General features: G+C 72.0%; 50 protein-coding genes, 1 tRNA gene and 1 pseudogene. 29 read left to right on the plus strand and 23 right to left on the minus strand.

Translation table 11 applies throughout. From position 1 onward, the window contains the following. Positions 1-95: 95 nt before the first annotated feature. Positions 96-536 carry a DUF6299 family protein gene (locus tag AB4039_RS20240; RefSeq protein ID WP_266839578.1) on the minus strand — a complete coding sequence of 147 codons (441 nt, stop codon included), beginning with the start codon at positions 534-536 and terminating at the stop codon, positions 96-98. A gap of 170 nt (positions 537-706) precedes the next feature. On the opposite strand from AB4039_RS20240, the gene AB4039_RS20245 reads away from it, so the two are divergent. Next, on the plus strand, positions 707-1,318 hold the full coding sequence (locus tag AB4039_RS20245) for a DUF4352 domain-containing protein (RefSeq protein WP_442271410.1): 612 nt from the start codon (positions 707-709) through the stop codon (positions 1,316-1,318). Between the two features lie 57 nt (positions 1,319-1,375). Then, positions 1,376-1,870 (plus strand): DUF5949 family protein, encoded by a 495-nt coding sequence (locus tag AB4039_RS20250; RefSeq protein ID WP_266839574.1) that lies wholly within the window; start codon positions 1,376-1,378, stop codon positions 1,868-1,870. 109 nt (positions 1,871-1,979) lie between these two features. Here the strand turns inward: AB4039_RS20250 and AB4039_RS20255 are convergent, their stop codons facing one another. Both AB4039_RS20255 and AB4039_RS20260 read right to left on the minus strand, forming a co-directional pair. Then, on the minus strand, positions 1,980-3,245 hold the full coding sequence (locus tag AB4039_RS20255; RefSeq protein ID WP_442271411.1) for a cytochrome P450: 1,266 nt from the start codon (positions 3,243-3,245) through the stop codon (positions 1,980-1,982). A 146-nt stretch (positions 3,246-3,391) separates the two neighbouring features. Continuing rightward, on the minus strand, positions 3,392-4,558 hold the full coding sequence (locus AB4039_RS20260) for a low temperature requirement protein A (RefSeq protein ID WP_442271412.1): 1,167 nt from the start codon (positions 4,556-4,558) through the stop codon (positions 3,392-3,394). 799 nt (positions 4,559-5,357) lie between these two features. Here AB4039_RS20260 and AB4039_RS20265 point away from each other — a divergent pair. Next, positions 5,358-5,597 carry a hypothetical protein gene (locus tag AB4039_RS20265; protein WP_442271413.1) on the plus strand — a complete coding sequence of 80 codons (240 nt, stop codon included), beginning with the start codon at positions 5,358-5,360 and terminating at the stop codon, positions 5,595-5,597. A gap of 13 nt (positions 5,598-5,610) precedes the next feature. Here the strand turns inward: AB4039_RS20265 and mscL are convergent, their stop codons facing one another. Further along, entirely contained in the window at positions 5,611-6,111 is a 501-nt protein-coding gene (gene mscL, locus AB4039_RS20270) for a large conductance mechanosensitive channel protein MscL (RefSeq protein ID WP_442271414.1), read from the minus strand. A gap of 123 nt (positions 6,112-6,234) precedes the next feature. Beyond that, entirely contained in the window at positions 6,235-6,768 is a 534-nt protein-coding gene (locus AB4039_RS20275) for a hypothetical protein (RefSeq protein WP_266839564.1), read from the minus strand. Between the two features lie 197 nt (positions 6,769-6,965). On the opposite strand from AB4039_RS20275, the gene AB4039_RS20280 reads away from it, so the two are divergent. Then, positions 6,966-7,328, plus strand: a complete 363-nt coding sequence (locus AB4039_RS20280) for a DUF6086 family protein (RefSeq protein ID WP_266839562.1) — start codon at positions 6,966-6,968, stop codon at positions 7,326-7,328. Between the two features lie 69 nt (positions 7,329-7,397). Here the strand turns inward: AB4039_RS20280 and AB4039_RS20285 are convergent, their stop codons facing one another. The 4 genes from AB4039_RS20285 to AB4039_RS20300 all read right to left on the minus strand — a co-directional run bounded on the left by AB4039_RS20285 (position 7,398) and on the right by AB4039_RS20300 (position 12,058). Beyond that, a complete protein-coding gene (locus tag AB4039_RS20285) occupies positions 7,398-8,231 on the minus strand; it encodes an S-methyl-5'-thioadenosine phosphorylase (RefSeq protein WP_442271415.1) in 834 nt (277 codons plus the stop codon). 83 nt (positions 8,232-8,314) lie between these two features. Beyond that, positions 8,315-8,626 (minus strand): FmdB family zinc ribbon protein, encoded by a 312-nt coding sequence (locus AB4039_RS20290; RefSeq protein ID WP_266839558.1) that lies wholly within the window; start codon positions 8,624-8,626, stop codon positions 8,315-8,317. A gap of 67 nt (positions 8,627-8,693) precedes the next feature. Further along, positions 8,694-10,049, minus strand: a complete 1,356-nt coding sequence (locus AB4039_RS20295; protein WP_266839556.1) for an MFS transporter — start codon at positions 10,047-10,049, stop codon at positions 8,694-8,696. 548 nt (positions 10,050-10,597) lie between these two features. Continuing rightward, on the minus strand, positions 10,598-12,058 hold the full coding sequence (locus AB4039_RS20300; RefSeq protein ID WP_442271416.1) for a potassium/proton antiporter: 1,461 nt from the start codon (positions 12,056-12,058) through the stop codon (positions 10,598-10,600). Positions 12,059-12,347: 289 nt separating this feature from the next. On the opposite strand from AB4039_RS20300, the gene AB4039_RS20305 reads away from it, so the two are divergent. Continuing rightward, positions 12,348-15,266, plus strand: coding sequence for a penicillin acylase family protein (locus AB4039_RS20305; RefSeq protein ID WP_442271417.1), 2,919 nt, complete (start codon positions 12,348-12,350; stop codon positions 15,264-15,266). Between the two features lie 170 nt (positions 15,267-15,436). On the opposite strand, the gene AB4039_RS20310 is transcribed toward AB4039_RS20305, so the two are convergent. Then, positions 15,437-16,078 (minus strand): 5-formyltetrahydrofolate cyclo-ligase, encoded by a 642-nt coding sequence (locus AB4039_RS20310; protein ID WP_442271418.1) that lies wholly within the window; start codon positions 16,076-16,078, stop codon positions 15,437-15,439. 51 nt (positions 16,079-16,129) lie between these two features. Here AB4039_RS20310 and galU point away from each other — a divergent pair, with 51 nt between their 5' ends. The 7 genes from galU (at position 16,130) to AB4039_RS20345 (ending at position 21,514) form a co-directional block, all read left to right on the plus strand. Next, entirely contained in the window at positions 16,130-17,032 is a 903-nt protein-coding gene (galU, locus tag AB4039_RS20315) for a UTP--glucose-1-phosphate uridylyltransferase GalU (protein WP_266839550.1), read from the plus strand. Between the two features lie 4 nt (positions 17,033-17,036). Continuing rightward, positions 17,037-18,377 (plus strand): molybdotransferase-like divisome protein Glp, encoded by a 1,341-nt coding sequence (gene glp / locus AB4039_RS20320; RefSeq protein ID WP_442271419.1) that lies wholly within the window; start codon positions 17,037-17,039, stop codon positions 18,375-18,377. A gap of 81 nt (positions 18,378-18,458) precedes the next feature. Beyond that, the gene (gene moaC, locus AB4039_RS20325; protein ID WP_442271420.1) at positions 18,459-18,938 is read left to right on the plus strand and encodes a cyclic pyranopterin monophosphate synthase MoaC; all 480 of its coding nucleotides are present in this window, start codon (positions 18,459-18,461) and stop codon (positions 18,936-18,938) included. A 116-nt stretch (positions 18,939-19,054) separates the two neighbouring features. Continuing rightward, a complete protein-coding gene (locus AB4039_RS20330; protein ID WP_266841709.1) occupies positions 19,055-19,546 on the plus strand; it encodes a MogA/MoaB family molybdenum cofactor biosynthesis protein in 492 nt (163 codons plus the stop codon). A gap of 17 nt (positions 19,547-19,563) precedes the next feature. Then, on the plus strand, positions 19,564-20,193 hold the full coding sequence (locus AB4039_RS20335; protein WP_442271421.1) for a GNAT family N-acetyltransferase: 630 nt from the start codon (positions 19,564-19,566) through the stop codon (positions 20,191-20,193). A gap of 144 nt (positions 20,194-20,337) precedes the next feature. Next, positions 20,338-21,366 carry a divisome protein SepX/GlpR gene (gene sepX / locus AB4039_RS20340; RefSeq protein ID WP_266839543.1) on the plus strand — a complete coding sequence of 343 codons (1,029 nt, stop codon included), beginning with the start codon at positions 20,338-20,340 and terminating at the stop codon, positions 21,364-21,366. 74 nt (positions 21,367-21,440) lie between these two features. Beyond that, a tRNA-Ala gene (locus tag AB4039_RS20345) sits at positions 21,441-21,514 on the plus strand. 235 nt (positions 21,515-21,749) lie between these two features. Here AB4039_RS20345 and AB4039_RS20350 read toward each other — a convergent pair. Continuing rightward, positions 21,750-23,570: a hypothetical protein gene (locus tag AB4039_RS20350; protein ID WP_442271422.1), complete on the minus strand. Its 1,821-nt coding sequence runs from the start codon at positions 23,568-23,570 to the stop codon at positions 21,750-21,752. Continuing rightward, positions 23,567-24,550, minus strand: a complete 984-nt coding sequence (locus AB4039_RS20355; RefSeq protein WP_442271423.1) for a hypothetical protein — start codon at positions 24,548-24,550, stop codon at positions 23,567-23,569. The genes AB4039_RS20350 and AB4039_RS20355 overlap by 4 nt, the downstream gene beginning before the upstream one ends. Before the next feature lie 90 nt (positions 24,551-24,640). Here AB4039_RS20355 and AB4039_RS20360 point away from each other — a divergent pair, with 90 nt between their 5' ends. Further along, a complete protein-coding gene (locus AB4039_RS20360; protein ID WP_442271424.1) occupies positions 24,641-24,913 on the plus strand; it encodes a helix-turn-helix domain-containing protein in 273 nt (90 codons plus the stop codon). A 183-nt stretch (positions 24,914-25,096) separates the two neighbouring features. Here AB4039_RS20360 and AB4039_RS20365 read toward each other — a convergent pair whose 3' ends face one another. The 5 genes from AB4039_RS20365 to AB4039_RS20385 all read right to left on the minus strand — a co-directional run bounded on the left by AB4039_RS20365 (position 25,097) and on the right by AB4039_RS20385 (position 28,946). Further along, entirely contained in the window at positions 25,097-25,672 is a 576-nt protein-coding gene (locus AB4039_RS20365) for a hypothetical protein (RefSeq protein WP_442271425.1), read from the minus strand. A 188-nt stretch (positions 25,673-25,860) separates the two neighbouring features. Beyond that, on the minus strand, positions 25,861-27,099 hold the full coding sequence (locus tag AB4039_RS20370; protein ID WP_442271426.1) for a hypothetical protein: 1,239 nt from the start codon (positions 27,097-27,099) through the stop codon (positions 25,861-25,863). Between the two features lie 128 nt (positions 27,100-27,227). Continuing rightward, entirely contained in the window at positions 27,228-27,716 is a 489-nt protein-coding gene (locus tag AB4039_RS20375) for a DUF4265 domain-containing protein (protein ID WP_442271427.1), read from the minus strand. Positions 27,717-27,747: 31 nt separating this feature from the next. Then, positions 27,748-28,332 (minus strand): hypothetical protein, encoded by a 585-nt coding sequence (locus tag AB4039_RS20380; RefSeq protein WP_442271428.1) that lies wholly within the window; start codon positions 28,330-28,332, stop codon positions 27,748-27,750. A 215-nt stretch (positions 28,333-28,547) separates the two neighbouring features. Continuing rightward, entirely contained in the window at positions 28,548-28,946 is a 399-nt protein-coding gene (locus AB4039_RS20385; RefSeq protein ID WP_442271429.1) for a DUF5958 family protein, read from the minus strand. Between the two features lie 483 nt (positions 28,947-29,429). On the opposite strand from AB4039_RS20385, the gene AB4039_RS20390 reads away from it, so the two are divergent. Then, positions 29,430-30,743 (plus strand): CoA transferase, encoded by a 1,314-nt coding sequence (locus tag AB4039_RS20390; RefSeq protein ID WP_266839541.1) that lies wholly within the window; start codon positions 29,430-29,432, stop codon positions 30,741-30,743. A gap of 69 nt (positions 30,744-30,812) precedes the next feature. Here the strand turns inward: AB4039_RS20390 and AB4039_RS20395 are convergent, their stop codons facing one another. Beyond that, a complete protein-coding gene (locus tag AB4039_RS20395; RefSeq protein ID WP_266839539.1) occupies positions 30,813-31,307 on the minus strand; it encodes a GNAT family N-acetyltransferase in 495 nt (164 codons plus the stop codon). 38 nt (positions 31,308-31,345) lie between these two features. Here AB4039_RS20395 and AB4039_RS20400 point away from each other — a divergent pair, with 38 nt between their 5' ends. Next, complete coding sequence (locus AB4039_RS20400; RefSeq protein ID WP_266839538.1) at positions 31,346-32,149, plus strand: exodeoxyribonuclease III; 804 nt, start codon at positions 31,346-31,348, stop codon at positions 32,147-32,149. Here the strand turns inward: AB4039_RS20400 and AB4039_RS20405 are convergent. Continuing rightward, complete coding sequence (locus AB4039_RS20405; protein ID WP_266841707.1) at positions 32,131-32,901, minus strand: MerR family transcriptional regulator; 771 nt, start codon at positions 32,899-32,901, stop codon at positions 32,131-32,133. The genes AB4039_RS20400 and AB4039_RS20405 overlap by 19 nt on opposite strands. 182 nt (positions 32,902-33,083) lie before the next feature. Between AB4039_RS20405 and AB4039_RS20410 the strand changes: the two genes are divergently transcribed. From AB4039_RS20410 to AB4039_RS20425, 4 genes are all read left to right on the plus strand, one after another. Next, positions 33,084-34,667 (plus strand): flavin-containing monooxygenase, encoded by a 1,584-nt coding sequence (locus AB4039_RS20410; protein WP_442271436.1) that lies wholly within the window; start codon positions 33,084-33,086, stop codon positions 34,665-34,667. Beyond that, positions 34,664-35,590, plus strand: a complete 927-nt coding sequence (locus AB4039_RS20415) for an alpha/beta fold hydrolase (RefSeq protein WP_442271430.1) — start codon at positions 34,664-34,666, stop codon at positions 35,588-35,590. Before AB4039_RS20410 ends, AB4039_RS20415 begins: the two co-directional genes overlap by 4 nt. After that, positions 35,587-36,471 (plus strand): SDR family oxidoreductase, encoded by an 885-nt coding sequence (locus tag AB4039_RS20420; RefSeq protein ID WP_266839536.1) that lies wholly within the window; start codon positions 35,587-35,589, stop codon positions 36,469-36,471. The genes AB4039_RS20415 and AB4039_RS20420 overlap by 4 nt, the downstream gene beginning before the upstream one ends. 74 nt (positions 36,472-36,545) lie before the next feature. Then, entirely contained in the window at positions 36,546-36,731 is a 186-nt protein-coding gene (locus AB4039_RS20425; protein ID WP_266839534.1) for a hypothetical protein, read from the plus strand. A 96-nt stretch (positions 36,732-36,827) separates the two neighbouring features. On the opposite strand, the gene AB4039_RS20430 is transcribed toward AB4039_RS20425, so the two are convergent. Further along, positions 36,828-40,112, minus strand: a complete 3,285-nt coding sequence (locus AB4039_RS20430) for a S41 family peptidase (RefSeq protein WP_266839532.1) — start codon at positions 40,110-40,112, stop codon at positions 36,828-36,830. 179 nt (positions 40,113-40,291) lie between these two features. On the opposite strand from AB4039_RS20430, the gene AB4039_RS20435 reads away from it, so the two are divergent. Then, complete coding sequence (locus AB4039_RS20435) at positions 40,292-40,870, plus strand: TetR/AcrR family transcriptional regulator (protein WP_266841704.1); 579 nt, start codon at positions 40,292-40,294, stop codon at positions 40,868-40,870. A 149-nt stretch (positions 40,871-41,019) separates the two neighbouring features. Beyond that, positions 41,020-43,221 carry an MMPL family transporter gene (locus AB4039_RS20440; protein WP_442271431.1) on the plus strand — a complete coding sequence of 734 codons (2,202 nt, stop codon included), beginning with the start codon at positions 41,020-41,022 and terminating at the stop codon, positions 43,219-43,221. A gap of 132 nt (positions 43,222-43,353) precedes the next feature. On the opposite strand, the gene AB4039_RS20445 is transcribed toward AB4039_RS20440, so the two are convergent. Continuing rightward, on the minus strand, positions 43,354-43,812 hold the full coding sequence (locus tag AB4039_RS20445; RefSeq protein ID WP_442271432.1) for an SsgA family sporulation/cell division regulator: 459 nt from the start codon (positions 43,810-43,812) through the stop codon (positions 43,354-43,356). 176 nt (positions 43,813-43,988) lie between these two features. Between AB4039_RS20445 and AB4039_RS20450 the strand changes: the two genes are divergently transcribed. The 4 genes from AB4039_RS20450 to AB4039_RS20465 are packed head-to-tail and all read left to right on the plus strand — an operon-like array spanning position 43,989 to position 47,802. Next, on the plus strand, positions 43,989-45,050 hold the full coding sequence (locus tag AB4039_RS20450; RefSeq protein WP_442271433.1) for an energy-coupling factor ABC transporter permease: 1,062 nt from the start codon (positions 43,989-43,991) through the stop codon (positions 45,048-45,050). Position 45,051: 1 nt separating this feature from the next. Further along, positions 45,052-45,813 (plus strand): cobalt ECF transporter T component CbiQ, encoded by a 762-nt coding sequence (gene cbiQ, locus AB4039_RS20455; RefSeq protein ID WP_266839529.1) that lies wholly within the window; start codon positions 45,052-45,054, stop codon positions 45,811-45,813. Beyond that, positions 45,801-46,607, plus strand: a complete 807-nt coding sequence (locus AB4039_RS20460) for an ABC transporter ATP-binding protein (RefSeq protein WP_266839528.1) — start codon at positions 45,801-45,803, stop codon at positions 46,605-46,607. Before cbiQ ends, AB4039_RS20460 begins: the two co-directional genes overlap by 13 nt. Positions 46,608-46,635: 28 nt before the next feature. Then, complete coding sequence (locus AB4039_RS20465) at positions 46,636-47,802, plus strand: serine hydrolase domain-containing protein (protein WP_266839527.1); 1,167 nt, start codon at positions 46,636-46,638, stop codon at positions 47,800-47,802. Between the two features lie 106 nt (positions 47,803-47,908). Here AB4039_RS20465 and AB4039_RS20470 read toward each other — a convergent pair whose 3' ends face one another. Both AB4039_RS20470 and AB4039_RS20475 read right to left on the minus strand, forming a co-directional pair. Continuing rightward, entirely contained in the window at positions 47,909-49,552 is a 1,644-nt protein-coding gene (locus AB4039_RS20470) for a penicillin-binding transpeptidase domain-containing protein (protein WP_266839526.1), read from the minus strand. Positions 49,553-49,686: 134 nt separating this feature from the next. After that, positions 49,687-51,453: a dolichyl-phosphate-mannose--protein mannosyltransferase gene (locus tag AB4039_RS20475; RefSeq protein ID WP_442271434.1), complete on the minus strand. Its 1,767-nt coding sequence runs from the start codon at positions 51,451-51,453 to the stop codon at positions 49,687-49,689. Positions 51,454-51,593: 140 nt separating this feature from the next. Here AB4039_RS20475 and rsmI point away from each other — a divergent pair, with 140 nt between their 5' ends. From rsmI to AB4039_RS20495, 4 genes and pseudogenes are all read left to right on the plus strand, one after another. After that, entirely contained in the window at positions 51,594-52,493 is a 900-nt protein-coding gene (gene rsmI, locus AB4039_RS20480; RefSeq protein ID WP_266839523.1) for a 16S rRNA (cytidine(1402)-2'-O)-methyltransferase, read from the plus strand. Between the two features lie 160 nt (positions 52,494-52,653). Beyond that, a complete protein-coding gene (locus AB4039_RS20485) occupies positions 52,654-53,148 on the plus strand; it encodes a hypothetical protein (protein WP_442271435.1) in 495 nt (164 codons plus the stop codon). Between the two features lie 10 nt (positions 53,149-53,158). Beyond that, on the plus strand, positions 53,159-54,046 hold the full coding sequence (locus AB4039_RS20490; RefSeq protein WP_266839521.1) for a TatD family hydrolase: 888 nt from the start codon (positions 53,159-53,161) through the stop codon (positions 54,044-54,046). 113 nt (positions 54,047-54,159) lie between these two features. After that, positions 54,160-54,741 (plus strand): annotated as a pseudogene (locus AB4039_RS20495) (hypothetical protein); the annotation flags it as partial.

Raw genomic sequence — 54,741 nt, forward strand, 5'->3', positions numbered from 1 at the left:
GTCCGGCGCCGGGCGGCCGGGGATCCGGGCATCCGGCGCCGGAGGCCTCCGCCGGTGGCCGCGGCCACCGGCGGGGCGGCGGGTGCGCTGCGGCCTCAGTGCAGCTCGTGGATCTCGATGTCCCGGCTGTCCACGGCGACGGTGTCGACCGCCCTCGGCATCAGGCCGTGCAGGTGCACCTCCTGGAGCTCCGCCGTCGCCACCGCGCGACCCGGGTGCAGGCCGGCGCCGAACTGCGGCGCCCGCACCTTCCACTCGTGCGGCGCACCGTCGCAGACGGCACCGGTCCCGATGCTGAGCCTGCCCGCGTCCTCCTGGGCGACGGTCACCTTGACCTGCGTAGCCCCGCCGGGGGACGCGGCCTCGCACTGGTAGGCCCCGTGAAGGGTGATCGCACCGTCCCGGGCGATCTCCGCGTCGGCGTTGACGACGACGGCCTGCTGAAAGACGGTGGCGGCGGCGGGGGCCGCGAACAAAGCGCTCGCGGCCAGTGCGGAGAAGGCGGAGAAGGCCATTCGGCGGGCAGGCGTACGCATTCTTCCTCCAGGTGGGCGTGGATGACGGGATTCCGCCGGAACGCATTGTGCTGGCAGTCGGGGGCAAACGCGCACCGCATACCCGTGTCGGTGTGTGCAATTGCCCGCTCGGGCGCGTGAGACTGGCCGAAATACATCCCCGCACCGAAGATCCCCGAAGGGGTCCCCGTATGCGCCAGCACACCGCAGTCCTCTCCGCCGCCACCCTTCTGCCCGTCCTGCTGTTCGGCGCCACCGCCTGCCAGAGCGCCCCCGAGGGCGCCGCACTCGCCCCCGCCGCCGCGCCCGCCGTCCCGGTCGACGACGGGGCGCCCGGCACCGACGAGGAGCCCGCGGCGCCGGCCCGCGGCGCGGACGGGGCCGCCGCGAAGGATGCCCATGTGGGTGACTCCGTACGGGTGCAGGGGCGTGAGGTGGGGCGACACCTCCAGGCCGTGCTCGCCGCCTACGTGGACCCCGCGCTCAGCGTGGAGCCGAACTACGGGCCCCCCGCAGGGAAGCGCTGGACGGCCGCCTCGATGTCGTTCGTCAACGTCGGCGGCGCCTCGTACGGGCCCCTCGGGCGCATGTGGGCGTACGACAGCGCGGGGAAGCGCTACCCGGCCGTGCGCACCGGTGAACTGACCACCGGCAAACCACTCGTCTTCGATTCCCTCGCGGTCGGTGAGCGGGCCGAGGGATGGGTGGTGTTCGAAATCCCGGAAAACACGCGCATTGTGCGGCTGCAGTATCAGGACGCGAACATCCGGGCGAATTCCGGAGGGGGTTTCTGGTCGGTCTAGCCCGCCCGGGTGAAAGGCCGTGAAAGGGCCCGGTTCCAGAGCACTAAGGTGCGGCGCATGACTTCAACGCAAGCCGAAATCGACCGGTCCCACCTCGGCACCCTTTCCGTGCTCGCCTGGATCGGTGACCCCTCCGAAGGGCACGACATCCCGTACCTCCTCGCCTACATCCTCGGCGACGGCCCGCAGGGCCGGGAGGCGGGCGAGAAGGCCGCGCGCGGACTGCTGGAGGAGATCGGCCTGCCCATCGGCGACGTGGTCATGGACGGCACCCGCAACCCGCGCACCTTCGCCGTGCAGATCCTCCTCGCGGGCAGCCAGGTCGCCCTGACCCTGCCCGGCCTGAACGCGACCTGCACCGCCCCCGACGAGTGGGTCGCCGCCGCCAACGAGAGCGGGCAGGCGTACTTCCTGTTCGCCACGCGCGCCTGGCCCGAGGCCGTCCCCGGCAAGCCGGTCACCCCCGAGCTCCTGCAGGCCTTCGCCGGCGACGAGGAAGTGCTGACCAGCAGCGCCCACTGCGTCCTGACGGTGCAGAGCCTCCAGCAGTAGGCGGGGCCGTGCTCCGGCCGCCGGGCTCCCAGCCCGCCCGGTGGCCGGTCCCCCCCGCCTGCCGTCGTCCGGTCCCTCCACCTGCCGGCCGGTCCCCCCCTGCCCGCCGTCACACCCCGGTGTGGGGACACTCGAAGGCGAACCGCAGCGAACGCACCCGGTTGTCGAAGCTGGACCCCGCCAGATCGGGCAGCCCCACCGCGCGCAGCCCCACCGGACGTGTCAGCAGCTCGCGGAAGAGCGCCTTCATCTCCACCCGGGCCAGGTGTGCGCCCAGGCAGAAGTGCGGACCGCCACCCCCGAACCCCAGATGGGGGTTGGGGGAGCGGGTGATGTCGAAGGCGTCCGGATCGGGGAAGACCGCCTCGTCACGGTTGGCGGAGGCGTAGTACAGCACCACCTTGTCGCCGGGCCGGAACAGGTGCCCGCCCAGGGTGTGTTCGGCCGCCACCGTCCGGCGGAACTGGATGATCGGCGTCGAGTGCCGGATCATCTCGTCCACCGCGCCGTCCGCGTGCTTCTCGAAGTCCGAGAGCAACAGGTCCCGTTGTTCCGGGAAGTCGGTCAGCAGCGTCAGCCCGTGGGTGATGGCGTTACGGGTCGTCTCGACCCCCGCCACCATCAGCAGGCTGAAGAACGCCCCCAGTTGCCGGGCCCCGAGCGCCTGGCCGTCGACGTTCGCGCAGACCAGCGCCGAGATCAGGTCGTCGCTGGGGTGCCTGCGCCGCTCCCGCCCGATCCCCGCGACCATCCGCTGCATCCGGGCCAGCGCCCGCAGCCCCCGCCCCGGCATCCGCAGCCGCGACGCCAGGCCCCGCTCCACCCCGATGTTCTCGGAAGCGTGGTTGACCCGGTCCGCGATCTCCGCCCGGTAGCGCTCCGGGATGCCCATCATGTTGCAGATGACCTCCAGCGGCAGCCGGGAGGCCACCGCCGACACGAACTCGTCCGGCCGCCCCTCCAGCACGTCGTCCACGATCCGCGCCGCCACCGCGTGGATGTCCTCCTCGGCGGCGGCCAGCAGACGGGGCGTGAAGGCCCGCTGCACGATCTTGCGCAGCTGCGCGTGGTCCGGACCGTCCAGGTTGACCATCGAGTCCCCGAACAGCGCCCGCACCCACCGGGCCGGCTCCGGTGTGGTGACCCCGGGCGCACTGGCGAACACCTTGGGCAGCCGGCTCGCCTCCTGCACGTCCGCGTGCCGGACGAGCGCCCAATGGCCGGCCCCCTCCGGGACGAACACCGGGGACGGCAGCGCGCGCAAACGCGCGAAGGCGGCCAGGCGCCGGTCCGGCGGAAGCTGCCAGAAACCCGGTTCGGCCAGTTCCGCTCCGGGACCGGTCGCGCTGCTCTGCCGTTGCGGGGGGAGTGTCATGGGGCCGTCTCTTCCTGTCGCCTTGGTGCGTGACGCGCACCGCGTGATGCGTGGCGCGCCCTACGCGGTGCGCCGTGCTGCAGAACGGATCCACGGGCACGGGAGTGACGGCCCCACGGCCGGCGCCTCCCCCGGAGCCCCGGACCTCAGACGGCGACGGCCGCCCGCGGCCCGCCCCGGACCGAGAGGGTCTGGCCCACCGCCACGGTGGCCGTCGCGAACAGGCCGGCGTAGAACACCGCGTAGTCACCCGTCCACGTGCACGCGAGGATCACGACGGCGGACACCGGCAGCACCAGCTGCTGGGCGAGACCCCGTTTGAAGTGCCGGGAGTGCAACAACCACACCATCATCAGGAACAGGGCCGTCGGGACGGTGACGGCGGCGTTCGCGGCCACCTGCGAAATGTGGGCCTGGCCCACCGCGTGCTCCACCGCGACCTCGATGCCCGCACCGATCGCCGCACCCGACGCGAAGATCAACAGATGGCCGTACCCCCACGGGATCGCCTCCCTGTTGGACGTCAGCCGCTCGTGCATCGGCACCGCGAAGTAGATCCACCACGCGGCGAACACGATCAACAGCCCGCCGGCGGCGATCGGCAGCAGCTCACCGAGGGCCTCGTGCTCGTCGAGCGCCGACTTCACGGCCACCGTGCTCGCGGCGATCGTCTCGCCGAGCACGATGATGGTGAACAGCCCGTACCGTTCCGCGATGTGGTGCGCGTGCCACGGCGTCTGGTGCCCGCGCTCGGCCAGCACCGGAACCAACAGCTCCGCCGCCACCAGCACCAGGAACAGCCACTGCTTGGACGCGTCCGGGGCGAACAGCAGCGCCACCCAGCCCGCCTGGCACAACACCAGCCCCGCCGCGTACTTCAGCGCCGCCGTACGGGCCGGACCGCTCTCCCCGGACGCCGCCCGCAGCCACTGCGCCGTCAACGCCACCCGCATGATCAGGTAGCCGATGACGGCCACCGTCCAGTCGTTGTCGTTGAAGGCACGGCTCACCCCCGCCGCGTAGACCAGCACACCGGCGATCTGCACGAGCGTCGCGATCCGGTACGGCACGTCGTCACAGTCGTAGGCCGACGCGAACCACGTGAAGTTCATCCACGCCCACCACACCCCGAAGAAGACGAAGAAGTATCCGATCACCCCGCTCCCCGGATGGCCCTCCGCCAGCGAGTGCACCAGACACTGACCGGCCTGGGCGATCGCGACGACGAAACAGAGATCGAAGAACAGCTCCAGCGGAGTCGCCGCCCGGTGGTCCTCGTCGCGGCTGCGCGCGGTCATCCGTACGTACGTCATACCGYCCAGCACAGCAGCGCCCGGCCGCCCGACAGGCGAGGCGCGCGGCCCGCACCCCACGGGTACCCCGGGCGGACTCGTGACGGCCCACCACCCTCGGAACGACCCGCCTCCCCACCGGCGCCCCCGGGGCGGGAGGGCCCCGCCCCGATTCGGAGCAACCCTTAAGATCCGCACAACAGGCTGAAACGGTACAAACCGCCTAGCGTGGTGCTGTGTCCGAGCCCCCAGAAGCCCTCGCCGCAGCCCCGCCACCCCCAGGGCCCCCCGAGGTCCCACCGTCGGCCGGACGGTCCGTCGCCGCGCGGGCCACCCTCGCCGGCGCCGTCGTCTCCCTCCTGCTCATCGCCGCGACCGTGCTCGGCGGCCGCCTCCTGCGGGACTTCGACTCCGCCCCGCCGCCCTACGCCGTCGCCACGGTCTTCCTGGCCTTCGGCGTGGCCCCTCTTCACGAAGGGCTCCGGCAGCTCCGTCTCGGCCGCCGACTTCAAGAGGGCGCCCACCGCCCCGCCGAAGACGACCGCCAATGGCCCAGGTCAAGAGGGGCTTCAAGGGCCCGCGACGGACCCGGCCGAGCGGGCGCACCTGCCCCCCGCACCCCTCGACCCGGCCATCACCGCCCACGGTTTCTTCCTCATCCCCGCGAGGTTCGCCGCCATGGCCGTCACCGGCGCGCTGTGGATCTTCATCGGGTTCTGCGCGACCCGCCTCACCGTGTGCTGGTGGTTCTACGCCCGCCAGGGCGCCGAGGCTCCCAGCCGAACCGGGCGGGCGGCGGGGGCCGCCGTACCCTGGACGCATGAGCACCTCCGCCGCCCCCGACCCGCTGCCCGAGTCCGCCGCGACGCCTCCGCCGGCCCCGGCACCGGCGTCGTCGACGCCGGCTGCCAAGCCGCGCCCCCGGCTGATCTTCGACGACCCGCTGGACCAGCAGTCGTCCGACGACACCGACCGCGGCTGGGGCGAGCGGCCGCCCGCCGGCGGAAGCGCGGCCGACCTGGCCCGCTTCCTCGACGAGAAGCCCCCGCACCACATCTGATTGGCCCGAGCGGTCAGAAGGCGTCCCGTGCCCCCGGAGCCTGGCCGCTGCCGCCGTTCGAGCCCCGCTGCGTCACCAGGGCGTCGCGGATCTCCTTGAGGACCTCCAGCTCGGTGATCTCCATGGTCTCCTTCACCCCCTCCTTGGCCTTGCGGCGCGCCTCCTGCCGGGCGAGGTACTTCGCCATGGGCAGGACCATCAGGAAGTAGACGACCGCCGCGGTGATCAGGAAGGTCAGTGCGGCGTTGAGGACCGACCCCCACAGGATGTTGACGCCGGTCGGTTCGCCCTTCGCGTCGATGCCACAGGGATCCTTCAGGCACGAGGTGTAGACATCCAGGCTTTTGGTGCCGATGGCGCCCACGAGAGGGCTGATGATGCCCTTCACGATCGAGTTCACGATGTTCGTGAACGCGGCGCCGATGACCACGGCCACCGCCAGGTCCACCACGTTGCCGCGCATCAGGAAGGCCTTGAAGCCCGCCAGCACGCTCTCCTTCTTCTTCTCGCCCACCACTGAGCCTTTCTCTGGAACCGCTGAATACGGAGTCAACTGTTCCGAAAGTTACGTCAGTCCGAGCCCGCAGTGTCCAATCGAGCCTCAGAACAAGGCGACTTGACTGGGCGTACGTGCGAATCAGCACAACGTCACCGCCAGACGCGCCACCGTGCCCGCGCCCACCAGGGCCCGAGCGGTGTCCCGGGGGACGGACAGCACCACCAGCGCGCCGCCGTCCCCGCCCTTCTCCGGCTCGGGCACCTCGGTGACCCGGGCTCCGGCCGCCACCACGCGGGGCGGGCCGGTGCGCTCCGCCGCGACCACGTCCACCCGGTCCCCGGGGCGCAGCAGCCGCACCGTCGCCGCGTCCGCGATGCGCACGGGCGCCGACACCAGGCGTACCACCGCCGCCGGCGGTTTCGCCACGGGCGGGGCCGCGCCCCGGGAGGCCCGGGCCTGTGCCCCGCCCACGGCCAGGGCTGCCGCCACGACGGCCAGCCCGGCCGCGGTGGCCCGCCTGCGCCGGCGCACCGCGCGACGCAGCCGGCCCCCGGCCCGGCCCACGCGGAGCGGGGGGAAGGGGGGAACGGGGCGCGAGGGGGGACACGCGGAGGGAGAGGGGACGGGGGAGGTGGAGGGCGAACAGGGGGGACGGGAAGAGGTCCTGGACATGGTGGGCACCGCCGAGCCGATCGGGATCCGGTGTCCGGGGCCAGCGCCCGGACCCCCTCACGATCCGCCGTTCCGTCCGATGCCGCGCCGGTCTGTGGACGGTCCCCAGGTTGTGGACAACCCGGTCACCCTCACGGGCGGCCCCGGCGCCCGCCCCCGACGCCGGAGCGGCAGCCCCCGCACGCGATCATCGACGGATGAGTCAGTACTACAACAGGGGCGACGAGGTGCTCTGGAACCCGGCGACAGGAGTGTCCCGGCTCTTCCTCGCGCAGGTGGCCGCCTTCGAGCGGGAACTGGGGATCCCGTCCGGGATCGGGCCCATGGAGGCCGACGACAGCGAGGTCGACCCGGTGGCGCTCGCCCGGTTCGCGGAGCAACTCGTGGACCGGTACCTGCGCGGGAGCCATCCCGTCGCCGCCGTGCTCTCCGAAGGGTTCACCGCTGTCGTCGCGGCCTTGGCCGCGCGTGCCCGGGTCCCCCTCGACCTGGGGCAGGGGGACCGGGCAGACCGGCTCCGCGAGCTCGTCCGCGGGGTGCGGCCGGCCGTGCGCGGCTGAGCCGGGCGGCCGAAGGCGGGCGAAGGCGGCCGGAGGGAGGCGCGGTCGCGGCCGGGGTGGTGAGGGCGGCTAAGGGAGCTCGATGCCGAGGTCCCAGCCGTCGTGGGCGTGGGTGCACAGGCAGGAGCGGGACGCGGTCGGCGGGAGGGCCGCGACGGCGTCGAAAAGGACCTCGCGCAGCCGGCCGACGTTCTCGCCGAACACCTTGAGGACCTCCGCGTGGGAGACGCCCTCGCCCGTCTCGGCACCCGCGTCCAGGTCGGTGACCAGGGCCATCGAGGTGTAGCAGAGCCCCAGCTCGCGGGCGAGGACCGCCTCCGGGTGCCCCGTCATGCCGACCACCGACCAGCCCGCCGCCGCGTGCCAGCGCGATTCCGCCCGCGTGGAGAAGCGGGGTCCCTCTATGACGACCATCGTGCCGCCGTCCACCGGCTCCCAGTCGCGCCCCCGCGCCGCTTCGAGCGCCACCGTGCGCCCGACCGGGCAGTACGGGTCGGCGAAGGTCGTGTGCACGACGTTGGGGACGCTGCCGTCCGGCAGCGGCTCCCCGTCGAAGAAGGTCTGGGCACGGGACTTCGTACGGTCGACCAGCTGGTCCGGGACGAGCAGCGTGCCCGGCCCGTACTCCGCCCGCAGGCCGCCCACCGCGCACGGGCCCAGCACCTGGCGGACGCCGACGGAGCGCAGCGCCCACAGGTTGGCCCGATAGTTGATCTTGTGTGGGGGCACGGTGTGGCTGCGCCCGTGCCGCGGCAGGAAGGCGACCTGCCGCCCGGCCAGCTCGCCCAGGTACAGGGAGTCGCTGGGGGGCCCGTACGGGGTCTCCACCTGGATCTCCGAGACGTCGTCCAGGAAGGAGTAGAAGCCCGAGCCGCCGATGACACCGATCTCTGCGTTGACCATGGCGCCACCCTAACCGGGTACGCGTAAGGCCCCGCCGCCCAGGAGGGCGAGCGGGGCCTTACGGAAAAAGAAGGGCTTACCGGTCAGGCGGCGGACGTGGAGCCGGCGCTGCCGCCGGTGCCGGACGACGACGTCGAGGAGGACGAAGCGGCGGCAGGCGCTGCGGTGGTCGTCGTCGAGGTCGAGGGCTTCGAGGCGGGCGTGCTGCTCGACGAAGCGCCACGGCTGTCGTTCCGGTAGAAACCGGAACCCTTGAAGACGATGCCTACCGCGGAGAACACCTTCTTCAGGCGTCCGTCGCAGCTCGGGCACACGGTCAGTGCGTCATCGGTGAACTTCTGCACGGCCTCAAGGCCCTCACCGCACTCGGTGCACTGGTACTGGTAGGTCGGCACGAATTTCCTCCTGGCACTCTGACTCAATGAGTGCTAACGACGCTCCATGGTGACGTATTCCGGCGGATCAGTCCACCGTCACAGGCTGGCGGTGACCGATGCCACGCTCGTTCGCCCGGTTGCGGGCGGCCGGCGAGGGGGTTGCCGCAGGGGTCGCCGCGGCGGTGGGAGCGGACGCGTTCACGATCCGGCTCGCGGCCGCGGGCGCCAGCTTCGCCCGCAGGGCCAGCAGGGTGACCAGCGCGAGCGCGGTGGCCACCAGCGGCACCAGGAAGCCGTACGAGGACCCGTGCGCGTCCGTCAGCCGGCCGGCCAGGGTCACGGCGCCGGCCTGGCCGAAGGCGACCGCGCCGGTCAGCCAGGTGAAGGCCTCGGTGCGCGAGGCGGCCGGGATCAGCTGCTCGATCATGGTGTAGCCGGTGATCAGCGCGGGGGCGATGCACAGGCCGACGACCAGGCCGAGGGCGCCCAGCAGGATCATCGAGTGGGCGGCCCACAGGACGGACGCGGCGGCGGTGAGACCGATGTAGCCGAGGATCAGGCGCCGGCGCGGGCCGATCTTCCAGGCGATGGCGCCCATGGCGATGCCGGCGGTCATGTTGCCGGCCGCGAAGATGCCGTACAGCAGGCCGTTGGCGCCCGGGTTGCCGATCTCGTTGGAGAAGGCGGCGAGCGAGACCTGCATGCCGCCGAAGACGGCGCCGATGCCGATGAAGGCGACGATCAGGACGCGCAGGCCCGGGAAGGACAGCGCGGAGGCGTGCTTCTGGCCGCCGGCCGGCACCGGGGCCGGCTTCGGCTCCGTGGCGCGCTGCGCGGCGAAGAAGAGGCCGCCGAGCAGGGTCAGGGCGGCCTCGGTGGCCAGACCGGCCGCCGGGTGGATGCCGGTGCACAGCGCGGTGGCGAGCACGGGTCCGACGACGAAGGTGAACTCGTCGGTGACGGACTCGAACGCGGCCGCGGTCGGCAGTAGCGGGGATCCTTCGAGCTTGGCCGCCCAGCGGGAGCGGACCATGGGCCCGACCTGCGGGACGGATGCGCCGGCCGGGACGGCGGCCAGCGCGAGCGCCCACAGCGGGGCGCCGAGGAGGGCCAGCGCGGTCAGAGCGGAGACCGCGGCGGCGTGGACGAGGACGACCGGCACGAGGACGGCGCTCTGGCCGCGGCGGTCGGTGAACTTGCCCATGACCGGTGCGGAGAGGGCCATGGAGACGCCGGTGACGGCGGCGACGATGCCGGCGTCGCCGTAGGAGCCGGTGGCGTGCTGGACGAGCAGCAGGATGCTGATCGTCAGCATGCCGAACGGCAGACGGGCGGCGAAGCCGGGGAGGACGAAGCCGAGGGCGCCGGGCGTGCGCAGAAGCTGCCCGTAGCCGGGTCGGGTGGACGTGGCGGACTTGTCGGTCGTGACCGCGGATGTCACGGCCTGGCCTTTCCGCTGCCTGGTAGAGCGTCCCCGTCTGCGGACGGTGTGCCGCCTTGTGAGCGACCGCACCCGTACATGTGGGAGCCCCGAGAGCTGTCCTCTTGCGCAGAACCGAGTGATACCTGGGCGCCCACTGCGGGAGGGTGCCACGGCCGCTTTGCGGTCGCGCCAGCTCTGCGTCAGGCAGAGTTGGTTCGATCTGGTGTGCCTTCATCGTACAGGGGAATCCGCTACCACGCCCTGTGATTTCTCTGGCAACTCGTGTCTTCACCTGCGATTAACTGGAGCTTCGCATTCCAGCGCCCATGAAATGGGGGCGAAGAAGGTCATACGCCACCGAAATTGGCGAGTTTAGAGCAACGCTCTATAGCGGAGCGTTCACCTTGCCCACCCCTGCGTCACCCTCCGTCACCGAAAATCGCCACCGACCCACCGCGGGTGACCGTGTGTGCGGCGGCCGGGGAATGTCGACAAATGTGGACCGTCGAAGCACGTCGAAGCACGTCGAAGAACGCCGGTCGGACGCCACCGTCCGCCGGCCGCCCTCACAACGACGTTCCGCCCCCGGTGCCCAGCCACCCCGCCAGCTTGCCGCCGCGCGCCACTGCCCGAAGCCGGGCCTCCGCCGCGTCGCGAACCGGATCCGTGGCCACCACCAGCAGTTCGTCCCCGCGCCGCAGCACGGTCGACGGCGCCGGTACGAAGCTCTTCGCGTCCCGGACCACCAGCGTCACCGACGCTCCCGCCGGCAGCCGCAGCTCGCTGACCTCCACCCCGTGCATGCGCGAGGCGGGCGGGATCGCGAAGGACAGCAGGTGCCCGCGCAGCTTCTCCAGCGGCGCCGACTCGATCCCGAGGTCGGCCGCGGCCTCGTCCGTGTCGCCGAGCTCCAGCTTGCGCGCCACCCACGGCAGGGTCGGGCCCTGGACCAGGGTGTAGACGACGACGAGCACGAAGACGATGTTGAAGACCCGGTCGCTGCCCTCGATGCCGGTCACCATCGGGATGGTCGCCAGGATGATGGGGACGGCCCCGCGCAGGCCCGCCCACGACATCAGGGCCTGCTCCTGCCACGGGATCCGGAAGGGCAGCAGGCTGACGAACACCTCCAGGGGCCGCGCCACCATCGTCAGCACCAGTCCGATGATCACGGCGGGCCAGAAGTCGCTCGCCAGCTCGTGCGGGGTGACCAGCAGGCCCAGCAGCACGAACATGCCGATCTGCGCGATCCAGCCGAGCCCGTCCGCGAATCCGCGAGTGGCCGGCCAGTGCGGCAGCTTCGCGTTCCCGAGCACCATGGCCGCCAGGTACACCGCCAGGAAGCCGGAGCCGTGCGCCATCGCGCCGGCGGCGTACGCCGCCACCGCTATCGCCATCACCGCGATCGGGTACAGGCCGGAGGCGGGCAGCGCCACGTGCCGCAGTCCGTACGCCCCCAGGAAGCCCACCGTCAGGCCGATCGCGGCGCCGATCGCCAGCTCCAGCGCGATCTTGCCGATCAGGACGAACCAGTCGTCCACCGGTCCGACCGTCGCGAAGGCCACCACCAGGATCACGACGGGAGCGTCGTTGAAGCCGGACTCGGCCTCCAGTACGCCCGTCACCCGCGAGGGGAGCGGGACCTTGCGCAGGACGGAGAAGACGGCCGCCGCGTCGGTCGAGGAGACGACCGCGCCGATCAGCAGGGCTTGGCGCCACTCCAGCCCGACCAGGTAGTGCGCGCCCGCCGCCGTGACGCCCACGCTGACCGCGACGCCGACCAGCGACAGTACGATCGCGGCCGGCAGTGCGGGTTTGATCTCTTTCCACTTGGTGCCCAGACCACCCTCGGCGAGGATCACGACGAGCGCGGCGTAACCGATGACCTGCGTGAGCTCGGCATTGTCGAATACGACGTTGCCGATGCCGTCCTGGCCTATCGCTATGCCTATGCCGAGGTAGATGAGCAGGCTGGGGAGGCCGCTGCGTGAGGAGACGCGTACCGCCGCTACCGCGACGAGCAGCACGAGCGAGCAGACCAGCAGGAGCTCGTTGAGCGTGTGGACAGTCAGCGGGCGGCCCTTTCCTCAGCGCGCCTGACGGAGCGGCGGATCGTTCCTTCCGGAGGCGCGTCCGGCAAGTTACTTCGTTACCTTACCTAATCTTTGACGATTCCTTGACGCGATAGTCACATTGTGAAACGCCTGTTCGGCCCTGTCCTCATGACCTCGACCCCTGGCGGATCAACGGACATGGTCCTGCGCCTATGGTTGCTCCCAGCAATCCCAGGACCACCCTGCCCCTCTAAGGACAGCGATGCCCGCCAATGAATCCGGACCTTCCGTCAAGAAGAAGGGACGACGCGCACGCCTGCTCGTGCTCGTCTTGGTCCTGGTGCTCTTGGCGGCAATCGGCTACGGCGCGTACTGGAGCGTGGACACCGTGCGCGCCTCCTTCCCGCAGACCACCGGCTCCCTCAAGGTCCCCGGTCTGACCGGGACCGTCGACGTCAAGCGCGACGAGCACGGGATTCCGCAGCTCTACGCCGACAACGACGAGGACCTCTTCCGCGCACAGGGCTTCGTCCACGCGCAGGACCGGTTCTGGGAGATGGACGTACGCCGTCACATGACCTCCGGCCGGCTCTCCGAGATGTTCGGGTCCGGCCAGGTGGAGACCGACGCCTTCCTGCGCACGCTGGGCTGGCGCCAGGTCGCCCAGGCCGAGTACGACACCAAGCTCTCGCCGGAGACCAAGAAGTACCTCCAGGCCTACGCCGACGGGGTCAACGCGTACCTGAAGGGGAAGTCCGGCAAGGACCTCTCCGTCGAGCACGCCGCCCTCAAGCTGACCGACGACTACAAGCCGGAGCAGTGGACGCCGGTGGACTCGGTGGCCTGGCTCAAGGCCATGGCCTGGGACCTGCGCGGCAACATGCAGGACGAGATAGACCGCTCGCTGATGGCGAACACGCTCTCGCAGGCCCAGATCGACGAGCTCTACCCGCCGTACCCCTTCGACCGGAACAAGCCGATCGTCGAGGGCGGCACGGTCGCGGGCGGCAAGTACGTCCCCCAGGGAACCCCGGGCGCCGGCTCGACCGGTACGGGTACGGGTACGGGTACGGGAACGGGTACGGGCACCGGCTCGACCGGCACCGGTACGGGTACGGGTACGGGTACGGGTACGGGTACGGGTACAGGTACGACCGGTACGGGCACGGGCACCGGCACCGGCTCGCAGGCCACCCCCAACGGCGGCAGCACCGGCCTCGCCGGCAACGCCACCGCCCAGGGCGCCACGGTCGGCCTGCGCACGCAGCTGACCTCGCTCTCCAAGACCCTKGACGAGATCCCGGCCATCCTCGGCCCCAACGGCAGCGGCATCGGATCGAACTCCTGGGTCATCGGCGGCAAGTACACGACGACCGGCAAGCCGCTCCTCGCGAACGACCCGCACCTCTCCCCGCAGCTGCCCTCGGTCTGGTACCAGATGGGCCTGCACTGCCGCGCCGCCTCGCCCCAGTGCCAGTACGACGTGGCCGGCTACACCTTCTCGGGCATGCCCGGCGTGGTCATCGGCCACAACGCCGACATCGCCTGGGGCATGACCAACCTCGGCGCCGACGTGACCGACCTCTACCTGGAGCAGGTCAGGCCCGACGGCTACGTCTACGACAACAAGGTGCTCCCCTTCACCAACCGTGAAGAGGTCATCAAGGTCGCGGGCGGCAAGAGCAAGAAGATCACCGTCCGTACCACCAACAACGGACCGCTGATCTCCGACCGCAGCGACGAGCTGGAGACCGTGGGCGTCCGCGCCCCCGTCCCCACCTCCGCCCCCGACCGCGGCAACGGCTACGCCGTCGCCCTGCGCTGGACCGCCCTGGACCCCGGCAAGTCGATGGACGCGGTGTTCAAGCTCGACCGCGCCAAGGACTTCGCCGGCTTCCGGGCGGCCGCGGCCGACTTCGAGGTCCCCTCGCAGAACCTGATCTACGCCGACAACAAGGGCGCCAACGGCAACATCGGCTACCAGGCCCCGGGCCGCATCCCGGTCCGCACCCAGGGCGACGGCCGCATGCCGGCCCCCGGCTGGGACCCGAAGTTCGCCTGGAAGGGCGGCAAGGACGGCAACGCGGGCTACATCCCGCAGAACGAGATGCCCTGGGAGCTCAACCCGGCCCGCGGCTACGTCGTCACCGCCAACCAGGCCGTCACCGAGACCGGCGCCGGCAAGTACCCGTACGTGCTGACCACGGACTGGGGCTACGGCGCCCGCAGCCAGCGGATCAACGACCTCATCGAGGCGAAGATCAAGGACAGCGGCAAGATCTCGACCGACGACATGCGCACCATGCAGATGGACAACAGCAGCGAGATCGCCGCACTGCTGACCCCGATGCTGGCCAAGATCCAGGTCTCGGACCCGGACGTGCGCTCGGCGCAGAAGCTGCTCGAAGGCTGGAACTACACGCAGGAGAACGACTCGGCGGCAGCCGCGTACTTCAACGCGGTCTGGCGCAACATCCTCAAGCTGTCCTTCGGCGACAAGATGCCCAAGGAGCTGCGGATCGAGGGCAGCTGCGCCAACGTCCAGGAGAGCGGCGGTCCCAACGACGACCTCACCAAGACGGTCCGCGAGTGCGGCACCCGCGGCCCAGACTCGGCGCAGCCGGACGGCGGCGACCGGTGGTTCGAGGTGGTGCGCCGCCTGGTCAAGGACGAGAAGTCGCCCTGGTGGTCCTCGCCCAAGACGCTCACCAAGCCGGCGACGGCCACCCGTGACCAGCTCTTCGCCCGCGCCATGAACGACGCGCGCTGGGAGCTGACGGCCAAGCTCGGCAAGGACCAGTCGACCTGGACCTGGGGCCGGCTGCACCAGCTGAACCTGAAGAACCAGACGATCGGCACCGAGGGCCCCGGCTTCATGCGGTGGCTCCTCAACCGCGGCCCGTGGAACCTGGGCGGCGGCGAGGCCACCGTCAACGCGACCGGCTGGAACGCCTCCAGCGGGTACGGGGTCACCTGGGTGCCGTCGATGCGGATGGTCGTGAACCTCAACGACCTGGACAAGTCCCGCTGGATCAACCTGACCGGCGCCTCGGGGCACGCGTACGACTCCACGTACACGGACCAGACGACGATGTGGGCCAAGGGTGAACTGCTGGAGTGGCCCTTCGGCAAGGAGGCTGTCGACAAGTCGACCGTCGCCACGCTGACGCTGAAGCCGTGACGCCGAGGCCGTGACGCCGAGGCCGTGACGCCGAGGCCGTGACGCCGAGGCCGTGACGCCGAGGCCGTGACGCTGAAGCCGTGACGCCGAGGCCGTGACGCCGAGGCGGTGAGGCCGGAGCCCGGGGCGGAAGGCCGAGAGCCGACAGCCGAAGCCCCGGGGCCGAGGCATCAGAAGCGCACCACCCCCGACGGGGTGGCGACCGCCTGGACGGGGTGGTCGTGCGGTTCCTCCGGGACCCGCGCGACCACCTCTTCGTCGTAGAGGAGCACCACCAGCGCCGGGTGGGTCCCGGCGCGTTCCAGCCGGGCCAGCACCCGGTCGTAGGAGCCCCCGCCGCGGCCGAGCCGCATCCCGCGCCCGTCGACCGCCAGGCCGGGCAGCAGGACGGCGTCGGCGGCCGTGACGGCCTCCGGGCCGAGCGCCGGCCCGGAGGGTTCCAGCAGGCGCATCTTCCCCGGGTGCGCGGCCTCGGCGAGGCTGCCGGGGCCCTCGTAGGCGGCCCAGTCGAGGTCGTTGTCGGGCAGCAGCAGGGGCAGCAGCACCCGCTTGCCGGCCGCCCGCAGCGCGTCGAGCAGCTCGTGGGTGCCGGGTTCCGCGCCGACCGAGACGTACGCGGCCACCGTGCGCGCACCGGCCAGTTCGGGCAGGGCGAGGGCGGAGCGGGCGAGCGCGCGGGCGGCCGTGCCGCGGGCCTCGGGGGACAGGGCGCGGCGGGCGGCGAGCAGTTGTCGCCGGAGGGCGGCCTTCTCGGGCGGGTGCTCCGTCACTATGAGGTCACATACCTTTGCTATAGGTGCATATCCGGACATAATTACCGGAATCTGGGCGGGTGTTCGGCATGACCCACTATCGTTCTGCCCATGACTCAGTCGCACCCCGTGATCAAGAAGGCCGTCATCCCGGCCGCGGGCCTCGGCACTCGGTTCCTCCCGGCGACCAAGGCGACCCCGAAGGAAATGCTCCCGGTCGTGGACAAGCCGGCCATCCAGTACGTGGTCGAGGAGGCCGTCTCGGCCGGCCTGGACGACGTCCTCATGATCACAGGACGTAACAAGCGGCCCCTCGAAGACCACTTCGACCGCAACTACGAGCTGGAGTCGGCCCTCATCGCCAAGGGCGACGACGACCGGCTGAAGAAGGTCCAGGAGTCCAGCGACCTGGCCACCATGCACTACGTCCGCCAGGGCGACCCCCGCGGCCTGGGACACGCCGTCCTCTGCGCCGAGCCGCACGTCGGCAGCGAGCCCTTCGCCGTCCTGCTCGGCGACGACCTCATCGATCCGCGCGACCCCCTCCTGCGCCAGATGGTCGACATCCACGCGCGCACCGGCGGCACCGTCATCGCGCTGATGGAGGTCGACCCGTCCAGCGTGCACCTCTACGGCTGCGCCGCCGTCGAGGCGACCGACGAGCCGGACGTCGTGCGCGTCACCGGACTCGTCGAGAAGCCGGACGCCTCCGAGGCACCCAGCAACTTCGCGGTCATCGGACGGTATGTCCTCACCCCCGCGATCTTCGGCATACTGCGGGAGACCGAGCCGGGCCGCGGCGGGGAGATCCAGCTCACCGACGCCCTGCAGAAGCTGGCCGCCGACGAGAGCGTGGGCGGCCCGGTGCACGGCGTGGTCTTCCGCGGCCGCCGCTACGACACCGGGGACCGCGGGGACTACCTGCGGGCCATCGTGCGACTCGCGTGCGAACGTGAGGACCTGGGCCCGGAGTTCCGCACCTGGCTTCACCGTTACGTCACGGAGGAGATGTAGGAACGTGAGCAGTTCCGCACCGCAGGACACCGCACCGCACCGTCTGTGGTCGGTGGACGAGCACCTCGCGGACGTCCTCGCCGCCGTCCGGCCGCTGGAGCCCATCGAGCTCCAGCTGCTCGACGCCCAGGGCTGTGTCCTGGTCGAGGACGTCACCGTGCCCGTCGCCCTCCCGCCCTTCGACAACAGCTCCATGGACGGGTACGCCGTCCGTGTGGCCGACGTCCAGGGTGCGAGCGAGGAGTTCCCCGCGGTGCTCGCCGTCATCGGCGACGTCGCGGCGGGCAGCGGCGAACTGCCCACCGTCGGACCCGGACAGGCCGCCCGCATCATGACCGGAGCCCCGCTGCCGCCCGGTGCCGAGGCCGTCGTGCCGGTCGAGTGGACCGACGGCGGCACCGGAGGCGGCGCCGCCGCCGGGATGACCCCGGCCAGCGCCGCGCCCGAGGGCGCGGGCGGCGAGGTGCGGGTCCACCGCGCCGCCGAGGCGCGGGCGCACGTGCGCTCGCGCGGGAGCGACGTACAGGCCGGCGACCTGGCCCTGGCCGCCGGCACCGTCCTCGGTCCCCCGCAGATCGCCCTGCTGGCCGCCATCGGCCGCGGCACCGTACGGGTGCGGCCGCGCCCCCGGGTGGTGGTCCTGTCCACCGGCAGCGAGCTCGTCCAACCGGGTGAGGCGCTGGCCGCCGGGACGATCTACGACTCCAACAGCTTCGCGCTCGCCGCCGCCGCCCGCGACGCCGGCGCCATCGCCTACCGGGTCGGCGCGGTCGCCGACGACGCCGAGACCCTGCGCGCCGTCATCGAGGACCAGCTGATCCGGGCCGACCTCCTCGTCACCACGGGCGGGGTCAGCGTCGGCGCGTACGACGTGGTCAAAGAGGCGCTGACCTCCGTCTCGGCGGGCGACGAGGCCGTGGAGGCGGGCCGCGTCGACTTCCGCAAGCTCGCCATGCAGCCCGGCAAGCCGCAGGGCTTCGGCACGGTCGGCCCCGACCACACCCYACTGCTGGCCCTCCCCGGCAACCCGGTGTCCTCCTACGTCTCCTTCGAGCTGTTCGTGCGTCCCACCATCCGGGCGCTGATGGGCCTGCCCGCGTCCGAGGTCAGCCGGCCGAGCGTGCGCGCCGTGCTCAAGGCAGACCGGCCGATCGGCTCGCCGGCCGCCCGCCGCCAGTTCCTGCGCGGCGCCTACGACCCCGAGAGCGGGACGGTCAGCCCGGTCGGCGGATCGGGCTCCCACCTGATCGCGGCACTGGCGCACGCCGACTCGCTGATGGTGGTGCCGGAGGACGTCACCTCGGTGGAGCCGGGGGCCGAGCTGGAAGTGATCCTGCTCGGCTGAGCACCGCCCGGTGCGGGTAGCGTGTTGCACCACACAGGCCCCAGGGCTCCAGGGGGCCCGGAGCGGGAGTGGCACGCAGACATGAGTACGCAGAGCAGGCTGACGCACATCGACGAGGCCGGCGCGGCCCGGATGGTGGACGTTTCGGCGAAGGACGTGACCACCCGGACGGCCCGGGCCAGCGGACGCGTCCTCGTATCGCCCCGGGTGATCGAGCTGCTGCGCGGCGAGGGCTTGCCGAAGGGCGACGCCCTCGCCACCGCGCGGATCGCGGGGATCATGGGCGCGAAGAAGACCCCGGACCTGATCCCGCTGTGCCATCCGCTGGCGGTTTCCGGGGTGACGGTGGACCTGAGGGTCGCCGACGACGCCGTGGAGATCCTCGCCACCGTCAAGACCACCGACCGTACGGGCGTCGAGATGGAGGCGCTGACCGCGGTCGCGGTCGCCGGGCTCACCGTGATCGACATGGTGAAGGCCGTCGACAAGGGCGCGGTCATCACCGACGTCCGGGTGGAGGAGAAGACCGGCGGCAAGTCCGGCGACTGGACCCGCGCGTGAACGCCCCCCGCGGCGGCGAGGTCCACAGCCACAGCCACACGCACGGCGAGACGGGCGGGGCCCCGGGGGTACCGGCGGCGGCCCCGCCCGCCGCCGGTACCCCCGCACCGCGCGGCCTGGTCGTCACCGCCTCGAACCGCGCCTCCCGGGGCGTCTACGAGGACCGGGGCGGCCCCCTGCTCGCCGAGGCCCTGGAGCGGCTCGGCTTCGCCGTGGACGGCCCGCGCGTCGTCCCGGACGGCGACCCGGTGGAGCTGGCGCTGCGCGAGGGCGTGGCCGCCGGGTACGACGTCATCCTGACCACCGGCGGCACCGGCATCTCCCCGACCGACCGGACCCCGGACGCCACCGCGCGCGTGCTGGACTACGAGGTCCCGGGGATCCCGCAGGCCATCCGTGCCGAGGGCCTGGAGAAGGTGCCGACCGCCGCCCTGTCACGGGGCCTGGCGGGCGTGGCGGGCCACACCCTGATCGTCAACCTGCCCGGCTCCACGGGCGGGGTGCGCGACGGCCTCGCGGTCCTGGCCCGGATCCTGCCGCACGCCGTGGACCAGCTGCGTGGCGGCGACCACCCCAGACCCGCGCCGACGCCCGGGAGCCCGAGCTGAACGGCCCCACCTGGCCGGTGGTGCTGGCGGACGGCGATGTCACGCTCCGGCCGATAAAGCTGCGGGACCAGCGCGCCTGGCGCGAGGTCAACCAGCGCAACCGCGACTGGCTGCGCCCCTGGGAGGCCACGATCCCGCCGCCCGCACCGTGGGGGCCGGTCGTCCAGCGGCCGACGTACCGGCAGATGGTCCGCCACCTGCGGGCGGAGGCCAACGCGGGGCGGATGCTGCCGTTCGTCATCGAGTACCAGGGACGGCTGGTCGGGCAGCTGACGGTCGCCGGGATCACCTGGGGGTCGATGTGCGCAGCCCACGTGGGCTACTGGGTGGACCGGGACGTGGCGGGCCGCGGGGTCATGCCGACGGCGGTCGCGCTGGCCGTCGACCACTGCTTCGGGAAGGTCGGGCTGCACCGGATCGAGGTGTGCATCCGGCCGGAGAACGTGCCGAGCCGGCGGGTCGTGGAGAAGCTCGGATTCCGCGAGGAGGGGCTGAGGCCGCGCTACCTGCACATCGACGGCGCGTGGCGGGACCATCTGGTCTTCGCGCTGACGGTGGAGGAGGTGCCGGAGGGGCTGGTGCGCCGCTGGCACCGCACGCGGAAGCCGCCGCAGGGATCGCCGTCCGGGCCGCCCGAAATCAGGTAATCGCAAAAGCGTTCGAATTTCTGGCCGATTCGCCCATAACCTGATCCGAAGAATCACAAAAAAAGTCCGTGATATCAGCCGGATCGTGCGACACACCGCTCAATTGGCTGATCCCCTCGGCCGCACCCCTCTACGGTGTGGGGTGTGAGCAGCAGCGGCCTCATCTACGCAGTCATTGTCGGGGCCTGGGCCGCCTACTTGGTGCCCATGTGGCTCCGCAGGCAGGACGAGCTGAACGAAGCCCGTCCGACGGAACGCTTCTCCACTGCCATCCGGCTTCTTTCCGGCCGGGCGGGAATGGAGCGCCGTTATGCCAAGGGGCTGCGTGAGCGCGGTGAGGAACAGGCGGAGCCCCAGCCCCACGCGGACCCGGAAGCGGCGACGGAAACGGTGAATTCCGTGGACGCCGACGCCCGGGCCTTCGGCGTGTCCCCGACCAGGACCGACCCGAGAACGAGTGAGGCCGAGCGGGTCCGCCGGCAGCAGCGCCTCCAGGTGCTCGCGCGCCGCCGGCGCACCACCGCGCTCCTCTTCCTCGTCTTCAGCGGCGGGGCGATCGCCGCCGCCGTCGGCGGTCTGCGGTACCTGTGGGCCCCGGCCGTGCCCGCCCTGCTGCTGAGCGCGTACATCGTGCACCTGCGGGTCCAGGAGCGGCGGCGCTACGAGTTCACGATGGACCGGCGCCGCGCCGAGGCGGCCGCGCGCCAGCTGCGCGAGAGCCGCCTGCGCCGCCGGCCCGCCGAGGAGGCCCCCGAGGCCGGAGCCGAACCGGACCCCGCGCCGCCGCTCTCCCCGCAGGAGGCCGGGCGGCGCGCGCTCGTCGAGCAGACCGACCACGCCGAGTGGGTGGACCAGCAGCGCGAGCGGGAGCGCGGACCGGCGCGCGGGGACAGCTGGGAGCCGGTGCCGGTCCCGCTGCCGACCTACGTGACCGCCCCCGTCGCCCCCCGCGCCACCGGCCCGACGGCCCCCGACGGCTGGAGCGCGACCCGCTCCAGCACCGCGGAGCCGACCGACCCGCGCCTGCGCGCCCAGCCGGCCCTCCCGAAGCCGGCCCCCGGCCCGGACCAGAAGACCCCCTCCACCCCCCGCCCCCGGGGCCAGGGCCGGGGCCGCACCCCGCTCTTCGACCAGTACGAGGGCGAGGACCGGCCCCGCGCCGCCAACGAGTGACGGGGTGCGGGTGACCTGCGCGGAACGCGTTTTGGAGCACCCGCCCGGGGATGCTAATGTTTCACACGTCGCAAGGGCCTGTGGCGCAGTCTGGTAGCGCACCTCGTTCGCATCGAGGGGGTCTGGGGTTCAAATCCCCACAGGTCCACAGACGACTGTTCTTGAGTAGCTCTCAGGAACGTTGACGAGATCCCGTCCGATCGCAAGATCGGACGGGATCTTCGTCGTTTCTGGGGTCGTTCGATGCCTGTTCGGGGTGGTGGATGGCGGCGTACACCGGACCACATCCGCTCCGGCAGGCTTCTGGCTGTTCTGGGGGCATGCGAAGCGGCCCCGGTTGCCCGGGGCTGGTGATCACGATGTCTGGCTGTGTTGCTGACCGGTCAGAGGTTGCCCGGCGGATGTCGGCCAGTGCCCAGCGGCGCCAGCACGTATCGCGGGTCAAAATCTTGCGGGGCTGGAACGGACTCGAACTCGGTGTCGGAGAGCCGGCTGCCTGTCCGTTCGTAGAGCCAGGTCTCCAGGATGTCCAGGTTGCCGACAGTCACCATGATGGCGACCAGGAGCGTCTGGGCGACCTGCCCTGGGGCCCGGCGATGCAGGGGCTCTCCGATGTTCAGCTCGGCGCCCTTGAGTCGTCCGTTGAGGCCCTCGTTGTGCGAGCGGATCGGCTTGTAGATCCGTTCCCAGGCCAGGGTGAGGTAGTGGCTGTCCTGCCGGAACTTGGCGGTCTTCAGATCTCCGGCGGCGTCTGCGGGCACGCTGATCGCGGATGCGCCGCAGACAGCGGGCAGTTCGTCCTTTCGCGGAGGGTCGATCCACTCGCCGTCAGGGAGCTGGACGGTAGGGCGGGCAGCAGGGTGGCTGGCGCGGGACCGCCGATCCGCGAGCCGGAGCACGGTCTGCGGTGGGCCGGAGGCACTCGGTCGTGCAGGCCGGAGTCGCTCTCGGCGAGGACAGTTCACCGAAGGGGAGGGGCCGGCGGCGGGGCACTGCAGGCGTACGGTGCCTCGGGCATCTGCGTTCTGCTTCAGCTTGAGGAAGTACGGCAGTCTCTCAGCGACCACCGGCTTCAGTTCATCAAGCCGCTGCCGAAAGGTCTTGTCGTCCATGCCGTGTGTGGCCTGGGCCAAGGCGTTGGGGATCTGCGGGCATGCGAGGGAGCCGTCGATCAGTACGGCTCCCTGCCAGCTGCCCTGGATGCCGCGGTCGGCTGCCTTGTAGTCCAGAGCGAGGCGGAATCCGAGTCGGCGTGCGGGGACCTGGAACTTCTCCGGCGAGCACCCGGTGTAGGCGCGGTCGGCCGCGCAGGTTCCAGCGGGTGGCCGGAGATCAGCGAGCCGTCCGAGGACGGCGACTGCGTTCTCACCTGTACGGACTGTGGGGGTGTCCAGGGTGAGGCCGAGGCAGAGCTGCGGATAGGACGGTGCCCTGCGCCCTTTGGCCGCCTGCTCGCTCATGCGGGAGTGGGCGGCAACCAGCAGGGTCGCGCTGTAGCCGAAGATCCCTTCGTCGGAACCGCCGCGGTAGTGCCAGCCTGCGGTGATCTCGACCGAGGCGGTCCCCGAGCGATCGCTGTCCGGGCGGGCCAGGACCGGGATCGAGGTGGCGTCGACTCCCACGTCGCCCTTCCAGTGGCGCAGGTACCCGCGCTGCTGGGCGAGTCGGACAGGCACCAGGACGAGGTCGTTCGCCAGCCGCTGAAGCCGGCTCGCGGCCTCCCGGCCAGAGGGTCCATCCCAGACTGCGGAGTGGATGTCCGCCTCCGCCTGGACCATACGTCGACGCCGGTCGCAGCGCGCTGGGTCGAGCACGGTGGTGATCCGGTCCAGCCCTCGGTAGAGACGACGGCTGGCAGCTATGCACCCCCGCGCCGTGGACGGCGGCGACTCGGGGATGCCGAGCCAGGCGCGGGCAGCGGGCTGGAGACGGAAGTGCAAGATTCGCCAGGCGTCGGAGATCGTGGCTCGGCCCGTGTAGTACACGGCGAGCATCAGGCCAGCCAGCACCGTCCTGGGCGGCACCCCTGGTGGCCCCGGACGGCCTCGCAGCATGTCCTCCAGCTGTTGCGGCAGGCCAGAGCGGTCGAGCAGCGTCAGCAGCTGGCCGACCTTGGAATCAGGGATCTCGGTCAGCCGTCCAGGCCGCAGCCGTGGCCGTGCATGCCGGGCGGCCAGTTGGTCGGCTTCAGGTCGCGCCCTCACGAGCGGCAGCCACGTAGCAAGCGGATCACCTCCGCTCTGGGGAGTGGGGGCACCCAATGGTGGTAGCCCGCCAAGCCGGCAGGGGAAGCCATGCCCGCGGCGGAAGCGACGGCCTCCGGGTTGATGCCTTCGGAAAGCCGGCCGACGATCCACGTCGACCGCAATCGCCGAGCAGAGAGCGGCGGCAGGCCCACATGGGGTCGATGGCGTGCGGGCCAGGAGGAGACGAGGTTCTTGGCTGCCACGACCTTCCGACCCGGCCGGAAGAGGAATCCGAGTCCGGAGATCTCTGCCAGCTCAGCCAGTGTGCCTTCCCACTCGGAGTGACAAGCCACGAGCCGACTGAGCAGCTCTTCCTCCAGGACGGCAACCCCTCCAGAGGTCACCCGAACATGCCTGCCCCGAATCCGCGGTACCTCGCCTGGCATCAGTCCGCATCCGGCACCAAGCGCCATGAGGGCGAGACCGTCGAGCCGAGCCTGGCCCGGCAGACGAGTTGCCCAATCCCGCAGGCGGGCCAGCTCTCCAGGCCCGTAGGGCGGTTGGGGCGTACGAGGCGACGAGAGCCGCGCAGGCGGCGCCTCGCCACGCTGCACCCAGACAAGTGCCTCCCGTGCCCGTCGCAGCCACGTCCGGTAGGTCAGAAGCGTCGAGTCTTCCACGGCCGTGCAGCCCGCCAGGATGAACGCGTCGATTGTCTCGGTCCGCAACCAGGTCCCGGGATCACGTGGCAGCCCGCTCCGGTCCGCCCACACCGCGAGCCGCCCCACCACATGCAGCAGATGCTCCGCTGCGTAGCAGGTCGCCGGAGCGGTCGCCGCCACGGTTGCCCGCACCTGGTCGGCTACCGGCGCCCACTGCCCCCGCGGGAGGCGGGGACGGTACTCGCGGATCTTGCGGGAGACCTCGGAACTCAGCTTCACAGACCAACAGAAGTGGCTGGACAAGCAGCCAGTGAAGACGTCGAAGCCGATCTTCACGGAAAGGAGTGCATCAACATGGTGGGAGGTTTGGCCCGTAAGACCGCGCCGCGGGACCTTGCCCGTGATCCGGAATCCTGGCCCCACTCCGTGATCGACGATGTCGCTGCTCGGGTCGTCCAGGCCATCGCGCGGTCCCTCGCGGCCGCTCTGGAGAGGGAGACGCGGAGTCTGAGACAGTTCGCCGCCGGTTCCGGAGTCAACCGGCAGGCCATCGCCGACCTGCTTGCCGGCCGATGCTGGCCCGACGTCGCCACCGTCGCCCGGCTGGAGAACTTCCTCACCACGCCGCTGTACCCGGCCCACGACAGAACGATTGAAATCGATCAAAACACGGCCTTTCCGTCCCCGGATGCACCGTGATCCGGGAACGACGAAATAGGCCACGCGCCCCCGAGGCGAGCCGAATTCCTCTAGCCTCGGGAGAGCGCGTGAGCCACTGACAAGGGGTCCACGTCACCGGTTCCGAAGAGGGTCCAAGCTCAACGGAACCCGTCCCCTTCTCCCCGCGATGGGAGGAGGGGACGACTCATGTAGGGCGTATCTCTAAGCGGCCCCTTCCGGCGGCGACGTCTCCGCCCGGGCGATGGCGAACATTCCGACCGATTGCTCGACAGCGCGGCCGTTCTTGACCAGCCGCTTGCACGTCGCGCGAACCGTGGCGAGGGGGCCTCGCCCCTCTTTGCCCTGTGTGGGCCGCCCCAGCGCCTCGGTGATGTCCCTGACCGGCATCGGCCGCCCAGTGGTCAAGAGGATCCGCTCAACTGTCTCCATGAGTTCCCCGGACGGCGACCTCCTGGGCTGGCTGCCACTACGTCGCCGACGTGCAGCAGGTCTCCGCGGAGGAGGCCCGTCACCGGACGGTGGCTCGGCGGAGGTGGCCTGTGGGGCTCCATCCACCTCGCCGGTGGGCGGTGGACCATCCGCGAGGATCTCGGCGAGTGCCGCGCTCAGCTGATCGCGGGCAGTGGTGAACTTTTCAGCATCGGCCCGAAGAGCCGCGAGTTCGCCCTCGAGTTCGTTGATCCGAGCCAGAACCAGCTCTACCTTGCCCGAGTAGAACTCGACGGCAGTCCGCAACCCGGGAGCCGCCACCGTCTCCTCCGCATCCGCGAAGCCCATCCAGCCCTCCCCGCCCCTCCCGCACGACACCGCAACGCCAGTCATCGTAGGGAACGCCAGCCATGCCAGACAGCCAAACGGGCAACCACGTCTGGCAGTTGAGGAGTCATGCCGGCCTCAGGAATCAGCTGGTGCCTTTGACCTGGGCAGTAGCCTCTGCCAGCCACAACAGTGAACGACGTCAACAATTACGACGGAGCACGCTCCGCCTGCGTTGTACTCGACGCCACGTCTTCCATGACGAGATCAGGGAGGATGGACAGCGCAAGACCTCGAGACTCGACGTACGGGCTGGCGGCCTTCTCCGCGATGTGAGGCAGCCAGGAGCCCAGCCGGTCCAGAGCCGACTTCAGATGCTCTCGCTCCCCACTGAGCAGAGCGGCCATGAGAGCCACTACATCGGCACGGCCGGTCCCCGCCGGGGCGGGCAGCTCGGCCAGCCCCGAAGGCAGGCGTTGGTCATGCCCATCGCACACGGCTACGAGGGCGGCGAGAGCAAACCGGACGGCGTCGCTCTCATCTCCCCACCGGGACAGCAGCTGAGGTAGCTCCCTGCCGATGGCCCGCCGTGCCAGATACTCAGCGGCAGACTCTTGCCACACATCGCCGAGAGCGGCTGTACGGTCGGCCAGCGAGACGGCGGCCGACGGCCCCGACGCTGCGAGCTGCAACAGATCGCCGAGCAGCATCAAACGGCTGCCGACGGCGATGCTGTCGTCACAGACCAGCTCGGCAAGGAACGGAACCGCCTCGACGGTGGCATCCGTGCACGTCCCCTGATGGGCTACCGCGTCCGCGAGATCGCCGAGGAACTCGAACGTCGTCTCATACGGCTCACTGAAGGCGAACTCCTCGTCGAGCAGCCATGCCACGGCTTCCGGAGCATCCTCGGCCTCGCCGTAGGTCCGCTCCACAGCCGCCACCACGGCCTGGACCACCGCTGTGGGTTCGCCGAGGCCGCCGTAGTTCCACGACGGACCGGCCGGAGGCCGGGCGGGCTCCTCGGGCAAGGGGTCGGGAAGGGGGACCTCGGCGCCGACCTGGTCATGAACCAGACCGTCCCTCGTGAAGACCCCCTCAAGGGTCACCGCATGACCCTCGCCGCACCCCTGCTGAAAACCGTCATGGGTACGGGCCACATGGGCCACCCGCATTCGCTCACTGCGCAAGAACGGCTCGAGAGCCATGCGGTCGTACCCGCTGTAGACGGCCAACGAGAAGACCTGCCACCACCCCTCCAGCTCCGGGTCCATCGACGGCCGGCCGTACCAGAAGCTCGACGGAACGAACCGGAAGTGATCGTGGACGCGCACTGCCGTCAGACGGTGCCCCATCCCGGACAGCTCGGCCGCGGCGGCGAGGGCGGCGCCCTCACTCRGCAGGCTCAGCGTGTACTGGACTCCCCAAGCGGGAGGTACCGTGCTCATCAGCTGCACTGCCAGGTGAACATCGCCCGCTCGACGCGCCGCTCGGCCAGATCCTGTGTCATGCGCCCGATCATCCACGGCGCCACTGACAGAGACCTCGGCGCCCCTCCCGCAGCATGCGCAACCGCTCATCCCGTCGCCGTGGACCTCCAAGCAGCGGTGACGCATCCTTCCTCCCAGTGCCACCAGCCCTCCGCTGCACCGTGTTCCAGAAGCTTGCGGATGCGCGGCAGGTCCGCCTCCGGAGGGACATCCAGCGCCACCATCCGGTACCGCTCGATGCCCTCGCCCGTCGTGCCGAGCTTGTGGAAGATCTCCAGAACGCTCTGCCGGGCAGCGGTCGAGCCCCCGTCCTTCAACACGATCAGCCGGATCGTGCAGTTCTCCGAGGACCGGACCGTCTCTCCAGCCCAGCGGACGCCTTCATCGTCGATCTCCACCCGGACGATGTCGTCGCTGGCGACGCCACGGACGAACCACGGGCTGTTGTCCAGCCGTACGGTTCCGTCGCCGAGGTCCACGGCCCACAGGCTCTCGACGCTCGCCGGCGGCCAGCCGTCTTCGTCCACATCCATCCGGAAGTGGACCTTCACATGGTCGCCGCTGATGCTCGTCACAACACCATCATCCACAGGGGACGATCACTGTTCAGATGAGGCCCATGAAGTCGAGGAGGAACCACTTCTCGTACTCATACCGCTCGCGAAGTGCGAATGTCCCGTCTGCCACGAGATCCTTGCCGTCCCACCACCATCGTGGCTTCGCATCGAGAGCCTCTGGATAGTTGAAGAGCTCGTGAGGAAGGGGTTGCTCATCGAAGTTGCTCGGAGGCATCCAACCCTGTTCGCCGACGATGACGCCCGCAACGGCATCGGCCGTGAGTACGAAGTCGGGAGTTTCGTCATCGTTGAACGTAAGTCGCCATTCGCGCTCGTGCAGCCAGTCAGCGGAGCCGGGTTCGTAGCGCACTCGCCGGCCGCGGAATCGGGCCGGCATTCCATCAGTCGCGAGCAACTCCTCGTCCGAGAGGTAGAGCACTGGCCGGGCCCCAGCGGCTGTGAGGGCCTCGCGGTCGAGTAGAAGCGCCCACGGTTCGTACGGCCCGCGCGGGCCAATGCCGTCGCGAAGCAGAACCCGACGAGCGGCATCGGAAGGCTCGCCCAGGCAGACCACAGCCTGGCTCTGGCGGTACGGCACACTCCCGCGAATCGTCCCCTCACGCAGGATGCCCACCAGCCGATCCTCGGCAGTCCCAACCGCATGAGCCGGGGGACGGTCGTCGATGCTTCGAGGGCGTCCTGTGAAGTGAACGAGAGTGCCGGGAAGGTCAGGGTGAATGCCTACGCCAGGTGAGGGCCTCATACGTCTCCTTCGCGGTTCGACAGCAGCAGAGTATGGCCAGGGGCTCGTCGAGGTGAGGCGTGAGGAAGGAAGCAGGCTGTGAGCTGTCAGTCAGCAGCAGACAGATGGTGCCACCAGTGACCACAGCCGCCAGAGCAGAAGCGCTCGCGGCGCCGCCCGTCGGCGACTGTGAGCACCGCGATCAGCAGCCTGAACGCCTTACGGCGTTCGTCGACAGGCTTGAGACCGGCGATCTTTCCCAGTTGCATGTCGATCCGGCCCCGTGAGATCAGCACTGCGGGCGTATGCGTTGGGCGCAGCCCAGCACGGCGGATGCTCTCTGGCGCATCCTCCGCGACAGCGCGCGCCTGGACACAGTGATGACGCAGGAACAGCAGCACCTCGGACTGTTCTTCCGAGCCGAGTTCGTCGAACCACTCGACTCCTTCGGACATGGGGCGTAGCCCCTGCGCGAGTTCGTTGAGTAGGACGTCCCGTTCGTTCACGACTGCCCCCAGAAGATCAGGCCGTACTCCGCCGCAGTGTCGGCGCGGATCCACATCCGCCCGCCCAGGGTGCATGCCCACACTCGCTGACCACGCCACTCTGCCGTGCGCAGCCGCTTGAGCGCGGACCTGTTGCGAGCGGTATCGGCACAGGGCTGGGAAACGATCTCCAGCCAGACGGGAAGCGATCTTCATCGGTCTCTGGAGTGCCCTGGTCAGCGGCACTCGTGAACACCCCACAGACGACAGTTCGCGGGTTGCTCCCGTGGACGTCACGGGATCCCGTCCGGTCGAAAGACCGGGCGGGATTTCGGCGTTTGCGGGGTGGGCGAGGACCCGTTGCCGGTGACGCCGGTCGAAGGCCCGGTCACCCGCACCGTGTGGGCGGGCGGCGGCGTCGATTCCTTCGGGACGCGGCGTCGACCGGGCAAGGACCGGTGAGCGATCTGATCTTCCGCCCCGTGTCGGGCCCACAATGGCCGGATGCGGAGTTTTGACGGTGCGACAGGGCAGGCGTGGGCGGCGCTCGGCGGGGTGGCCGACGAGGCGGAGCGGGTGCGGTACCGGGGGGCCGGCGGCTGGGAGGGGTCCTTGCCGGTACGGGAGTTGGCGCGGGCCTGCGTGGGGGTGTGCGGGCTCGCGGCGGCGGAGCTGGGCGCCGTACGGGCCGGGGGCACGGTCCGGGACGCGGAGCCGGTGGTGGTGGACGAGGGGGCCGTGGCGACCGCGTTCGTCAGTGAGAGGCACCTGCGGGTGGACGGCCGGGCGCCGGTCTCCTTCGCGCCGCTGTCCGGGTTCTGGCGGACCGCCGACGGATGGGTGCGGACCCATGCCAACTACCCCCACCACGAAGCCGCCCTGGTACGGGCCCTGGGTGTGCCCGGCACCCCGGAGGCGGTGCGCGGGGCGCTCGCGGCGCGGAGCGCCGTGGAGGTGCAGGAACTGGTGTGTGCCGAGGGCGGGCTGGCCGTCGCCGTGGCGCGGGAGTACGGGGAGCCGCTGCCGCTGGTGGAGACCGTACGGGGTGCCGGGCGGGGGCGGGTGCTGGAGCCGGCGGCGCTGCCCGCGGCCGGGGTACGGGTGCTCGACCTGACCCGGGTCATCGCCGGACCGGTCGCCACCCGGACCCTGGGGGTGCTCGGAGCGGACGTGCTGCGGATCGACCCGCCCGGACTGCCCGAGTCCGACGACGCGTACGCCGACACCGGGTTCGGGAAGCGGTCCGCGCTGCTGGACCTCGCGCGGGCGGACGGCCGGGCCGTGCTGGAGGGACTGCTGGGCGAGGCCGACGTGGTGGTGTCCGGGTACCGGCCGGGGGCGCTGGAACGGCTCGGGCTGGGCGGTGGGGAACTGCTCGCCCGGTGGCCCGGCCTGGTGGTGGCGGAGCTGTGCGCGTGGGGGTGGAACGGGCCCTGGGCGGGCCGGCGCGGCTTCGACTCGCTGGTGCAGGCCGGGTACGGGATCGCCGCCGCCTGCGGTGAGGACGGCCGGCCGGGGGTGCTGCCGGCGCAGGCGCTGGACCACGGGACGGGGTACCTGATGGCGGCCGGCGTGCTGCGGGCGCTCGCGGAGGGCGGCGGGCGGCTGCTGCGGTTCTCCCTCGCGGGGACGGCGTCGTGGCTGGTCCGGGACGTGCCGAGGGGCGAGGGCGGGGCGGCGGGGTACACGGCGGAGCCGTGGCTGCGGGAGGCGGTGTCCGGGTACGGGGTGCTGCGGCACGCCGCCAGTCCCTTCGGGGAGTGGGAGCGGGGGCCGTCGCGGTGGGGCACCGACACGGCCGAGTGGCTCCGCCGGTAGGGGCGGGTCCCCGTCCCGCCCCTTCTCCGCCCCCGGAGCCCCGCGCCTCGAACTCCGGCGGGTGGGCTGTCAGGGGTGCAGGGGCTTCGTCATGCAGCGGCTGGACTCGTGGAAGCGGTAGTAGCCGAACTTCTCCGACAGGGAGTACCCCGACGAGAGGTACAGGGCGATCGCCTCCGGCTGCTGGTCACCCGTTTCGAGGACCATGCGGGTGCGGCCCGCCGCGCGGGCGTCCGCTTCGAGTTCCGCCAGGATGCGGCGGGCCAGGCCCGTGCCCCGGGCCTCCGGGACCACGTACATGCGCTTGATCTCGGCGTCGCCGTCCGAGTAACCCTCGTCACTGTGGTCCTGGCCGCGCCAGCCACCGCTCGCCACCGGGGCGTCCGAGGCGCCGTAGGCGAGGAGGTACAGGCCGACCGGCGGGACGAACATCGCCGGGTCGAGGAAGGTGGCGTCGCCCTCGCCCTCGTAGCGCGTCCGGTACTCGACCTGGACCTGGGCATCGAGCTTGACCGCGTCCGGGTGGTCGTACGGTACGGCGCGGAGGTTTATACCGTGAGACATTTGAATATCGTACGGAACCATCCCGCTATGGTGCAGGGATGCTCACTGTGACCTCCGTGAATGTGAATGGGATCCGCGCCGCCGCCAAGAAGGGCTTCGTGGAGTGGCTCGCCGGATCCGACGCCGACGTCGTGTGCCTTCAGGAGGTACGCGCCGAGGAGGGGCAGATTCCGGCCGAGGCCAGGGAGCCCGAGGGCTGGCACACCGTGTTCGCGCCGGCCGCCGCCAAGGGGCGGGCCGGGGTCGCGCTGTACACGCGGCGGGCGCCGGAGCGGGTGCGGGTCGGCTTCGGGAGCGAGGAGTTCGACGGCAGCGGCCGGTACCTGGAGGTCGATCTCCCCGGAGTGACCGTGGCGAGCCTGTACCTGCCCTCCGGGGAGGCGGGGACCGAGAAGCAGGACGAGAAGTACCGGTTCATGGAGGAGTTCCTGCCCTACCTCCGGGGGCTGAAGGAGCGGGCGGCCGCCGACGGGCGGGAGGTCGTGGTGTGCGGTGACTGGAACATCTGCCACCGGGAGGCCGACCTCAAGAACTGGAAGACCAACCGGAAGAACGCGGGCTTCCTGCCCGAGGAGCGGGAGTGGCTCGGGAAGGTGTACGCGGAGGCCGGGTACGTGGACGTGGTGCGCGCGCTGCACCCGGACGCCGAGGGGCCGTACTCCTGGTGGTCCTACCGCGGGCGGGCCTTCGACAACGACGCCGGCTGGCGCATCGACCTGCAGGTCGCGACCCCGGGGCTGGCCGGCAAGGCCGTGAAGGCCTTCGTCGAGCGGGCCGAGACGCACCCCGAGCGCTGGTCCGACCACGCGCCCGTGACCGTGGCCTACGAGCTCGGCGTCTGAGGGGCCGGTGGCCGGGGATCCGGCGCCAGCGGATCCGGCGTCCGTGGATCCGGTGGCCGAAGGGCCGGCGGGCGGGCGTGGCGCTGGTGCAGGCGGTCCATCGCCATCGTGAGTTCCGCCTCCACCACGCTCTTCGCCAGCGGGCGCAGGCGGGTGACCGGGTCGTCGGTGGCGCCGTCGCCGTCGCCGAGGTGGGTGGAGATCAGGTCGGTGAACAGGGCCGCCAGGGCGTCCGCGTGCTCGCGCACCCGGCGGCCCGTCTCCAGGACCGCCGCGAGCGGGACGCCCTCGCGGACCAGCGCCGAGGAGACGTCCAGCAGGCGGCGGCTGACGTGCACGATCTCCTCGCCGTCGGCGGCGACGTAGCCGAGGTCCAGGGACGCGGCGAGGTTCTCCGGGGTGACCTCGCCCTCGAAGTAGTCGGCCAGGGCCTCGGGGGTCAGCCGGACGGGGGTCTCCTCCGACCAGCCGATGCCGAGCAGCTCGCCGAGCTGGCCGACGTCGCGGCCCTGTTCGAAGGCGGCGGTCAGCTCCGCTATGCCGCCGAGGGTGTGGCCGCGCTCCAGCAGGGCGGCGATGGTGCGCAGCCGGGCGAGGTGGTGGTCGTCGTACCAGGCGATCCGGCCCTCGCGGCGCGGCGGAGGGAGCAGTTTGCGCTCGCGGTAGAAGCGCAGGGTGCGGACGGGTATGCCGGCCGCCTCGGCCAGTTCATCCGTCCGGTATTCGCGCACTGTGCTCCCTGACTCGGCCATAGGGTTCTCCGCCACACGCGCAGCCTAGGGCGTACCCGCAGTAACTTTCCGGGCGCGACCCCTACCCATGGGTACGGGGCTGCTCTACCCTCCCGATTGTGCCAGTGATTGCTGGCAGTGTTGCGATGTGGTGGCTGGGACTGCGGAAGCGGAGGGCGGCGGGCATGGGCGGCATCGACGGCATGGGCGGACGCGAGCACGTTCGGGTGGCGGTGATCGGGTCCGGTTTCGGCGGGCTCGGGGCCGCCGTACGGCTGCGGCGCGAGGGGATCACGGACTTCGTCGTCCTGGAGCGGGCCGGCTCCGTCGGCGGCACCTGGCGCGACAACAGCTATCCGGGATGCGCCTGCGACGTCCCGTCCCACCTGTACTCCTTCTCCTTCGCGCCCAACCCCGACTGGCCGCGGACCTTCTCCGGGCAGCCGGCGATCCGGGAGTACCTGGAACACGTCGCGGACGTCTTCGGGCTGCGCCGGCACATCCGGCTGAACCACGAGGTCCTGATGATGCGCTGGGACGCCGACGAGCTGCGCTGGGAGATCGAGACCTCCGGCGGGGACCTGACGGCCGACGTCGTCGTCTCGGCCACCGGGCCGCTGTCCGACCCGAAGATGCCGGAGATACCGGGACTCGCGGAGTTCCCCGGCAAGGTCTTCCACTCGGCCCGCTGGGACCACGACTACGACCTGCGGGGCAAGCGCGTCGCCATGATCGGGACCGGCGCCTCGGCCATCCAGATCGTGCCCGCCATCGCGCCCGAGGTGGAGCGGCTCACCCTCTTCCAGCGGACCCCGCCGTGGGTGATGCCGCGCACCGACCGGGCGATCAGCGCGGTCGAGCGCTGGCTCCACCGGCAGCTCCCCTTCACCCGGGCGGCGCGGCGCGGGCTGCTGTGGGGGATCCGTGAGCTCCAGGTCAGCGCGTTCACCAAGCGGCCCGACCGGCTCGGGCTGATCGAGTCCCTGGCCAAGGCCAACATGGCGCGTTCGATCAAGGACCCGGAGCTGCGGGCCAGGCTGACGCCCTCGTACCGGATCGGCTGCAAGCGGATCCTGCTCTCCAGCGAGTACTACCCGGCGCTCGCCCGGCCGGACGTGGGCCTGGTCGCCTCCGGGCTGAAGGAGATCCGGGGCTCGGTGCTCGTCGCCGCCGACGGGACGGAGACCGAGGTCGACGCGGTCATCTTCGGCACCGGCTTCCACGTGACGGACATGCCGATCGCCGACCGGGTGGTGGGCGCCGACGGCCAGACCCTGGCCGACGCCTGGAAGGACGGGATGCAGGCGCTGCGCGGGGCGACCGCCGCCGGCTTCCCGAACTGGATGACGATCATCGGGCCCAACACCGGCCTCGGGAACAGTTCGATGATCCTGATGATCGAGTCGCAGCTGAACTACATGGCGGACTACATGCGCCAGCTCGGCGTCCTGGGCGGGCGGACCGCGCTCGCGGCCCGGCCGTCCGCGGTGAACCGGTGGAACCGGCGCGTCCAGGCGCGGATGGAGCGGACGGTGTGGAACACCGGCGGCTGCACGAGCTGGTACCTGGACGCGCAGGGCCGCAACACCACCGTCTGGCCCGGGACGACGGGCGAGTTCCGCAAGGAGACGCGGGGCGTCGACCTGTCCGAGTACGAGGTCGTCCGCGGCCGGGAGAGGGGCGGCGCGAGGGGCGGCGAGAAGGGCGGAGCGAGGGGGCCGGCCGCGGAGCGGGCGTCCGTGAAGGCCGCCTCCGCGAACACCGGCGCCGGGGAGGCGGCGGCATGAGCGGGCCCGCGCACGTCACCGCCGGGCGGTACGCGCCCCCCGCCCCGGCCCGCACCCTGACCGCCGTCTCCGCCGACGGGGCCCGCCTGCACGTCGAGGTGCACGGCGCCGACGGGGCCCCGGCCGTGGTGCTGTCCCACGGCTGGACCTGCTCCACCGCCTTCTGGGCCGCCCAGATACGCGAACTGGCCCGGGACCACCGGGTCGTCGCCTACGACCAGCGCGGCCACGGCCGCAGCCCGGCCGGCGCGAAGACGTACGGCACCACCGCCCTCGCCGACGACCTCGCCGCCGTGCTGAAGGCCACCCTCGCCCCCGGCGAGCGGGCCGTCGTCGCGGGACACTCCATGGGCGGCATGACCGTGATGGCCTCCGCCGGCCGCCCCGAGTTCGTCGAGCACGCCGCGGCCGCCCTGCTGTGCAGCACCGGGAGCTCCGGGCTGGTCGAGGGGTCCACCGTGCTGCCGCTGCCCGCCGGGCGCGTGCGGACGCGGCTGACCCGCGCGGTGCTGGGCTCGCGCGCCCCCCTCGGGCCGGTCACGCCCGCCGCGCGCGCCGTGCTGCGGTACGCGACCATGGGCCCCGGCTCCGCGCCGGACCGGGTCGAGGCCTGTGCCCGTATCGTCCACGGCTGCCCCACGGCGGTGCGCCACGCCTGGTCGGTGGTGCTGGCCGGACTGGACCTGGACGAGGGACTCGCCCGGCTGACCCTGCCCACCGCCGTGCTCGCCGGCCGCGACGACCGGCTCACCCCGGTGGCGCACGCCCGCGGGCTGGCGGCCGCGCTGCCGCACTGCGTCGGCCTGACCGAACTCACCGGCATGGGCCACATGACCCCGGTCGAGGCGCCGGAGGCCGTGACCGGCGCCATCCGCGAACTGACGTCCCGCTATCTCGAAACCGAGAAGGAGAAGACCGCGTGAGCGCTCACAGGAGTCTGGAAGGCCAGGTCGCCGTCGTCACCGGAGCCGCCCGCGGCGTCGGCGAGCTGCTCGCCCGCAAGCTGTCCGCGCGCGGGGCGAAGGTGGCTCTGGTCGGGCTGGAGCCGGAGGCGCTCAAGGAGGTCTCCGAGCGGCTGCACACCGACAGCGACCACTGGTACGCCGACGTCACCGACCACGAGGCGATGGCCCGGGTGGCGCGGGAGGTCAAGGAACGCTTCGGGAAGGTGGACGTCGTCGTCGCCAACGCGGGCGTCGCCGCCGGCGGCCCGTTCGCCGACTCCGACCCCGAGGCCTGGCGCCGTGTGATCGAGGTCAACCTGATCGGCGGGGCCGTCACCGCCCGCGCCTTCCTCCCCGTACTCACGGAGAGCCGCGGCTACTTCCTCCAGATCGCCTCGCTCGCCGCGATCACCCCGGCGCCGATGATGACGGCGTACTGCGCCTCCAAGTCCGGGGTCGAGGCCTTCGCCCACTGCCTGCGCGCCGAAGTCGGCTACCAGGGCGTCAAGGTGGGCGTCGGCTACCTCTCCTGGACCGACACCGACATGGTCCGCGGTGCCGACGAGAACGAGGTCATGCGGGAACTGCGCCGGCGGCTGCCGTGGCCCGCCAACCGCACCTACCCGCTGGGCCCGGCCGTCGACCGGATCGTGGCCGGCATCGAGCGCCGCTCGCCGCACGTGTACGCGCAGGGGTGGCTGCGCGCGATGCAGGGCGTGCGCGGCTACCTGCCCGGAATCATCGCGGCGTCCGGACAGCGCGAGATGAAGCGCTTCGGACCGAGGCTCGCCACGGTCTCCAAGGGGCTCGTGGGTGCGGGCGGGGCCGCCGACGAGCAGGCGCGCACGCAGCGTCACTGATCGAAATGCGAGGGATGTCCGCCCGTGAAAGTCTGGGCGAGGCCCACCACCGACACCCCTCACGGAGTGAAAGCATGGCTATCAAGGACCAGTTCCAGGACAAGGCGGACGAGCTGAAGAGCAGGGCGCAGAAGGCGGCCCGGCCGGGTGCGAAGGACGAGTCGTCCGAGCGCGCGCAGCCGGCCGGGGTGAAGAAGCCCGGTGCCAAGCAGAAGGCGCCCAAGGTGCACGACGAGCTCGACGACAACTGGGACATCTGAACCGACGTACGCGACCCGGCGTACGAGGCAGTACGTACGGAGGGGCGCGACCCGGCAACGCCGCCGGGCCGCGCCCCTTTTCGCGCGTCGTACGTCCTAGCGGGGCGGCAGCTTCGGGCGCCGCAGGTCCGGTACGTCCGCGTACCCGGGCGGTACCGCGGCCGGGTCCTGCTCCAGCAGTTCCAGTGCCAGGTGCACCGCGTCGTCCAGCTGGGCGTACCGCCCCTCCGCCCAGTCGAGCGGGGTGCGCAGGATCGCCAGGTCCGGCTCCACGCCGTGGTTCTCCACCGACCATCCGTACTCCGGGAACCACGCGGCGTTCATGGGCACGGTGATGACGGTGCCGTCGCCCAGGGTGTGCCGGCCGGTCATGCCGACGACCCCGCCCCAGGTGCGCTGGCCCACCACCGGGCCCAGGCCCAGCAGTTTGAAGGCCGCGGTGATCATGTCCCCGTCGGAGGAGGTCGCCTCGTCGGCGAGGGCGACGATCGGGCCGCGCGGCGCGTTGGAAGCGTAGGAGACGGGCTGGGCGTTGCGGGTCAGGTCCCAGCCGAGGATGGAGCGGGTGAGCTTCTCCACCACCAGTTCGCTGATGTGCCCGCCGGCGTTGCCGCGCACGTCGACGATCAGGGCGGGCCGGGAGACCTCCAGGCGCAGGTCCCGGTTGAACTGGGCCCAGCCGGAGCCGCCCATGTCGGGGATGTGCAGGTAGCCGCAGCGGCCGCCGCTGATCTCGCGGACCACCGCGCGCCGTTTGGAGACCCAGTCCTGGTAGCGCAGCGGCCGTTCGTCGACGAGGGGGACGATCGCGACCCGGCGGGCCCGGCCCTCGCCCTCGGCGGGCTGGAAGGTGAGTTCGACGGTGGTGCCCCCGGCCGCCGCGAGCAGCGGGTAGGGGCCGGCCACGGGGTCCACGGGCCGGCCGTCGACGTGGGTGAGGACGGCGCCCTCCCGGATGCCCGTTCCGGCGAGCGGGGAGCGGGCCTTGGAGTCGGAGGACTCGCCGGGCAGGATCCGGGAGACGGCCCAGGTCCCGTCCCGGCAGACCAGGTTGGCGCCGAGGAGTCCGATGGGCCGCTGGTAGTGGGGCGGGCCCTCGTTGCGGCGTGCGGGGGAGACGTAGGCGTGGGAGGTGCCGAGTTCGCCGAGGACCTCGCGCAGCAGGTCGGCGAACTCGTCGGGGGAGGCGACCCGTTCGACCAGGGGGCGGTACTGGCGCAGTACGCCGTCCCAGTCGATGCCGCACATGTCCGGTTCCCAGAAGTAGGCGCGGATGAGCCGGCCGGCCTCCTCGAAGGCCTGGCGCCACTCGGCGGGCGGGTCCACCTCGTGCAGGATGCGCCGCAGGTCGAGGTAGACGGTGGAGTCGCCGTCGCCGGGCTCGGTGGCGGGGACCGCGCGCAGGTCGCCGTCGTCGTTGATGACGAGGCGGGTGCCGTCGCCGCTGGCCGCGAACCAGTCCAGTCCGGAGGCCAGGTCGCTCTTGCGGGCCTTGGTGATGTCGAAGTGCTCCAGCGTCGGCTTGCCGCTGGTGTCGGCCGGGTTGGCGAAGGTCTCGCCGAGCGCGCCCGAGATGGGCCAGCGCAGCCAGACCAGTCCGCCGCCGTGCACGGGGTGGAGGGCCGAGTACTTCGACGCGCTCACGGGGAAGGGGGTGACCCGGCTCTCCAGGCCCTCGACCTCCACGGTCACCGAGCCGTCGCCCTCGCCGCTCTCCCCCTCGACGGGGTCGAGCCCGCCCGCGGCGGGGCGGCCCTCGGCGGAGAGGGCGAAGGGGGAGGGGGTGGCCGAGGAGAGCGGCACCAGGTAGGGACGGCAGCCCAGGGGGAAGGACAGGTCGCCGGTGTGGACGTCGTAGACGGGGTCGAACCCGCGCCAGGACAGGAAGGCGAGGTAGCGGCCGTCGCGGGTGAAGACCGGGTTCTCGTCCTCGAATCGGCCGTTGGTGACGTCGACGATCGCGCGCGGGCCGGGTCCGGCGATCTTGGCCATCTTGATCTGCCGCAGGGAGCGGCCGATGCCCGGGTGCGACCAGGTCAGCCAGCAGCCGTCGGGGGAGAAGGCGAGGTCGGTGACGGGGCCGTTGATGGACCGGATGAGCTCGGTGACCTCCCCGTCGGACTCCTCCGTCGCGTCGAGGAGCAGCAGCCGTCCGTCGTTCGAGGCGACGGCGAGGCGCTCCCCGTCCGGGTCGGCCAGCAGTTCCAGTACGCGGCCCAGCTCGCCGGAGGCCAGCCGGCGGGGCTCCCGCTCCCCGGAGGCGCGGGGGAGGTAGGCGATCTCGATCGCGTCCTCGCCCTCGGCGTCGGTGACGTAGGCGACCTGTCCGCTGCTGCCGAGCATCTCGGGCAGCCGGACCCGTACGCCCGGGGTGTCGGCGATGGTGCGGGCGGGGCCGTCGCGGTGGGTGAGCCAGTACAGGCTGCCGCGCACGACGACGGCGCTGGCCCGGCCGGTGGCGTCGACGGAGAGGGAGTCGACGTTGCTGGCGGCCGGCACCTGGTAGGTGCGCCGGCCGGCGCGCGGGCCGCCGAGGCGGACGTCCAGTCTGCGGGGCGCGGCGCCGGCGTCGAGGGAGTCGACGAGCCAGAGGTCGCCCGCGCACTGGTAGACGACGCGGGTGCCGTCGCTGGAGGCGTGCCGGGCGTAGAACGCGTCGTGGTCGGTGTGGCGGCGCAGGCCGGTGCCGTCGGGGAGGCAGGAGTAGAGGTTGCCGATGCCCTCGTGGTCGGAGAGGAAGGCGATGCGGCCGCCCACGAACATGGGCGAGTCGAGGTGGCCCTCGATGTCCTCCAGCAGCCGTTGTCCGTGCAGCCACAGGCGGCCGGTGGCGCCGCCGCGGTAGCGCTTCCAGGCGGCGGGCTCGTGCGGGGGTTTTCCGGTGAGGAGCAGGCTGCGGCGTTCGCCGCCGGGGCCGTCGGGGGCGTGGACGGCGATGTCGGAGACGGGGCCCCAGGGGAGGCGGCCTCCGGGGCTGCCGTCGGTGGGCAGGCTGTAGGCCCAGGCGAAGTAGGAGAAGGGCTGGCCGTGGGAGGACACGGCGAGGATGTCGCTGCGGCCCTCCTCGTCGGGCGGGGTCCAGCCGCAGACGCGGGTGTCGGTGGCACCCCAGTGGGTGAGGCGGCGGGCGGGTCCGCCGCCGACGGGGGCGAGGTGGATCTCGGGGTCGAGGCTGCGCCAGGTGGTGAAGGCGATGTGCCGTCCGTCCGGGGAGAAGCGGGGATGGCCGACCCTGGTCCGGTCCACGGTGATCCGCCAGGCACGGCCGGGGCTCTGTCCCTCGGGGACCAGGGGGGCGACCCAGAGGTCGTCCTCGGTGGCGAAACACAGCAGGTCGTCGTGCAGGTGCGGGAAACGGAGGTACGCGACGTCGTGACTCACCCCCCAATGCTTTCCGCGGCTGGGGGGTGCGGCAACTCGTACAGGTGATCCACGCCACCCTCCAATCGAAACGGAACGGTTTCGTTTCGCTAGCGAGGGGGGTAGGGTTCGGGGAGTACGAAACGGTTTCGTCCGGATGGGTGGTCGTGATGAAGGGAAGCTGCCGGGTGACCGACGTCATGTCGGCTCGGCGCAGCCGGATCACCCCCGAACGCGAGGCCGAACTCCACGGGGCGGTCCTCGACCTCCTGCGCGAGGTCGGCTACGAGGCGCTGACCATGGATGCGGTCGCCGCCCGTACGAAGTCCAGCAAGGCCACCCTCTACCGCCAGTGGGGGAGCAAGCCGGAGCTGGTCGCAAAGGCACTGCGGTGCACCCAGCCGGTCTCCCTGCGGGAGATCGACACGGGCACCCTGCGCGGCGACATCGCGCTCATGGTCGAGCGTTCGGACGACGCGCAGATGGCCAAGGACACCGCGCTCATGCGGGGTCTGGCCCATGCCGTGCACGGGAGTCCGGAGCTCCACAGGGCGCTGCGCGACCTGCTGGTGGACCCGGAGATCAACGGTCTCCAGGAGATGCTCCGGCGCGCGGTGGAGCGGGGCGAGATCCGGCCGGACTGTCCGGCGCTGGACTTCGTTCCGCACATGCTCATCGGGGCGTTCATCGCCCTCCCTCTGATCGAGGACCGGTCCGTGGACCGGGCCTTCCTCGGCCAGTTCATCGACGCCGTGGTCTTCCCCGCCCTCGGCGTCTGAGTCCCCGCTCCGCGCACCGAACCGTTCCGACCTTCCCCGCACACGCACTTCCCGCTGCTCCTGACACGCCGCTCTCGTCGTCGGGCCGGCTTTCGACGCCCTGATCCGTCCCGGATCCATCCCACGACCTGAAACGGGAGAACCACGACGTGGCCACCTTCCTCTACCGGCTCGGCCGAGGTGCCTTCAGGCGCCGCGGCCTCGTCGCCCTCGTCTGGGTGGCGCTGCTGTTCGCGGCCGTCTTCGGCGCCGCGACCGCTTCGGCCCCCACCTCCGGCTCCTTCTCGATACCCGGGACGGAGGCCCAGAAGGCCTTCGACCTGCTGGACAAGAAGTTCCCGGGCATGTCCGCCGACGGCGCGACCGCCCGCATCGTCGTCAAGGCCCCGGCGGGCGCCAAGGTCACCGACCCGGCGCCCAAGGCCGAGGTCGAGAAGCTCATCTCGGGCCTGAAGGGCGGCGCCGGCGCCGACCAGATCGCCAGTGTCGAGGACCCGTACCAGACGAAGGCGGTGAGCCAGGACGGCTCCACCACCTACGTCAGCGTGAAGTACAAGGTCAGCGGGATGGAGTTGAAGGACGACACCCGTGACGCCCTGAAGGACTCCGGCCACGCCGCGCAGAGCGCCGGACTCCAGGTCGAGATCGGCGGCGACGCGCTGATGGAGGCCCCGGAGACGGGCTCCGGCGAGGTCATCGGCATCCTGATCGCCGCGGTCGTCCTCGTCATCACCTTCGGTTCGCTGATCGCGGCCGGGCTGCCGCTGCTGACCGCGCTGATCGGCGTGGGCATCGGCGTCTCCTCCATCACCGCGCTCGCCAACGTGCTGGACCTGGGCAACACCACCTCCACCCTCGCGATGATGATCGGCCTCGCGGTCGGCATCGACTACGCCCTCTTCATCGTCTCCCGCTACCGCGCGGAGCTCGCCGAGGGCCGCGAGCGCGACGAGGCCGCCGGCCGGGCCACCGGAACCGCCGGTTCCGCCGTGGTGTTCGCCGGTCTGACCGTGGTCATCGCCCTGGTGGGCCTGGCCGTGGTCAACATCCCGATGCTGACGAAGATGGGTGTCGCGGCCGCCGGAACGGTGGTCATCGCGGTGCTCGTCGCCCTGACCCTGGTCCCCGCCATCCTGGGCTTCGCGGGCAGGAAGGTGCTGCCCGCCGGGACGAAGAGCAAGCTCTTCGGCAAGGGCAAGCCGGCCGGCGTCGAGCCCAAGGCCAACGGCGGCACCCGCTGGGCCCGCTTCGTGCTGCGCCGCCCGATCATGGTCCTGCTGGTCGGTGCGATCGGCCTCGGCGCGGTCGCGATCCCCGCGAGCAAGCTGGAGATGGGCCTGCCGGACGACGGCTCCAAGCCGGTCTCCACCAGCCAGCGCAAGGCGTACGACCTGCTCTCCGAGGGCTTCGGCCCCGGCTTCAACGGTCCCCTGATGGTGGTCGTCGACGGCGACAAGGCGCTCGCCGACAAGACCGCCGACCGGATCAAGGGCCTGGACGGGGTGGCGGTCGTGATGCCGCCGGTCCAGAACGAGGCCAAGGATGCGGCGATCGTCAGCGTCATCCCGAAGGACCGGCCGTCCTCCGTGGAGACCGAGGACCTGGTCCACTCGATCCGCGAGGGCGACCCCGAGGGCGTGTACGTCAGCGGCCAGACCGCGATGAACATCGACTTCTCGCAGAAGATGAACGACGCGCTGCTGCCCTACCTGGCGCTCGTGGTCGGCCTGGCCTTCCTGCTGCTGATGCTGGTCTTCCGCTCGATCCTGGTCCCGCTCAAGGCGGCCCTCGGCTTCCTGCTGTCGGTCGTCGCGGCCCTCGGCGCGGTCGTCGCGGTCTTCCAGTGGGGCTGGCTCGGCTCGCTGTTCGGGGTGGAGCAGACCGGCCCGATCATGTCGATGATGCCGATCTTCATGGTGGGCGTGGTCTTCGGCCTGGCCATGGACTACGAGGTCTTCCTGGTCACCCGCATGCGTGAGGCGTACGTCCACGGCGAGCGTCCCGGCCAGGCCGTGGTGACCGGCTTCCAGTACAGCGCCCGCGTGGTCGTGGCCGCCGCCGTGATCATGATCGCCGTATTCTCCGGCTTCCTGGGGGCCAGCGACGCGATGGTCAAGATGATCGGCTTCGGCCTGGCCGTCGCCGTCCTCTTCGACGCCTTCGTGGTCCGCATGGCCATCGTCCCGGCGGTGCTGGCGCTGCTCGGCCACAAGGCCTGGTGGCTGCCGAAGTGGCTCGACCGGATCCTGCCGAACGTGGACGTGGAGGGCGAGAGCCTGCGCAAGCACCTCGGTGACTCCTCCGGCTCCGCGGAGGGTCCGGACAAGGACCGCGAGCTGGTCAACGCCTGACCTGCCGACGCCGCCGAACCCGGCCCCGTACCTGGACTCCAGGTGCGGGGCCGGTCGCGTGGGGCGGTATCGCCGTGGCGGTCCGCGTCCTCGTGTCGCGTGCGCCGTCGTCGTGTCGCGCGTGCGTTGGGCCTATCGGGTGGCGGCGACGGTGGCGGTGGCGGCGTACGTGCGGCGCAGGAAGCGGCGCAGTGCGGCGATGTCGAACTGGATGACGGCCACTCCCTCGGGAGAGTGAAACTCGACGACGGCCTGCACCCGGCCGCAGGGCCACACGCGGACGTCCCCGGTCCCGGTCGGGGCCAGCAGGCCCGCCTCCAGGAGGGCGCGGGGGAAGACCCACTCGTTGTCGGTGTCCTCCGGGGACAGCTCCGCGGGGAAGACGACGCGGACGGCGAGCGGCTCGGCGGCGGTGAAGCGCAGGGCCACGGGGATGGCGCGGTAGAGGGGGTCGTCGCTGATGACGCGGGCGCGCACCCGCTCCTCGACGGCCGGGGCGGCGGCCCTGGCGGGCGGCGCGGGTGCCGTCGCGGTGGCGGCCCCGGCGGCCCCGGCGGAGCGGCCCGGTGGATTCTCGGCGGTGGCTGACATCGACAAGACTCCTCAAAATCGGAGCAAATAAGTCCGTTTGTCCGTCCAGCGTCGCACATTCCCACGAAAGCGCGCGGGTCCATTTGTGACGGACCCGCTCTTGCCAACCATTTGCAACTGGGCACTATTCTTGAACGGTTAAAGACTTAGTGAGGAAGAGGAAGCGGAGCCGCTCCATGCATGTGCCCGACGGATTCATCAACGCCCCCGTCTCGGTGGCCGCCGGAGCAGTGGCCGCCACCGCCGTCGCCGTCAGCCTGCGCGGCGCCCGCCGCGAGCTCGACGAACGCACCGCCCCGCTCGCCGGCCTCGTCGCCGCCTTCATCTTCGCCGTGCAGATGCTGAACTTCCCGGTCGCCGCCGGCACCAGCGGCCACCTGCTCGGAGGGGCGCTCGCCGCCATACTCGTCGGCCCCTACACGGGTGTCCTCTGCGTCTCCGTCGTCCTGCTCATGCAGGGCATCCTCTTCGCCGACGGCGGCCTGACCGCCCTCGGCGTCAACATCTCCAACATGGCCGTCGTCACCGTGGTCGTCGCCTACGCCGTCTTCCGCGGGCTGCTCCGGGTGCTGCCGGCCGGCCGCCGCTCGGTCACCGTCGCCGCCTTCGCCGGAGCCCTGCTCTCGGTGCCCGGCGCGGCCGTCATGTTCACCCTCTTCTACGCCCTCGGCGGCACCACCGACGTCCCGATCGGCAAGGTGTTCACCGCGATGGCCGGCGTGCACGTCCTCATCGGCATCGGCGAGGCCGTCATCACCGCCGCGACCGTGGGCGCCGTCATCGCCGTACGGCCCGACCTGGTGCACGGGGCGCGCGGACTGGCCGCCCCGCTGAAGCTGCGCGTCGACGGCCGGCTCGTCGACGCCCCCGCCGCGGCCGCCGCCCCCGTGCCCGCCGCCGCCCGCTCCACCCGCCCGCTGTGGATCAGCGGCCTGGTCACCGCCCTCGTCCTCGCCGGGTTCGTCTCCTACTACGCCTCCTCCAGCCCCGACGGCCTGGAGAAGGTGGCCGCCGACCAGGGCATCGACGCCAAGGCCCGCCACCACGCCGCCGCCGACTCCCCGCTCGCCGACTACAGCGTCAAGGACGTCTCCGACGCCCGCCTCTCCGGCGGCCTCGCCGGGATCATCGGCGTCGGCGTGACCGTCGTCGTCGGCACCGGCATCTTCTGGTCCGTGCGCCGACGCCGCGCGGAAGACCTCACGGCCGCCGCCACGGCAGCCCCCGCGGCCCGCTGACATGGGGGCCGGCCACGCGCACAAGCTGTACCGGCACGGGCACTCGCCCGTCCACGGGCTGCCGCCGCACTGCAAGATCGCCGCGACCTTCGCGTTCGTGGTCGTCGTCGTCTCCACCCCGCGCGAGGCGATGTGGGCCTTCGGCCTCTACGCCGTCCTGCTCGCGGTCGTCGCGGCGGCGGCCCGGGTCCCCGCAGGCTTCCTGCTGCGACGCCTGCTGATCGAGGTCCCCTTCGTGGCCTTCGCCGTCCTCATGCCCTTCGTCGCCGAAGGCGAGCAGGTCCACGTCCTCGGCCTCTCGCTGAGCGTCTCCGGCCTGTGGGGCGCCTGGAACGTCCTGGCCAAGGGCACCCTCGGCGTGGCCGCCTCCGTCCTGCTCGCCTCCACGACCGAACTGCGCGCCCTGCTGCTGGGCCTCCAGCGCCTGAAGCTCCCGCCGCTGCTGGTCCAGATCGCCTCCTTCATGATCCGGTACGGCGACGTGATCACCGGAGAACTGCGCCGGATGTCCATCGCCCGCCGCTCGCGCGGCTTCGAGGCCCGCGGCGTCCGCCACTGGGGCGTCCTCGCCAAAACCGCGGGCGCCCTCTTCATCCGCTCCTACGAGCGCGGCGAGCGGGTCTACCTCGCGATGGTCAGCCGCGGCTACACCGGCTCGATGCCGGTGATCGACGACGTCACGGCCAGCCGCGCCCAGTGGGCGTACGCGGCCGTGCTCCCGGTGACGGCCCTCGCCGTCTGTCTGATGGGATGGACGCTGTGACCGCTCCCTCCGCTTCCGCTTCCGCTTCCGCCGCCGTCTCCGCGTCGCCCGTGCCCTCCCTGGAGGTGGCCGGCGTCGCCTACGCCTACCCCGACGGGCACCAGGCCCTCTTCGGGGTCGACCTCACCGTCGCCGCGGGGGAGCGGGTCGCCCTGCTCGGCCCCAACGGCGCCGGCAAGACCACCCTCGTGCTCCACCTCAACGGCATCCTCGGCGGCGGGGTCGGCACCGTGACCGTCGCCGGGCTGCCCGTGCAGAAGCGCAACCTCGCCGAGATCCGCCGCCGGGTCGGCATCGTCTTCCAGGACCCCGACGACCAGCTCTTCATGCCGACCGTCCGCGAGGACGTGGCCTTCGGCCCGGCGGCGGCCGGCCTGCGCGGCGCCGAACTGGAGGAGCGGGTCCGCGAGGCCCTCGACCTGGTCGGCATGGCCGACTTCGCCGACCGTCCGCCGCACCACCTCTCCTTCGGGCAGCGCCGCCGGGTGGCCGTGGCGACCGTACTGGCGATGCGCCCCGAGATCCTCGTCCTGGACGAGCCCTCCTCCAACCTCGACCCCGCCTCGCGCCGCGAGCTCGCCGACATCCTGCGCTCGCTGGACGTGACCGTGCTGATGGTCACCCACGACCTGCCGTACGCGCTGGAACTCTGCCCGCGCTCGGTGATCCTCAGCGAGGGCGTCATCGCCGCCGACGGCCGCACCCTCGACCTGCTGTGCGACGAGGCCCTGATGGGCGCCCACCGGCTGGAGCTGCCCTTCGGCTTCGACCCGCGCTCGGTGACCGTGGCATAAGCGCCGGCCTGCGGTTGTTGCCCCGGACGTGAACATCCAGGGTGTGGTGACCGAGGGCTTCGAGCCCGTCCGAGACGCCTTCGCGCGCAATTTCGAGGTGCTGGGGGACCGGGGTGCGGCCGTCGCCGTCTACCGGGACGGCCACCAGGTCGTCGACCTGTGGGGCGGCACCAAGGACGCCGACGGCACCGAGCCCCGGACCCCCTGGAGCGAGGACACCGCGCAGATCGTGCGCTCCGCCACCAAGGGCGTGGCCGCCGCCGTGCCGCTGCTCCTGCACCAGCGCGGACTGCTGGACCTGGACGCGCCCGTGGGCTCGTACTGGCCGGAGTTCAAGGCGGGCGGCAAGGAGCGGACCCTGGTCCGCCACCTGCTCGCCCACCAGGCCGGGGTGCCCGCGCTGGACCGCGGACTCACCATGGAGCAGGCGGTGGACGGGGTCACCGGCGCGCGCGCCGTCGCCGCGCAGCGGGCCCACTGGGAACCCGGCACCGCGCACGGCTACCACGCCCAGACCTTCAGCTGGCTGGTGTCCGAGCTGGTGCTGCGGGCGACCGGCCGCACGGTGGGCGGGATCCTCGCCGAGGAGATCGCCGAGCCGCTGGGACTGGACTTCTGGATCGGCCTGCCGGAGGACCAGGCGCACCGGGTGGGCCGGGTGGCCCCGGTCGAGCCCCCGGCGAGTGCGGGCCTGCTGAAGACCCGGCCGAGGAGAAACGTTTCGGAGGCCTATGCGGACCCGGAGTCCCTCACCCGCCGCGCCTTCGCCGCCATCGACCCCCAGCCCGACGAGAACGACCCCGTGTACCAGGCCGCCGAACTGCCCGGTTCCTCCGGCATCGGCACGGCCCGCGCCCTGGCCCGCTTCTACGGGGCCACCATCGGGGTGGTCGAGGACGGCGCCCGGGTCTTCACCCCGGCGACGACCGCCCTCGCCGGTACGGAGTTCGCTTCCGGCGCCGACCGGGTACTGGTCGTGGGCACCCGCTTCGGCCCGGGGTACATGCTGCACGGCCCGGCCTCGCCGCTGCTGTCCCCGGCCTCCTTCGGGCACCCGGGACGGGGCGGCTCACTGGCGTTCGCTGACCCGGAGGCGGGCATCGGCTTCGGCTACGTGACGAACTCCCACGCCAAGTCGGTCACGGCCGACCCCCGCGCCCAGTCCCTGGTCCGCGCGCTGCGCACCTGCCTCTGACCTCCGCGGGCGCCTCCGCCCGGCCTCCGCGGGCGCCTACGCCCGGCCTCTGCGGCCTCGCGGGCCCGGTGCGGCCCCGCGAGGCCGCACCGGGCGGGGCCGCGCGTCAGGAGTTGAGCACCCGGGCGACGATCGGGCCCGCCGCGTCGGCACCGTGGCCGCCGCCCTCGACCATCGCCGCGGCGGCCACGTCGCCGCTGAAGCCGGTGAACCAGCTGTCGGGGGCGGCCGCGCCGTCGACCTCCGCCGAGCCGGTCTTCGCGCCCTTGTCGGAGCCGTGGACCGAGGACATCGCCCCGGCGGCCGTGCCGCTCGTGGCGGTCTGCCGCATCATCTGGACCAGCTGCGCCGAGACCCCGGGCGCCAGCCGGCGGGAGGCCGTGGCCAGGGTGCGTCCGTCCAGGGAGGCCTTGACGAGCACCGGCTGGCGGAACACGCCGGTGCGGGCCGTGGCCGTGATGGAGGCGATGTTCAGCGGGTTCATCTGGACCGCGCCCTGGCCGATGTACTCGGCCGCCGCCGCGGGACCGGAGGTCCGGGGCACCGTGCCGTCCTGAGAGGGGACGCCCGTCTTCCAGTCCAGCCCGATGCCGAAGGCCTCCCGGGCCACGCTCGGCAGGGCGCCGTTGTCCTTCACGTCGTCGATCAGGCTGATGAAGGCGGTGTTGCAGGATCTGGCGAAGCTGTTCGAGAAGGGCTGTCCCTGCGAGGAGAAGCCGTCCTGGTTGCGGAAGACCTTGCCGTCCCAGGAGGCGGTCGCCGGGCAGGCCGCGGGCCGGTCCGCGGCCACCAGGCCCTTCTCCAGCAGCATCGCCGCCGTCACGATCTTCATGGTGGAGCCGGGGGCCCGCTTGCCCTGCATCGCCGCGTTGAAGCCGTCCCGGCGGTGGTTGGCCACCGCCAGGATGTCGCCGGTGCTCGGCTGGACCGCGACGACCGAGGCCTCGGCGTGGGTGGCGACCGCCTGCTCGGCCGCCGCCTGCACGTCGGCGTCCAGGACGGTCTCGATCTGTCCGGGCTTCCCCTCGACCAGCGTGACCAGGGTCCGCTTGGGGGCGTCGGGGCCGGCGGGTTCGATCCACAGCTCGACGCCGGGGGTGCCGCCGGTCTTCTCCCCGTACGTCTTGCGCAGCGCGTCCAGGACCGGGCCCAGCGACGGGTAGCGCTCCGCCGTGAGTTCCTTGCCGTGCCGGTCCACGGCCTTCACCGGCGGGCTCGCCGGGGTGCCCGCGCGCAGCCGCTCGTCGTGCTGGAGCTGCGGGTGGATCACCGAGGGCTGCCAGTCGACGAGCGGCTTGCCGGTGGTTGCGCCCCGTACGACGGTCAGCCGGGAGTCGTAGACGAGGGGCTTGGTCGCGCCCTGGTAGGAGACCTCGGCCTCGACCTTGAACGGCACGGTGGTGCCGTCGGCGGTGCCGGGGGTGATGACGGCCTTGGAGACGTACGCCGCCGACTTGTAGTCGGCCACCGCCGACTGCGCGGCCTGCGTGTTGTTCGTCAGGGCGGCCGCCGCCCGGTCGTCGCCGGCCGCCCACGCGGCCAGGAAGGCCCGCGCGGTCTCCGCGGTCTCCTTCTCGGTGACGGGCCCGCTCGCCTTCTCCCCGGCCGGCGCGCTGCCGCTCATCGACCCCTTGGCGTCGCCGCCCCCGGCCCCCTCGTCTCCGACCAGGCTGTAGACCCCGTACGCGGTGCCGCCGACCATGGCGAGAAACACCCCGCCGACGATGGCGCCCTTCGCTGCCCCGTTCATGCGTCCCCTCCCCAGGAACCCCCGCTCTCTGAACATGTTCAAAGAACTCCTGGTGGGGACCTTACTCTGTGCGAGCGTGGCGCCACGCTGTTGTTTACCGGACGGCGATGTCGCACGCGTCACACGGTCAACGGCTAGATCCAGGTGTCCAGCCACATGCGGCCGCGCCAGGAGTCCATCGGGAGGGTCTGGCCGGTGTAGATGGGCCAGAAGTAGATGAAGTTCCAGATGATCAGCAGGACCAGGACGCCCGCCCCGATCGCACCCAGGGCGCGGCGGCGTTCGGAGGAGCCCGCCGGGCCCAGCAGGGCGCCGATCATCATCGCCACGGCCAGGCACAGGTACGGGACGAAGACCACCGCGTAGAAGTAGAAGATGGTCCGCTCCTGGTAGTTGAACCAGGGCAGCAGGCCGGCGCCCAGCGCGCAGGCGATGGCGCCCGCCCGCCAGTCACGGCGGAAGAACCAGCGCCACAGCACGTACAGCAGCGCGAAGCAGCCCGCCCACCACAGCAGCGGGGTGCCCAGGGCCAGGACCTCGCGGGCGCACTTGCCCGCCTCGGTCGCCGGGCAGCCGTCGGTGCCGGGGGAGGGGGACTCGTAGAAGTAGGAGACGGGCCGGCCCAGGATCAGCCAGCTCCACGGGTTCGACTCGTAGGTGTGGCCCGAGGTCAGGCCCACGTGGAACTTGTAGACCTCGGTCTCGTAGTGCCACAGGCTGCGCAGCCACTCCGGGAGGAAGGACAGCGGGCTGTTCTGGTCGTACTTGGCGGCCCAGTCGCGGAAGTAGCCGCCCTTGCCGTTGTCCGGGCTCAGGATCCAGCCCGCCCAGGAGGCCAGGTACACGCCGACGGCCACCGGCACCGTCGAGAGGAAGGCCGGCAGCGCGTCCCGGCGCAGCATCGCCGCGTACGGGGCGCCCGCGCCGGCGGTGCGGCGGGCGGCCGCGTCCCACAGCACGGTCAGGACGCCGAAGAAGGCCAGCACCACCAGGCCGTTCCACTTCGTGCCGAAGGCCAGTCCCAGGCAGACGCCGGCCAGCAGCCGGTACGGGCGCAGGCCCAGCCGCAGGTTCCGCGCGATGTCCTGGTCGGGGCGGGCCCGGCCGTCCTCGTCGAGCGGGAGCGCCGCCGCGAGCCGGGCGCGGGCCTTGTCGCGGTCGATGACCAGTGCCCCGAAGGCCGCCAGTACGAAGAACATGAGGATGAGGTCGAGGAGGGCCGTGCGGCTCATCACCAGGTGCAGGCCGTCAACCGCGAGCAGCGCGCCGGCCAGGCAGCCGAGGAAGGTGGAGCGGAAGAGCCGGCGGCCGATCCGGCACAGCATCAGCACCGACAGGGTGCCGAGCAGGGCCGTCATGAACCGCCAGCCGAAGGGATCGAAGCCGAACATCCACTCGCCGAGCCCGATCACCCATTTGCCGACGGGCGGGTGCACGACGTAGCCGGGGTCCAGGGGGAGCGGCACGCCGTCGGGATTCGCGAGGATCGACTTGTCGATATCCTTGGGCCAACTGGCTTCGTAGCCCTGGCGGATCGTCGCCCAGGCGTCCTTGGCGTAGTACGTCTCGTCGAATATCACCGCCTTCGGGCTGCCCAGGTGGGTGAACCGCAGCACCCCGGCCACCAGCGTCACCAGCAGCGGCCCGGCCCACGCCATGAACCGCTGCCAGGTGTGCCGGCTCGCCTCCGGGACCCCGAGCGCCGTCCAGAGCTGCCCGGACGGGCGGGCGTACGGGGGCACCAGGCGGGTGCGGACATCGGCGGGCGGCGCGGCCGGCGCGTAGCCGAAGCCCCGCAGGCGGCGCAGCCAGAGGGACGGCTCGGGCGCGGAGTCGCCCGCGCCCGGCGGGACGGGCGGGGCCCCCGCGGGGCTGGGCGGCGGCGTCGCGGTACTGGTCACCGGGTCATCGTAGGGAACGCCCCTGTGGAGCCCCAGCCCCCACGTGGGTCGGGAGGTGCGAAGTCGGACCGGAGCGGGTGTGTCGCGCGGGGCGGACGAGCGGCCCCGAGCCGCGCCGGGACCGATGAGAAGATGGCGGGGTGACAGCTGAACAGGCCCGCGGTACCGAAGCCACCTCCCCGACCGACGGCGTGCTCGTCCTCGCCGGGACTCCCATCGGGGACCTCGCCGACGCCCCGCCCCGGCTCGGCGCCGAGCTGGAGCGGGCCGATGTGATCGCCGCCGAGGACACCCGGCGGCTGCGCCGGCTGACGCAGGGGCTCGGCGTGCACACCACCGGGCGGGTGCTGTCGTACTTCGAGGGCAACGAGTCCGCCCGGACCCCGGAGCTCGTCGAGGCCCTGGAGGCCGGCAAGCGGGTGCTGCTGGTGACGGACGCCGGGATGCCCTCGGTCTCCGACCCCGGCTACCGGCTGGTCGCCGCCGCCGTGGAGAAGGACCTCAAGGTCACGGCCGTGCCCGGGCCGTCCGCCGTACTCACCGCGCTCGCGCTGTCCGGGCTGCCGGTGGACCGCTTCTGTTTCGAGGGGTTCCTGCCGCGCAAGGCGGGCGAGCGCCTGGGCCGGCTGCGCGAGGTCGAGGGCGAGCGGCGCACGCTCGTCTACTTCGAGGCGCCGCACCGGCTCGACGACACCCTGGCGGCGATGGCCGAGGTCTTCGGGGCGGACCGGCGGGCCGCCGTCTGCCGGGAGCTGACCAAGACCTACGAGGAGGTCAAGCGCGGCGGGCTCGGCGCCCTCGCGGTGTGGGCGGCCGACGGGGTCCGCGGGGAGATCACCATCGTGGTCGAGGGCGCCCCGGCGGCCGTGCCGGGTGACGTGGACGCCGAGGAGCTGGTGCGGCGGGTGCGGGTGCGCGAGGAGGCGGGGGAGCGGCGCAAGGAGGCCATCGCCGCGGTCGCGGCGGAGGCAGGGCTACCCAAGCGCGAGGTCTTCGACGCGGTCGTCGCGGCAAAGAATGCGACTCAAAAGATGCCGTAGGTCGGTAAAGAGCCGCCCTGAAAAGCAAAGCTCAGACCGTGCACCGGCGTCTTTTGGCATGACTGGCCCAAAGACGGTCCAACACTGGACAGGGCCTGATGCGCTCCCGCCCGAAGAGGCGTCCACTGGCAATGGCACCAGTGGAACAAGAGGAGCTGGCATGAGTGAGATCGCAGACACCCCGGTACCCGCACCCCTGGCCGTATCGGACGCCGTATCCACACCTGCCGTGCAGACCGTGCACGAGGCGTACTCCTTCGCGTGCATGAAGTGCGGGTACGGGTGGGAGCAGGCCTACGCGATAGAACACCACGTCGACGGCAAGGGTCAGCCGTTCATCATGTACATGGTCAACGGCGAGCGGGTGCCCTCCCCGCTGTCCAACCCCACCTGCCTGAACTGTGGCGGGCACGTCGTACGGATCATGCGGGCGGGGCAGGTCTCCTCGGTGCTCGGCATGCTCGACCAGCTCTACCACCACCGCGTCGCACCCGGGATCGCCGGGCCGGTGCCGGCCGGCGCCGACGTCCCGCGGACCCCGAAGCCGCGCAGGCCCGCACCGCTGCACGACGCCCCGGGGCCGGTCGCGGTCGACGCGCCGGAGCAGCGCCGGAGCTGGTTCTCCCGTCTGCTGGGGCGGCTGCGCCGGTCATAAGATCGGCCGTATGACACGCGATGACAAGACGGGGGCGAAGGACACGCCGCCACCGCTGCCCGAACCCCTCCGGGTGGCGGTGGCGGACTCGCACACCCACCTCGACATGCAGGCCGGCACGGTCGAGGAGGGCCTGGCGAAGGCCGCTTCCGTGGGCGTGACCACCGTCGTCCAGGTGGGCTGCGACGTGAAGGGCTCGCGGTGGGCCGCCGAGACCGCCGCCGTCCACCCGAACGTCCACGCGGCGGTGGCCCTGCACCCGAACGAAGCCCCCCGGATCGTCCACGGCGACCCGGACGGCTGGTCCCGCCAGGGCGCGCGGACCGGCGGCGGCGAGGCGGCCCTCGACGAGGCCCTGGCCGAGATCGAGGCGCTGGCCGCGCTGGACCACGTCAAGGCGGTCGGCGAGACCGGACTGGACCACTTCCGCACCGGGCCGGAGGGGATGGCCGCGCAGGAGCGTTCCTTCCGGGCCCACATCGAGATCGCCAAGCGGCGGGGCAAGGCGCTGGTCATCCACGACCGCGACGCCCACGCGGACGTGCTGCGCGTGCTGCGGGAGGAGGGCGCGCCCGAGCGGACCGTCTTCCACTGCTACTCGGGCGACGCCGAGATGGCCCGCGAGTGCGCGGCCGCCGGGTACTACATGTCCTTCGCCGGCACCGTCACCTTCAAGAACGCGGCGCCGCTGCGCGAGGCCCTCGCCGTGGCCCCGCTGGAGCTGGTGCTGGTGGAGACCGATGCCCCCTACCTCACTCCGGCGCCCTACCGCGGACGGCCCAACGCGCCGTACCTCATTCCGCTGACGGTACGGGCGATGGCGGCGGTCCGCGGCATCGACGAGGACGCCATGGCCACGTCGCTGGCCGCCAACACGGCGCGCGCCTTCGACTACTGACACACCTGTTCGTCCGACACGCTGCGTGGTCGAACGGCTTTGGTGCGTGACGGCCGCTCCCGCTAGGGTGCCGTGCCCGAACCAGCCGGGGCCGGACCAGTGGAGCGAGCGACGTGAGCGATACGCAGGGCAGTCACCGCCGTACCCCCTGGCCGGACCCCGCCCCGGCCGCCGCGCCCGAGGGGCCCGCGAGGTCGGGTCCGGGGGCCGGAGCGGGGCCCGGCCGGGCGTTCGGGGACGACCGGGCGTTCGGGGACGGCCRCATGCTCGGGGACGGCCGGGCGCTCGGGGACGACCGGGCCTTCGACGCCGGTCCGGCCTTCGGCCCCGGCCCCGGCGCCGGCCCCGGCCCCGGCCCCGGCGCCGGCTCCGGCTCCGGCCTGGGCGCTGGCCCAGCCTCCGGCTTCGGCCCAGGCTTCGGTACAGGCCCGGGTTCCGGCTTCGGCTCAGGCGCCGGCCCGGGCTCCGGCTTCGGCCCCGGCGCCGGTCCGGGGTCCGGCTTCGGCCCGGGCCCCGGCCCCGGGGTCGATTCCGGATACACCCCGGGCCCCGGTCCCGGCTCCGGTCCCGCCCACCACCCCGGGTCCGAGGCCGGGGTGCCCGCTCCCCGGGGTGGGGGTGAGGGGCGGCGGGCCGGGCGTCGCCGCAAGGGGGCCGACCGGGAACCCGCCGCGGCCCCGGCCGGCGGCCCCGGC

This window comes from Streptomyces sp. M-16 (assembly GCF_052114405.1).
In the GTDB taxonomy this organism is placed as follows: Bacteria; Actinomycetota; Actinomycetes; order Streptomycetales; family Streptomycetaceae; genus Streptomyces.

Coding starts and splice junctions, on each gene's coding strand:
- AB4039_RS20240 (WP_266839578.1), bottom strand. CDS start 536: ATGCGTACGCCTGCCCGCCGAATGGCCTTCTCCGCCTTCTCCGCACTG.
- AB4039_RS20245 (WP_442271410.1), top strand. CDS start 707: ATGCGCCAGCACACCGCAGTCCTCTCCGCCGCCACCCTTCTGCCCGTC.
- AB4039_RS20250 (WP_266839574.1), top strand. CDS start 1,376: ATGACTTCAACGCAAGCCGAAATCGACCGGTCCCACCTCGGCACCCTT.
- AB4039_RS20255 (WP_442271411.1), bottom strand. CDS start 3,245: ATGACACTCCCCCCGCAACGGCAGAGCAGCGCGACCGGTCCCGGAGCG.
- AB4039_RS20260 (WP_442271412.1), bottom strand. CDS start 4,558: ATGACGTACGTACGGATGACCGCGCGCAGCCGCGACGAGGACCACCGG.
- AB4039_RS20265 (WP_442271413.1), top strand. CDS start 5,358: ATGAGCACCTCCGCCGCCCCCGACCCGCTGCCCGAGTCCGCCGCGACG.
- AB4039_RS20275 (WP_266839564.1), bottom strand. CDS start 6,768: ATGTCCAGGACCTCTTCCCGTCCCCCCTGTTCGCCCTCCACCTCCCCC.
- AB4039_RS20280 (WP_266839562.1), top strand. CDS start 6,966: ATGAGTCAGTACTACAACAGGGGCGACGAGGTGCTCTGGAACCCGGCG.
- AB4039_RS20285 (WP_442271415.1), bottom strand. CDS start 8,231: ATGGTCAACGCAGAGATCGGTGTCATCGGCGGCTCGGGCTTCTACTCC.
- AB4039_RS20310 (WP_442271418.1), bottom strand. CDS start 16,078: ATGTCCGGATATGCACCTATAGCAAAGGTATGTGACCTCATAGTGACG.
- galU (WP_266839550.1), top strand. CDS start 16,130: ATGACTCAGTCGCACCCCGTGATCAAGAAGGCCGTCATCCCGGCCGCG.
- moaC (WP_442271420.1), top strand. CDS start 18,459: ATGAGTACGCAGAGCAGGCTGACGCACATCGACGAGGCCGGCGCGGCC.
- AB4039_RS20365 (WP_442271425.1), bottom strand. CDS start 25,672: ATGGGCTTCGCGGATGCGGAGGAGACGGTGGCGGCTCCCGGGTTGCGG.
- AB4039_RS20390 (WP_266839541.1), top strand. CDS start 29,430: ATGCGGAGTTTTGACGGTGCGACAGGGCAGGCGTGGGCGGCGCTCGGC.
- AB4039_RS20395 (WP_266839539.1), bottom strand. CDS start 31,307: ATGTCTCACGGTATAAACCTCCGCGCCGTACCGTACGACCACCCGGAC.
- AB4039_RS20400 (WP_266839538.1), top strand. CDS start 31,346: ATGCTCACTGTGACCTCCGTGAATGTGAATGGGATCCGCGCCGCCGCC.
- AB4039_RS20405 (WP_266841707.1), bottom strand. CDS start 32,901: ATGGCCGAGTCAGGGAGCACAGTGCGCGAATACCGGACGGATGAACTG.
- AB4039_RS20410 (WP_442271436.1), top strand. CDS start 33,084: ATGGGCGGACGCGAGCACGTTCGGGTGGCGGTGATCGGGTCCGGTTTC.
- AB4039_RS20415 (WP_442271430.1), top strand. CDS start 34,664: ATGAGCGGGCCCGCGCACGTCACCGCCGGGCGGTACGCGCCCCCCGCC.
- AB4039_RS20425 (WP_266839534.1), top strand. CDS start 36,546: ATGGCTATCAAGGACCAGTTCCAGGACAAGGCGGACGAGCTGAAGAGC.
- AB4039_RS20435 (WP_266841704.1), top strand. CDS start 40,292: ATGTCGGCTCGGCGCAGCCGGATCACCCCCGAACGCGAGGCCGAACTC.
- AB4039_RS20445 (WP_442271432.1), bottom strand. CDS start 43,812: ATGTCAGCCACCGCCGAGAATCCACCGGGCCGCTCCGCCGGGGCCGCC.
- AB4039_RS20450 (WP_442271433.1), top strand. CDS start 43,989: ATGCATGTGCCCGACGGATTCATCAACGCCCCCGTCTCGGTGGCCGCC.
- cbiQ (WP_266839529.1), top strand. CDS start 45,052: ATGGGGGCCGGCCACGCGCACAAGCTGTACCGGCACGGGCACTCGCCC.
- AB4039_RS20460 (WP_266839528.1), top strand. CDS start 45,801: ATGGACGCTGTGACCGCTCCCTCCGCTTCCGCTTCCGCTTCCGCCGCC.
- AB4039_RS20470 (WP_266839526.1), bottom strand. CDS start 49,552: ATGAACGGGGCAGCGAAGGGCGCCATCGTCGGCGGGGTGTTTCTCGCC.
- AB4039_RS20485 (WP_442271435.1), top strand. CDS start 52,654: ATGAGTGAGATCGCAGACACCCCGGTACCCGCACCCCTGGCCGTATCG.
- AB4039_RS20490 (WP_266839521.1), top strand. CDS start 53,159: ATGACACGCGATGACAAGACGGGGGCGAAGGACACGCCGCCACCGCTG.